The sequence below is a fragment of the Aestuariicoccus sp. MJ-SS9 genome (genome assembly GCF_032586235.1).
Classification (GTDB): Bacteria; Pseudomonadota; Alphaproteobacteria; order Rhodobacterales; family Rhodobacteraceae; genus Aestuariicoccus.
On record NZ_JAWHTD010000003.1, the window covers coordinates 166,020 to 222,060 of the forward strand.

At 67.2% G+C, this 56,041-nt stretch carries 52 protein-coding genes, 2 tRNA genes and 1 other RNA gene (2 of these 55 only partly in view); 20 read left to right on the forward strand and 35 right to left on the reverse strand.

The features are described 5' to 3' along the window. The 4 genes from RXV88_RS03835 to fabA form a co-directional block, all read right to left on the reverse strand. A protein-coding gene (locus tag RXV88_RS03835; protein WP_316290775.1) for an enoyl-ACP reductase crosses the window boundary here: on the reverse strand, positions 1 to 106 show its start. 686 nt of this gene lie to the left of the window's left edge; only the first 106 of its 792 coding nucleotides appear in the window; the start codon lies at positions 104 to 106; its stop codon lies beyond the left edge, outside the window. 25 nt (positions 107 to 131) lie between these two features. Then, complete coding sequence (locus RXV88_RS03840) at positions 132 to 1,361, reverse strand: beta-ketoacyl synthase N-terminal-like domain-containing protein (protein WP_316290776.1); 1,230 nt, start codon at positions 1,359 to 1,361, stop codon at positions 132 to 134. Positions 1,362 to 1,527: 166 nt separating this feature from the next. After that, positions 1,528 to 1,926: a cytochrome c gene (locus RXV88_RS03845; protein WP_316290777.1), complete on the reverse strand. Its 399-nt coding sequence runs from the start codon at positions 1,924 to 1,926 to the stop codon at positions 1,528 to 1,530. A 222-nt stretch (positions 1,927 to 2,148) separates the two neighbouring features. Next, positions 2,149 to 2,658: a bifunctional 3-hydroxydecanoyl-ACP dehydratase/trans-2-decenoyl-ACP isomerase gene (gene fabA / locus RXV88_RS03850; RefSeq protein WP_316290778.1), complete on the reverse strand. Its 510-nt coding sequence runs from the start codon at positions 2,656 to 2,658 to the stop codon at positions 2,149 to 2,151. A 177-nt stretch (positions 2,659 to 2,835) separates the two neighbouring features. Between fabA and irrA the strand changes: the two genes are divergently transcribed. The 7 genes from irrA (at position 2,836) to RXV88_RS03885 (ending at position 13,563) form a co-directional block, all read left to right on the forward strand. After that, the gene (gene irrA / locus RXV88_RS03855; protein WP_316290779.1) at positions 2,836 to 3,252 is read left to right on the forward strand and encodes an iron response transcriptional regulator IrrA; all 417 of its coding nucleotides are present in this window, start codon (positions 2,836 to 2,838) and stop codon (positions 3,250 to 3,252) included. A gap of 163 nt (positions 3,253 to 3,415) precedes the next feature. Beyond that, on the forward strand, positions 3,416 to 5,200 hold the full coding sequence (locus RXV88_RS03860; protein ID WP_316290780.1) for an autotransporter assembly complex protein TamA: 1,785 nt from the start codon (positions 3,416 to 3,418) through the stop codon (positions 5,198 to 5,200). Next, on the forward strand, positions 5,197 to 9,471 hold the full coding sequence (locus RXV88_RS03865; RefSeq protein WP_316290781.1) for a translocation/assembly module TamB domain-containing protein: 4,275 nt from the start codon (positions 5,197 to 5,199) through the stop codon (positions 9,469 to 9,471). Before RXV88_RS03860 ends, RXV88_RS03865 begins: the two co-directional genes overlap by 4 nt. A gap of 124 nt (positions 9,472 to 9,595) precedes the next feature. Beyond that, positions 9,596 to 10,666, forward strand: coding sequence for a pyridoxal-phosphate dependent enzyme (locus RXV88_RS03870; protein WP_316290782.1), 1,071 nt, complete (start codon positions 9,596 to 9,598; stop codon positions 10,664 to 10,666). After that, complete coding sequence (locus RXV88_RS03875; protein WP_316290783.1) at positions 10,663 to 11,805, forward strand: Xaa-Pro peptidase family protein; 1,143 nt, start codon at positions 10,663 to 10,665, stop codon at positions 11,803 to 11,805. The genes RXV88_RS03870 and RXV88_RS03875 overlap by 4 nt, the downstream gene beginning before the upstream one ends. Next, a complete protein-coding gene (locus RXV88_RS03880; RefSeq protein WP_316290784.1) occupies positions 11,805 to 12,542 on the forward strand; it encodes an Asp/Glu racemase in 738 nt (245 codons plus the stop codon). The genes RXV88_RS03875 and RXV88_RS03880 overlap by 1 nt, the downstream gene beginning before the upstream one ends. 82 nt (positions 12,543 to 12,624) lie before the next feature. Continuing rightward, positions 12,625 to 13,563, forward strand: a complete 939-nt coding sequence (locus tag RXV88_RS03885) for an aldo/keto reductase (RefSeq protein WP_316290785.1) — start codon at positions 12,625 to 12,627, stop codon at positions 13,561 to 13,563. A gap of 9 nt (positions 13,564 to 13,572) precedes the next feature. Here RXV88_RS03885 and RXV88_RS03890 read toward each other — a convergent pair whose 3' ends face one another. Further along, positions 13,573 to 14,238 (reverse strand): nitroreductase, encoded by a 666-nt coding sequence (locus RXV88_RS03890; RefSeq protein ID WP_316290786.1) that lies wholly within the window; start codon positions 14,236 to 14,238, stop codon positions 13,573 to 13,575. Then, positions 14,235 to 15,317: a CaiB/BaiF CoA-transferase family protein gene (locus RXV88_RS03895; protein ID WP_316290787.1), complete on the reverse strand. Its 1,083-nt coding sequence runs from the start codon at positions 15,315 to 15,317 to the stop codon at positions 14,235 to 14,237. The genes RXV88_RS03890 and RXV88_RS03895 overlap by 4 nt, the downstream gene beginning before the upstream one ends. Positions 15,318 to 15,487: 170 nt before the next feature. On the opposite strand from RXV88_RS03895, the gene RXV88_RS03900 reads away from it, so the two are divergent. From RXV88_RS03900 to RXV88_RS03910, 3 genes are all read left to right on the forward strand, one after another. Then, a complete protein-coding gene (locus RXV88_RS03900) occupies positions 15,488 to 17,902 on the forward strand; it encodes a ligase-associated DNA damage response DEXH box helicase (RefSeq protein WP_316290788.1) in 2,415 nt (804 codons plus the stop codon). 122 nt (positions 17,903 to 18,024) lie between these two features. Continuing rightward, positions 18,025 to 18,687 (forward strand): ligase-associated DNA damage response endonuclease PdeM, encoded by a 663-nt coding sequence (pdeM, locus tag RXV88_RS03905; RefSeq protein ID WP_316290789.1) that lies wholly within the window; start codon positions 18,025 to 18,027, stop codon positions 18,685 to 18,687. A 41-nt stretch (positions 18,688 to 18,728) separates the two neighbouring features. Beyond that, positions 18,729 to 19,142: a PaaI family thioesterase gene (locus RXV88_RS03910; protein WP_316290790.1), complete on the forward strand. Its 414-nt coding sequence runs from the start codon at positions 18,729 to 18,731 to the stop codon at positions 19,140 to 19,142. A gap of 63 nt (positions 19,143 to 19,205) precedes the next feature. Here the strand turns inward: RXV88_RS03910 and folD are convergent, their stop codons facing one another. The 18 genes from folD to ruvC form a co-directional block, all read right to left on the reverse strand. Continuing rightward, positions 19,206 to 20,123 (reverse strand): bifunctional methylenetetrahydrofolate dehydrogenase/methenyltetrahydrofolate cyclohydrolase FolD, encoded by a 918-nt coding sequence (folD, locus tag RXV88_RS03915; protein WP_316290791.1) that lies wholly within the window; start codon positions 20,121 to 20,123, stop codon positions 19,206 to 19,208. A gap of 96 nt (positions 20,124 to 20,219) precedes the next feature. Further along, complete coding sequence (locus RXV88_RS03920) at positions 20,220 to 21,896, reverse strand: formate--tetrahydrofolate ligase (protein ID WP_316290792.1); 1,677 nt, start codon at positions 21,894 to 21,896, stop codon at positions 20,220 to 20,222. 201 nt (positions 21,897 to 22,097) lie between these two features. Continuing rightward, entirely contained in the window at positions 22,098 to 22,712 is a 615-nt protein-coding gene (locus tag RXV88_RS03925; protein WP_316290793.1) for an MOSC domain-containing protein, read from the reverse strand. 138 nt (positions 22,713 to 22,850) lie between these two features. Then, complete coding sequence (locus RXV88_RS03930) at positions 22,851 to 23,630, reverse strand: methyltransferase domain-containing protein (protein WP_316290794.1); 780 nt, start codon at positions 23,628 to 23,630, stop codon at positions 22,851 to 22,853. Beyond that, positions 23,627 to 25,540, reverse strand: coding sequence for an ATP-dependent zinc metalloprotease FtsH (ftsH, locus tag RXV88_RS03935; protein ID WP_316290795.1), 1,914 nt, complete (start codon positions 25,538 to 25,540; stop codon positions 23,627 to 23,629). Before ftsH ends, RXV88_RS03930 begins: the two co-directional genes overlap by 4 nt. A 77-nt stretch (positions 25,541 to 25,617) precedes the next feature. Continuing rightward, on the reverse strand, positions 25,618 to 26,940 hold the full coding sequence (tilS, locus tag RXV88_RS03940) for a tRNA lysidine(34) synthetase TilS (protein WP_316290796.1): 1,323 nt from the start codon (positions 26,938 to 26,940) through the stop codon (positions 25,618 to 25,620). Beyond that, positions 26,937 to 27,761: a tetratricopeptide repeat protein gene (locus RXV88_RS03945; RefSeq protein WP_316290797.1), complete on the reverse strand. Its 825-nt coding sequence runs from the start codon at positions 27,759 to 27,761 to the stop codon at positions 26,937 to 26,939. Before RXV88_RS03945 ends, tilS begins: the two co-directional genes overlap by 4 nt. A gap of 13 nt (positions 27,762 to 27,774) precedes the next feature. After that, positions 27,775 to 28,299 (reverse strand): peptidoglycan-associated lipoprotein Pal, encoded by a 525-nt coding sequence (gene pal / locus RXV88_RS03950; RefSeq protein WP_316290798.1) that lies wholly within the window; start codon positions 28,297 to 28,299, stop codon positions 27,775 to 27,777. A gap of 66 nt (positions 28,300 to 28,365) precedes the next feature. Next, positions 28,366 to 29,658 (reverse strand): Tol-Pal system beta propeller repeat protein TolB, encoded by a 1,293-nt coding sequence (gene tolB / locus RXV88_RS03955; RefSeq protein WP_410468797.1) that lies wholly within the window; start codon positions 29,656 to 29,658, stop codon positions 28,366 to 28,368. 172 nt (positions 29,659 to 29,830) lie between these two features. Continuing rightward, a complete protein-coding gene (locus RXV88_RS03960) occupies positions 29,831 to 30,940 on the reverse strand; it encodes a cell envelope biogenesis protein TolA (RefSeq protein WP_316290800.1) in 1,110 nt (369 codons plus the stop codon). Between the two features lie 9 nt (positions 30,941 to 30,949). Further along, positions 30,950 to 31,426 carry a protein TolR gene (gene tolR, locus RXV88_RS03965; RefSeq protein WP_316290801.1) on the reverse strand — a complete coding sequence of 159 codons (477 nt, stop codon included), beginning with the start codon at positions 31,424 to 31,426 and terminating at the stop codon, positions 30,950 to 30,952. Between the two features lie 3 nt (positions 31,427 to 31,429). Continuing rightward, a complete protein-coding gene (gene tolQ / locus RXV88_RS03970) occupies positions 31,430 to 32,125 on the reverse strand; it encodes a protein TolQ (RefSeq protein ID WP_316290802.1) in 696 nt (231 codons plus the stop codon). Positions 32,126 to 32,226: 101 nt separating this feature from the next. Beyond that, the gene (ybgC, locus tag RXV88_RS03975) at positions 32,227 to 32,616 is read right to left on the reverse strand and encodes a tol-pal system-associated acyl-CoA thioesterase (protein WP_316290803.1); all 390 of its coding nucleotides are present in this window, start codon (positions 32,614 to 32,616) and stop codon (positions 32,227 to 32,229) included. A 63-nt stretch (positions 32,617 to 32,679) separates the two neighbouring features. Beyond that, positions 32,680 to 32,970 carry a DUF1330 domain-containing protein gene (locus RXV88_RS03980; protein ID WP_316290804.1) on the reverse strand — a complete coding sequence of 97 codons (291 nt, stop codon included), beginning with the start codon at positions 32,968 to 32,970 and terminating at the stop codon, positions 32,680 to 32,682. Positions 32,971 to 33,003: 33 nt separating this feature from the next. Then, positions 33,004 to 33,648, reverse strand: coding sequence for a hypothetical protein (locus RXV88_RS03985; RefSeq protein ID WP_410468796.1), 645 nt, complete (start codon positions 33,646 to 33,648; stop codon positions 33,004 to 33,006). 66 nt (positions 33,649 to 33,714) lie between these two features. Further along, the gene (gene ruvB, locus RXV88_RS03990; protein WP_316290805.1) at positions 33,715 to 34,740 is read right to left on the reverse strand and encodes a Holliday junction branch migration DNA helicase RuvB; all 1,026 of its coding nucleotides are present in this window, start codon (positions 34,738 to 34,740) and stop codon (positions 33,715 to 33,717) included. A gap of 127 nt (positions 34,741 to 34,867) precedes the next feature. Beyond that, positions 34,868 to 35,536, reverse strand: a complete 669-nt coding sequence (ruvA, locus tag RXV88_RS03995) for a Holliday junction branch migration protein RuvA (protein ID WP_316290806.1) — start codon at positions 35,534 to 35,536, stop codon at positions 34,868 to 34,870. Further along, positions 35,533 to 36,021 (reverse strand): crossover junction endodeoxyribonuclease RuvC, encoded by a 489-nt coding sequence (gene ruvC, locus RXV88_RS04000; protein ID WP_316290807.1) that lies wholly within the window; start codon positions 36,019 to 36,021, stop codon positions 35,533 to 35,535. Before ruvC ends, ruvA begins: the two co-directional genes overlap by 4 nt. Positions 36,022 to 36,336: 315 nt before the next feature. Here ruvC and RXV88_RS04005 point away from each other — a divergent pair, with 315 nt between their 5' ends. Beyond that, positions 36,337 to 36,543 (forward strand): DUF1127 domain-containing protein, encoded by a 207-nt coding sequence (locus tag RXV88_RS04005; RefSeq protein WP_316290808.1) that lies wholly within the window; start codon positions 36,337 to 36,339, stop codon positions 36,541 to 36,543. Positions 36,544 to 36,645: 102 nt separating this feature from the next. Here the strand turns inward: RXV88_RS04005 and RXV88_RS04010 are convergent, their stop codons facing one another. The 3 genes from RXV88_RS04010 to RXV88_RS04020 form a co-directional block, all read right to left on the reverse strand. Beyond that, entirely contained in the window at positions 36,646 to 36,990 is a 345-nt protein-coding gene (locus tag RXV88_RS04010) for a hypothetical protein (RefSeq protein ID WP_316290809.1), read from the reverse strand. Positions 36,991 to 37,094: 104 nt separating this feature from the next. Beyond that, a complete protein-coding gene (locus RXV88_RS04015) occupies positions 37,095 to 37,967 on the reverse strand; it encodes a 50S ribosomal protein L11 methyltransferase (protein WP_316290810.1) in 873 nt (290 codons plus the stop codon). Between the two features lie 107 nt (positions 37,968 to 38,074). Further along, positions 38,075 to 39,307 carry an MFS transporter gene (locus tag RXV88_RS04020; protein ID WP_316290811.1) on the reverse strand — a complete coding sequence of 411 codons (1,233 nt, stop codon included), beginning with the start codon at positions 39,305 to 39,307 and terminating at the stop codon, positions 38,075 to 38,077. A gap of 134 nt (positions 39,308 to 39,441) precedes the next feature. Here RXV88_RS04020 and RXV88_RS04025 point away from each other — a divergent pair, with 134 nt between their 5' ends. Further along, positions 39,442 to 40,503: a YeeE/YedE family protein gene (locus RXV88_RS04025; RefSeq protein WP_316290812.1), complete on the forward strand. Its 1,062-nt coding sequence runs from the start codon at positions 39,442 to 39,444 to the stop codon at positions 40,501 to 40,503. Positions 40,504 to 40,527: 24 nt separating this feature from the next. Here RXV88_RS04025 and RXV88_RS04030 read toward each other — a convergent pair whose 3' ends face one another. Then, the gene (locus RXV88_RS04030) at positions 40,528 to 41,505 is read right to left on the reverse strand and encodes a DMT family transporter (RefSeq protein WP_316290813.1); all 978 of its coding nucleotides are present in this window, start codon (positions 41,503 to 41,505) and stop codon (positions 40,528 to 40,530) included. A 132-nt stretch (positions 41,506 to 41,637) separates the two neighbouring features. Here RXV88_RS04030 and RXV88_RS04035 point away from each other — a divergent pair, with 132 nt between their 5' ends. Next, entirely contained in the window at positions 41,638 to 42,573 is a 936-nt protein-coding gene (locus tag RXV88_RS04035; protein WP_316290814.1) for an ABC transporter ATP-binding protein, read from the forward strand. Continuing rightward, the gene (locus RXV88_RS04040; protein WP_316290815.1) at positions 42,570 to 43,331 is read left to right on the forward strand and encodes an ABC transporter permease; all 762 of its coding nucleotides are present in this window, start codon (positions 42,570 to 42,572) and stop codon (positions 43,329 to 43,331) included. Before RXV88_RS04035 ends, RXV88_RS04040 begins: the two co-directional genes overlap by 4 nt. 73 nt (positions 43,332 to 43,404) lie before the next feature. On the opposite strand, the gene hemE is transcribed toward RXV88_RS04040, so the two are convergent. After that, entirely contained in the window at positions 43,405 to 44,433 is a 1,029-nt protein-coding gene (gene hemE / locus RXV88_RS04045; protein ID WP_316290816.1) for a uroporphyrinogen decarboxylase, read from the reverse strand. 115 nt (positions 44,434 to 44,548) lie between these two features. Between hemE and hemC the strand changes: the two genes are divergently transcribed. Continuing rightward, positions 44,549 to 45,499, forward strand: a complete 951-nt coding sequence (gene hemC, locus RXV88_RS04050; protein WP_316290817.1) for a hydroxymethylbilane synthase — start codon at positions 44,549 to 44,551, stop codon at positions 45,497 to 45,499. Between the two features lie 49 nt (positions 45,500 to 45,548). Here the strand turns inward: hemC and RXV88_RS04055 are convergent, their stop codons facing one another. The 4 genes from RXV88_RS04055 to nudC all read right to left on the reverse strand — a co-directional run bounded on the left by RXV88_RS04055 (position 45,549) and on the right by nudC (position 49,332). After that, positions 45,549 to 46,961: an FAD-binding oxidoreductase gene (locus RXV88_RS04055; RefSeq protein WP_316290818.1), complete on the reverse strand. Its 1,413-nt coding sequence runs from the start codon at positions 46,959 to 46,961 to the stop codon at positions 45,549 to 45,551. Further along, a complete protein-coding gene (locus RXV88_RS04060) occupies positions 46,958 to 47,761 on the reverse strand; it encodes a DUF4198 domain-containing protein (protein WP_316290819.1) in 804 nt (267 codons plus the stop codon). Before RXV88_RS04060 ends, RXV88_RS04055 begins: the two co-directional genes overlap by 4 nt. Positions 47,762 to 47,840: 79 nt before the next feature. Further along, positions 47,841 to 48,308 carry an SRPBCC family protein gene (locus RXV88_RS04065; protein WP_316290820.1) on the reverse strand — a complete coding sequence of 156 codons (468 nt, stop codon included), beginning with the start codon at positions 48,306 to 48,308 and terminating at the stop codon, positions 47,841 to 47,843. 55 nt (positions 48,309 to 48,363) lie between these two features. After that, positions 48,364 to 49,332 (reverse strand): NAD(+) diphosphatase, encoded by a 969-nt coding sequence (gene nudC / locus RXV88_RS04070; RefSeq protein ID WP_316290821.1) that lies wholly within the window; start codon positions 49,330 to 49,332, stop codon positions 48,364 to 48,366. A 157-nt stretch (positions 49,333 to 49,489) separates the two neighbouring features. Here nudC and RXV88_RS04075 point away from each other — a divergent pair, with 157 nt between their 5' ends. Next, complete coding sequence (locus tag RXV88_RS04075; RefSeq protein ID WP_316290822.1) at positions 49,490 to 51,364, forward strand: bifunctional 2',3'-cyclic-nucleotide 2'-phosphodiesterase/3'-nucleotidase; 1,875 nt, start codon at positions 49,490 to 49,492, stop codon at positions 51,362 to 51,364. A 3-nt stretch (positions 51,365 to 51,367) separates the two neighbouring features. Here RXV88_RS04075 and RXV88_RS04080 read toward each other — a convergent pair whose 3' ends face one another. After that, the gene (locus tag RXV88_RS04080) at positions 51,368 to 52,492 is read right to left on the reverse strand and encodes a class I SAM-dependent RNA methyltransferase (protein ID WP_316290823.1); all 1,125 of its coding nucleotides are present in this window, start codon (positions 52,490 to 52,492) and stop codon (positions 51,368 to 51,370) included. A gap of 90 nt (positions 52,493 to 52,582) precedes the next feature. Between RXV88_RS04080 and ffs the strand changes: the two genes are divergently transcribed. From ffs to RXV88_RS04100, 4 genes are all read left to right on the forward strand, one after another. Then, positions 52,583 to 52,681, forward strand: an RNA gene (gene ffs, locus RXV88_RS04085) — signal recognition particle sRNA small type. A gap of 55 nt (positions 52,682 to 52,736) precedes the next feature. Next, positions 52,737 to 53,009 carry a hypothetical protein gene (locus tag RXV88_RS04090; protein WP_316290824.1) on the forward strand — a complete coding sequence of 91 codons (273 nt, stop codon included), beginning with the start codon at positions 52,737 to 52,739 and terminating at the stop codon, positions 53,007 to 53,009. 493 nt (positions 53,010 to 53,502) lie between these two features. After that, a tRNA-Cys gene (locus RXV88_RS04095) sits at positions 53,503 to 53,576 on the forward strand. 350 nt (positions 53,577 to 53,926) lie between these two features. Next, positions 53,927 to 54,002: transfer RNA gene (locus RXV88_RS04100), tRNA-Thr, on the forward strand. A 71-nt stretch (positions 54,003 to 54,073) separates the two neighbouring features. Here the strand turns inward: RXV88_RS04100 and RXV88_RS04105 are convergent. Further along, a protein-coding gene (locus RXV88_RS04105) for a type I restriction enzyme endonuclease domain-containing protein (protein WP_316290840.1) crosses the window boundary here: on the reverse strand, positions 54,074 to 56,041 show its 3' portion. The gene runs 186 nt beyond the window's last position; the window shows 1,968 of its 2,154 coding nt (coding positions 187-2,154); its start codon lies beyond the right edge, outside the window; the stop codon is at positions 54,074 to 54,076.

Below are 56,041 nucleotides of genomic sequence, written 5' to 3' on the forward strand. Positions count from 1 at the left end.
GTTCGGCCCCGGCCTCGGCCAGCGCCTTGGCGATGCCCCAGGCGATGGATCGTTCATTGGCGACGCCCATGACCAATCCGCGTTTGCCCTGCATAGAATTCGTCATGGCCGTCGTTCCGTTTCCAAATTCTTCAATCGCGGTATTTCGACATCAGCATCGACCCGTTGGTCCCGCCGAAGCCAAAGGAATTGGTCATCACCGTATCGAGCCCGGCGTTCTCGACCGTCGTCGTGGCGATCTCTTCGGGCTTCAGCGCCGGGTCGAGCGTTTCGACGTTGATCGAGGGCGCGATGAAATCGTGCTCGAGCATCAGCAGGCAATAGATCGCTTCCTGCGCGCCGGTGGCGCCCTGGCTGTGTCCGGTCATCGACTTGGTCGAGGACACGGGCGGCGTAGACCCCTCGCCGAAGACCCGCCGCACCGCCTCGATCTCGCCCACGTCGCCGACCGGGGTCGAGGTGCCATGCGCGTTGATGTAGCTGACCTTGCGGTCCTCGGGCAGCGTCTTGAGCGCGCCGCGCATCGCGCGTTCACCGCCCTCGCCCGAGGGCGCCACCATATCGGCGCCGTCCGAGGTCGCCGAGAAGCCGGTCACTTCGGCGTATATCTTGGCCCCGCGCGCCAGCGCGCGCTCAAGCGGCTCCAGCACCACGATACCGCCGCCGCCGCCGATCACGAACCCGTCGCGGTCCGCGTCGAAAGCGCGCGACGCGCGGTCCGGCGTGTCGTTGTATTTCGACGACATCGCGCCCATCGCGTCAAAAAGACACGACAACGTCCAGTCAAGCTCCTCTCCGCCGCCGGCGAACATCACGTCCTGCAGGCCCAGCGCCACCTGCTGCGCCGCCATGCCGATGCAATGCAGCGAGGTCGAGCAGGCGCTGGTGATCGAGAAATTCATGCCCTTGATCTGATAGGCGGTGGCAAGATTCGCAGACACGGTCGAGGACATGCATTTGGGCACCGCGAAAGGCCCGATCCGCTTGGTCCCGCCGGTCTTCAGCACCGTCTGATGCGCCGCCAGCATGGCCGAGGTGGACGGCCCGCCCGACCCGGCGATGAGCCCGGTCATCGGGTCCACCACCTCGCCCGGCTCGAGCCCGGCATCGGCGATGGCCTGACCCATGGCGATATGGGCATAGGCCGATCCCGGCCCCATGAAGCGCAGCGTCCGCTTGTCGATGTGATCCGCGACATCCAGCTTGATGTCGCCCGCGATCTGGCTGCGGAACCCGTGCTCTTTCATCGCCTCGTTGGCGGTGATCCCGGACGTTCCGGCCTTGAGCGCGGCCAGAACCTCCCCGGCATTGTTCCCGATGCTGGAAACGATCCCCAGCCCTGTGACGACGACACGGCGCATGCAGCCTCCCTTGTTTGCTCTGGCCTTAGTAGGGCAAGGGGGCGGGGTGGTGCAAGGCGGCTATGGCCCGCGCCGCCCGGGACGCCGCCTCGCAATCCCGCCAAGGGGCCGCACCACGGTCAGGCGCGGCAAGGCGCACGGTCGTGGCCGGAAACCGCCCCGCTCGCTATTCCTGGATGGATTGCAGATAATAGACGAGCGACAGGATGCGCCCGCGCGCGACCATGTCGGCGGTCTCTCCGCGCTGGCTGGTGGCCGAGACCTGGAATCGCTCGCCCCAGACCGGCATCGCGCTGCCGTGCGCCCGGACCCCGTCGCGCCCGTCGACGGTCTTAAGGACCGCGTCCAGCGGAAAGGCGCCATCGTTCGCCTTTGACAGCTCCAACAGGCTGGGGGTGGAAATGTTCAGAAGCCCCGCAAGAGGCCCGTCCCCCCGCGCGCTCTCGCCGTGGCAGCCTGCGCAGGCGGCCATGTATTCCTGTTCGCCGACCACATCGGCGAAGGCCGGGCCGCTGGCCAGGATCAATGCCGCGATCAGATGCGCTCCGGTTTTCCGGTATGTCATGATGTGACCTCCCAAGCTCACGATACCAGTTGCAGCCTGTGTGCTCGCGGAACGCTCCGCCGCACGACCGCCACTTTATGCGCCCGGGGGTCATCGCGTTTGACATTCATCAAGTTCGCGGCAGCGCGTGGCATCGGCAAGGCCAAGCCGCCGCGCAACAAAGCCGCGCAGCAAAAAAGAGGCCCGGAGGCCTCTTTTTCATACGTCGGTCAATGCGCCGGTTCAGCTTTCGGACAGGGCGACCTTCATGTCCTTGACCTGATAGATCACATCGCCATCCGCCTCGACGATGCCGTCGGCGACGCCCATGGTCAGGCGGCGGGTCTGCACGGCCTTGGTGAAATCCACCTTGTAGGTCAGCATCTTGCGGTCGGGGCGGACCATGCCGGTCAGCTTGACCTCGCCCACACCCAGCGCATAGCCGCGCCCCGGCCAGCCGCGCCAGCCGAGGTTGAAGCCTGTCAGCTGCCACAGCCCGTCGAGGCCGAGGCATCCAGGCATGATCGGATTGCCCGGGAAATGGCATTCAAAGAACCAAAGGTCCGGCGTGATGTCGAATTCCGCCACAACATGGCCCTTGCCGTGCAGGCCGCCATCGCCCGAAATATCGGTGATCCGGTCCATCATCAGCATGGGCGGCGCCGGCAGCTGCGCGTTGCCGGGGCCGAAAAGCTCGCCACGTGAGCATTTCAGCAGGTCGTCCTTGTCAAAACTCGTTGGATACTGCCCCATCGCCTCGTGTCCCCGTTCCTATGCCTTCGGTGTCGAGATCCTCTAGCACCGCGCTTGCGGCAGGTGCAAGCCCGCGGCATTGCGCCCATTCTGCGCGCCTTCATGGGAAATTCATTTGAAATCCTCGCCCGCCGCGCTTTATATGCAGTGTTAAGGTAAGGGTTTGCAGGATAGAAAATGACAACCGAAGCGATCACGCGCAGCACCAAATGGCTCGGGCAGGCGGGCCTGCGCCCGACGCGGCAACGTGTGGCGCTTGCGGCGCTCCTGATCGGCGACGGTCAAAATCGGCATGTCACCGCCGAAAGCCTTTTCGACTCGGCCAAGCAGCAGGGCGAAAGCGTGTCGCTGGCGACAGTTTACAACACGTTGCGGGCTTTCTGCGACGCGGGCCTGATGCAGGAAGTGACGGTGGACGGGTCGAAAAGCTATTTCGACACCAACACCCACGACCATCCGCATTTCTTCTGGGAGGACGAGGGGCGGCTGACCGATGCCCCCGCCGACCAGCTTGAGATCACGCGTCTGCCCGACGCGCCGGACGGGGCAGAAATTTCGGCGGTAGACGTGGTGATCCGCCTGCGGCGGACCTAGGCTGTCCTGCCGGGCCTGCGGCTCTTGTGATCCAGCGTCGGTCTTTCTTCGTACAAATTGGGCGGTGCCGGGTACCGGCGCCATGTCCTCTGCGGCTTTGTCTGGAACACACCAGCGAGGCACGGTAGAAAGGACCAATTTCGACCGGGGGAGGGGCAGCTTCGTGACCGTCTATCGCTCTATGTGCGCCGTGTTCTGTATGGGGCTGCTGGCGGCCGCTCCGCAGGCGCGGGCGCTGGACGACCTGCAGTTCCGCGTCGACACCGCGGATGAGGATTTCACCGCCCGCCTCAAGGATGCGTCGCTGTTGCGCGCGGCCAAATCCGAGGGCCGTGTCTTGCCCGAGGACCTGATGGCGACGGCTTTGGCGGATTACCGCCGACTGACCGAATACCTATATTCCGAAGGCTACTACGGCGGCACCGTCAACATCCGCGTCGACGGGACCGAGGCTGCGGCGATCCCTGTTCTGTCGCCGCCCAGCCGCATCGGCATCATCGTGGTCGAAATCGACCCCGGCCCGCTCTACCGCTTTTCCCGCGCGCAAGTGGCGCCGCTGGCCGAGGGCACCGAAATGCCCGAGGGCTTCCGCGAGGGGGAACCGGCCCCGGCGACCCTGGTCGGCGACGCGGTAGACGCCGCGGTCACCGGATGGCGCGAGGCGGGTCATGCCAAGGCCGAACCGGTTTCCGAAAAAGTCACCGCCAATCATTCCAGCGACACGCTATCGGCCGATGTCCGGATCGGCCCTGGGCCGCGCCTGCGGTTCGGCCGCCTTGAGGTGACGACACCCAGCGCCGTGCGCGCCGCGGCGATCCGGCGGATCGCGGGCCTGCCGCGCGGCGAGGTGTTCCACCCCGACGAGGTCGCCCGCTCGGCCGAGCGGCTGCGCCGGACCGAGGCGTTCTCTTCGGTCCAGCTGGTCGAGGGCGAAGCGGTGGGCGACGTGCTCGAGATGGAGGCCCGCGTGGCCGACCGCAAACCCCGGCGCATCGGTGCCGGGGCAGAGCTGTCGTCGCTCGACGGGGTGACGCTTTCGGGTTTCTGGCTGCACCGCAACATAGCGGGCGGCGCCGAACGGCTGCGTTTCGACGCCGAGGTGCGCAACATCGGCACCGTGACCGAGGACATCGACTATCTGCTGCGCGCGCGGCTCGACGTGCCCGCGGCCATCGGGCCGGACACGCATTTCTTCACCTTCGGGGAATACCTTCTCGAGGTCGAACCGGCCTACGAATCCGAACGCTTTGAATTCGGCGTCGGTCTGAGCCGGATCTGGTCCGAAGAGCTGACGACCGAACTTTATGTCGGCTATCTCGAGGCGGATACGAAAACCGACCTGGGCGAGCAGTATTTCCAGCTGGTGCCGCTGCACGGCACGCTGGTCTACGACCGGCGCGACGACCCGCTGAACCCCAAGAACGGCTATTACGTCAGCGTCGAGGCGACGCCCTACCTGGGTCTTGGCGACAGCGACAGCGGCGCGCGGCTTTTCGGCGATCTGCGCGGGTTCAAGTCGCTCGGAACCCGCAATGTCGTCGCGGGCCGCCTGCAGATGGGATCGGTCCTGGGCTCCGAGATCGACAACACGCTGCCGGAACTGCTCTTCGCCTCGGGTGGCGGCGGCACGGTGCGCGGCCAGCCCTACAAGTCGCTGGATGTGGACCTGGGCGGCGGCGACCGGTCGGGCGGGCGCAGCTTTGTCGGCCTTTCGGCCGAACTGCGCACGTCGATCACCGAAAACATCGGCATCGTGGCCTTTGCCGACGCGGGCTATATCGGCGCCGAAAGCAGCTATGACGGCAACGGCGACTGGCATTCCGGCGCCGGGCTGGGGCTGCGCTACAACACCGGCATCGGCCCGATCCGCTTTGACGTCGCGATGCCCACGGGCGGCGACACCGGCGACGGCGTGCAGATCTACATCGGAATAGGACAAGCGTTTTGAGATTTCTCGCCGCTCTTCTTCTGGCGCTCTTTGCCTTTGCCCTGCCTGCGCAGGCGCAGGACGATCAGGACGACCGGGGTTATCTTCAGGGCCTGCTGGAGGACGCGCTGTCCGACGCCGGGCGCGAGGTGCGGATCGTCGGCTTCGAAGGCGCGCTGAGCTCCGAGGCGACCATTCAGGAAATGACCATCGCCGATGGCGAAGGGATCTGGCTGCGGCTGCAGGACGTGGTCCTTGTCTGGAACCGCCGGGCGCTCTTTTCGGCGCGCATCCAGGTTGATGAGCTGACGGCCACGACGCTCGACGTGCTGCGCGCGCCGGTGCCCGCGTCGGACCTGCCCCCGCCCGAGGCGAGCGGGCCGTTCCAGCTGCCGGACCTGCCGGTCGAGGTTCAGATCGGCAAGCTGGCCATCGGCGCGGTCAACCTGGGCGACTCGTTTCTCGGCCAGCCCATATCGCTGACGGTCGAAGGTTCTGCCGATCTGGCCGGGGGCGAGGGCGGCGCCAATCTGAACGTCCGCCGGATCGACGGCCCCGAGGGGCAGTTCGACCTGGAGGGACGCTTTGCCAATGAAACCCGCCAGCTCGATCTGAAGCTGCTGCTGGCCGAGGGGCCGGGCGGGATCGCCGCGACGCTCATGAGCCTGCCCGGCACGCCGCCGGTGCGGCTCTCGGTCGAGGGCAGCGGCCCGCTGGGCGATTTCGGAGCGGGCATCGCTCTGGCCACCGACGGACAAGAGCGGATCACCGGCACCGTCGCCCTGCGAGGGGCCGAGGATGGCGGTTCGGCCTTTGGGGTCGATATAGCGGGCGACATTCGGCCGCTTCTGCTGCCGGACTACCACGAATTCTTCGGCCCGCGGATCGCGTTGCAGGCGGACGGGGCGCAGCTGGCCGATGGCGGACTCAGGCTCGACCGGCTGGCGCTGAAGGCCGACGCCATATCGCTTGACGGCGCGGTCGAGCTTGGCCCCGACCAATGGCCCCGCAACATAGATGTCGATCTCAGGATCGCCGACGCCACCGGCGCGCCGGTGCTGCTGGCCATACCCGGCGCGGAAACCCGCGTCGATCTTGCCGATCTGGTGATCCGCTACGACGCCGAACGCGATGACGGCTGGTCGGCTGAGGGACGCATCGACGGGCTGACGCGGCCCGATCTGAGCATTGGCAGCATCGCGCTGAACGGTTCGGGCCGCATCCGGCGCGGCGACGGCGTGTCGCTGGGCGAGGTCAGCGGCTCGCTGAACCTCGACACGGGCGGCATCGCGCTGGCGGACCCGGCGCTGGCGCAGGCCGTCGGCGACAGCGCCTCGGGCGCGCTGAGCATCGACTGGCAGCCCGGCGCGCCTTTGCGCATCGCCGACATCGCGCTGAGCGCGGCAGGCGCGCGGCTGACCGGCAACGCCGCGCTGGCCGGGGTCGACGGCGGCGTCGATCTGAACATCTCGGGCGATCTGGGCCTGATCGCCGACGACATCTCGCGCTTTTCCGGACTGGCCGGGCGCGACCTGGGCGGGTCGGTCGATGTGGTCGCCACGGTGCAGGCGCAGCCGGTGTCCGGGTCCTTCGACGTGGATCTCAAGGGCCGGGCAACCGACCTTGCCACATCCATCCCCGAAGCCGACCGCCTGCTGGCCGGATCGACGCAACTGCGCCTGAGCGCCCGGCGCGACACCGGCGGCACGGTGCTGCGCGACTTTGCGGTGGACGGCGATTTCATCGACGTCACGGCGCAGGCCGAGCTGCGCAGCGGCGCAAGCGCCGGACGCTTCGACCTGACCCTGCCCGACCTCTCGGTGCCGCTGCCCGACCTGCCGGGGCGCGCAAACCTGACCGGCACGTTCCGCGAAACCGATGCGGCCTGGCTGCTTGACGTGATGGCCGAGGGGCCGGGCGCGGCCCGGTTCGACGGCGACGTGTCGCTGGCCAAAGCAGAGACCGGGCTGGGCCCCATTGCCGCCGATGGCCAGCTGAGCGTCGGCGCCCTGGCGGATTTCGCCGCCGTCGCGCAGCGGAACCTGGGCGGCGCGGTCGATCTGGCCGGGCAAGTCACCTTCGATCCGGCGGGCAACGCCCTCAGCGCGGTGCTGGACGGGTCGGCGACCGATCTGGCGGTCGCCATCGACCCGGTCGACCGTCTGCTGCGCGGCGAGACGCGGCTGCGCGTCGACGTCGATCAGGCCGGGCCGCGCATTGCCATCAACGAGCTCTTCATCGATGGGCAGGCCATCGACCTGACCGCCGAGGGCGTGATCGAACCCGACGCCAGCGCTGCCCGCTTCGACCTGTCGGTGCCGGATGTGTCCGTCCCCCTGCCCCAGCTTTCCGGCCCGCTGCGCCTGAACGGCACGGCGCGCGAGGATGCGGCGAAATGGGACCTGGCGCTTGACGCCACAGCCCCCGGCGACAGCCGTTTCGACGGCACCGTCACGCTGGAAAAAGCCGATGGCGAGATCGTCGCGGTCGACGCCGACGGCGCGCTGGCGCTGAACCGTCTGGCGGCCTATGCCGGGCTTGCGGGCCGCGCGCTCGGCGGCGCGGTGCGCCTTGACGGCGGCGGCCGCTATGATCTGCGCGACGGCAGCGCCAGCGCCCGGCTGACCGGGCGAGCAGAGGACATCGCCACCGGCATCGCCACGGTCGACGCGCTGACGCGCGGCGCCACGGACCTGACGCTGGACGCGCGGCGCAATGCCGACGGCACGCTGATCTTCGACACGCTCGATCTGGGCAACCCGCAGCTGACCGCCGATCTGACCGGCTCGCTCGGTCCGACCCGCAGCCGCCTGCGCTTTGACGTTCTGCTGCGCAACCTCGGCCTCGTGGCCCCCGGTTTCGACGGCCCCGCCAGCGCGCGCGGCACAGCACAGCGCGACACCGGCGACTGGACCATCGACACCGCCCTCACCGGCCCCGGCGGCACCGAGGCACAGGCCAACGGCACCCTCGCCCCCGGCTTTGACCGCGCCAACCTGAGCCTTGCCGGGCAGGCGCCGCTGGGCCTTGCCAACCGGTTCATCGAGCCGCGCCTTCTGACCGGACTGGCAAGCTTCGACCTTGCGCTCAACGGTCCGCTGGCCCTGTCGTCGGTGTCGGGCAGCGTTCGCAGCACCGGCGCGGAATTCATCCTGCCGACCATGGCGCAGGCGCTGCGCGACATGAATGTCGACGTGGCGCTTTCGGGCGGACGGGCCTCGGTGTCGGTGGACGCGCAGCCGGCCAAGGGCGGGCGGATCGAAGCCTCGGGCCCGATCACCTTGTCGGCCCCCTTCCCTGCCGATCTGACCATCGCGCTGATCGGCGTGCAGGTCGAAGAACCGGGGCTCTTCGAGACCAGCGTCGACGGTCGTCTGACCTTCAGCGGCCCGCTGACGGGCGGCGCGCGGCTGGGCGGCCGGATCGACCTGGGCACGGTCGAGGTGCGTATCCCCGAAACCGGGCTGGGGGGCCCGAGCCGGGCGTTTGAGCTGACCCATGTCAACGAACCCGCGCCCGTCCGCAGCAGCCGCGCCCGCGCCGGTCTGCTCGAGGAGGGCACCGGCGGTTCGGGCGTCGGCGGCGGTGGCGGGGCGGTCTATCCGCTCGACCTGACGATCAACGCGCCCGCGCGGATTTTCATCCGGGGCCGCGGGCTGGACGCCGAGCTGGGCGGGCAATTGCGCGTGACCGGCAGCACCGCCGAGGTCGTGCCGCAAGGCCGCTTCGACCTGATCCGCGGGCGGCTCGACCTTCTGGGCCAGCGGCTGCTGCTGTCCGAGGGCTATGCCCAGCTGCAAGGCGATTTCGACCCCTATCTGCGCCTGCAGGCCGATGCCGAACGCGACGAGACGGTGATCCGGATCATCGTGCAGGGGCTGGCTTCGTCGCCCGATGTCGTGATTACCTCGGTCCCGGAACGCCCCGAGGAAGAGGTGCTGGCGCTGCTGCTTTTCGGCCGTGATGTGACCGACATCTCGGCGCTTCAGGCGCTGCGCATCGCGGCGGCGGTCAACACGCTTGCCGGGCGCGGCGGCGGCGGGATCGTCGACCGGCTGCGCATGGGCTTCGGGCTCGACGAGCTGGACCTGGAAACCAACGCCGACGGCACGACCGATCTGCGGGTGGGCAAGTATCTGTCCGACAACGTCTATACCGACGTCACGGTGGGCGCGACCGGCGACACCGAGATCAACCTCAACCTGTCGATCTCCAAGAGCGTCACGGCACGGGGATCGGTCGGTTCGGATGGCGACACCAGCGTCGGGATCTTCTTCGAAAAGGATTACTAGGCGCCCCCGGCGCCTTGGCCCGGGCATGAACGACGCGAAACGACGCTTTTCGCACATCTCCTGTCCGGTCCGGGTTTGACAAGCCGCGCCGCGCCGCGCCTCATGGCGTGGCAACGGAGGCGCCATGACACCTGACCTTATCCTCAACCGGTTCCGCGGCGGCGATGCCGCGTTCGAGCTGCCCGACGACATCCCCTTCCCCTCGGACGATCCTGCGCCGGTGCTGGCCTTGCTGGCGCAATGCCCGGCCGCGGGCGCGACGCCGCTGACAGACCTGCCCGGCGTGGCCGAGGCCGCCGGTGTGGCCCAGGTCTGGGCCAAGGACGAACGCGGGCGCATGGGGCTGGGCAGCTTCAAGGCGCTGGGGGCGGCGCATGTGATCGCCCGGGCCGCCGCCGACACCGGGGCCGAGGATCTGTCGCAGGCGCTGGCGGGCCGGACCTATGTCACCGCAAGCGCGGGCAATCACGGGCTGTCGGTCGCGGCCGGGGCGCGGGTCTTTGGCGCTAGGGCCGTGGTGTACCTGTCGGACACCGTGCCCGACGCCTTCGCCCAGCGGCTGGCGGCCCAGGGGGCCGAGGTCGTCCGCGCGGGCCGCGACTACGAGGCCAGCATGGACGCCGCCGCCCATGCCGCCGCCGAAAAAGGCTGGACGCTGCTGTCGGACAGCTCTTGGCCCGGCTACACAGAGTCCCCTTGGATATTAATGCAGGGCTACCTGGCGATCATGGCCGAGGTCGCCGACCAGATCGACGCCGCCCCCACCCATGTGGTGGTGCAGGGCGGGGTCGGCGGGCTGGCAGCGGCGGTAGCCGCGGCCACGCGCAAGACCTGGGGCGACGCGCCTAAGGTCGTCGTGGTCGAACCCGCCTGGGCCCCCTGCATCGCCGCCTCGCTCGAGGCGGGGCGCTTTACGCCGGTGACCGGTCCGGTGTCGTCTATGGGCCGGCTCGACTGCAAGGAGGCGTCGCTTATCGCGCTGCGCGGGCTGGCGCGCGACGCGGACGCCGCCGTCAGCCTGAGCGACGCCGAGGTCGAGGCCGCCCTGCCCGCGCTCGCCGCGCAGGGCATGGCGACGACGCCCTCGGGCGGGGCGGGGCTGGCGCTGCTCATGAACCTGGACCGCAGGCGCGAGGCACTGGGGATCGACGCGAATTCCCGGATCCTGACCTTCGTCACCGAAGCGCCCGAATGACGCTGCCGCCCGGGGAATACGCCGACCGCCGCCAACGCGCGCAGGCGCTGATGGCCAAGGCCGGTCTGGCCGCGCTCTTGCTGACGACCGAACCCGAGGTGCGCTATTTCACCGGCTATCTGACGCGCTTCTGGGAAAGCCCGACCCGGCCGTGGTTCCTGATCCTGCCCGCCAGCGGCGCGCCCGTGGCCGTGATCCCCGCCATCGGCGCGCCGCTGATGCGCCGCAGCGGTGTCGAGGACATCCGCAGCTGGAACGCCCCCGACCTGACCGACGACGGCATCGGGCTCTTGACCGACACCCTGCGCGAGCTGACGGGCACCAACGGGGCCATCGGCCTGCCCATGGGGCACGAGACCCACCTGCGCATGCCGCTGGCGGATTTCCGGCGGCTGGGTGACACACTCGGACCCAGCCGGCTGACGGATGACCGGGGCATCCTGCGTCGCCTGCGGATGGTGAAATCCGAGGCCGAGATCGCCCTGATCCGCGAGGCCTGCGGCATCGCCGACCGTGCCTTCGCCCGCGTGCCTCAGATCGCCCGCGCGGGGGTCGGCCTCGACCGGGTGTTCCGCGATTTCCAGCGGCTCTGCCTCGACGAAGGCGCGGATTTCGTGCCTTACCTCGCAGGGGCCGCCGAGACCGGGGGCTACGCCGACGTCATCTCACCCGCCACAGCTACGCCGCTGGCGGCGGGGGACGTGCTGATGCTGGATACCGGGCTGACCCGCCAGGGTTATTTCTGCGATTTCGACCGGAATTATTCGGTCGGCCCGCCCACCGCCGAGGTCGCCGCCGCCCATGCACGGCTGATCGACGCCACCCGCGCCGGGTTCGACGCGGCCCGCCCGGGGGCAAGCGCTGCCGATCTCTTCCACGCCATGGCGGCGGTCTGCGGCGCCGGTCCCGAGGACGGGCGGCTGGGCCACGGGCTGGGGATGCAGCTGACCGAATGGCCCTCGCTCATCCCCGGCGATCACACGGTGCTGGAGCCCGGCATGGTGCTGACGCTGGAACCCTTCGTGCGCACCGGCCCCGGCAGGCTGATGGTGCACGAGGAAAACATCGTGATCCGGGACGCGCGCGCCGAATGGCTGTCGACGCCCGCCACCGCCGCAATCCCCGTACTGGAGGCCTGATGGATTTCACCTATACCCAAGCCCCCGCGAACGAGCCGCGCTTCGGGCTGATCGTGCTGCAGCGCGACGAAAGCCTCGAGCACGATCTGCGCCGCATCCTGCCCGGCGCGGTCAACCTGCTGGTCAGTCGGGTCCCCTCGGACCTCGAGGTCACGCCCGAGACGCTGGCGCAGATGGAGCACGACCTGCCCCGGACCGCCGCGCTGCTGCCGCAGGCGGAACCCTTCGCGGTCGCCGCCTATGGCTGCACCTCGGGCACGGCGGTGATCGGGGCCGAGCGCATCGCCACGCTGATCCGCGATGCGGCCCCGGTGCGGCAGGTCACCAACCCGTTGAGCGCGCTGCTGGCGGCCTGCGAGGCGATGGGGATCAAACGGCTGGGCGTGCTGTCGCCGTATGTGGCCGAGGTGTCGGACCAGCTGCGCGGCATTCTGGGCAAGGCCGGCGTCGCCACCCCGGTCTTCGGCAGCTTCAACGAGGCGCGCGAGGAAAACGTGGTGCGCATCTCGCCCGGCTCGATCATGACGTCGGCAGAGGCGCTGGCCGCGCAGGGCGGCATCGACGCGATCTTCATGTCCTGCACCAACCTGCGCACGCTCGAGGTGATCGCCCCGCTCGAGGCGGCGACGGGCCTGCCGGTGCTCAGCTCGAACCAGGTGCTGGGCTGGCACATGATGCGGCTGGGCGGGCTGACCGACCCTGTGGCCGGCTATGGCCGCCTGCTGGCAGAGGCCTGAGCCACACGCCCGGCGGCGAGGTCGACTTGGTCACGCGCCCTTGGCTCTGGCGCTGGACGCCGACCCGTGGCACCTTTGGCGCATGAGACCCGATCTTCGCACCCCGTCCGGCGCCCCCGCCGGAGACTTCGCCTTTGGCACGATGCAATTCGGCGGCCGCGCCGACGAAGCGCAGAGCCACGCCATGTACGACGCCTGCCGGGCCGCCGGCATCCGTCTTTTCGACACCGCCTATGTCTATACCGACGGCGCGTCCGAGACGTTGCTGGGCCGCTTCGCCGCGTCAGAGCGCGACGATCTCTTTATCGCGACCAAGGCCAGCTATACGGGCGGCGCGTCGCGCGACAATATCCTGACCACCTTCGACACCAGCCGGAAGCGGCTGGATATGGACGTGATCGACCTGCTTTACATGCATCGCTGGGACAATGACACGCCGCTTGAAGAGACGTTCGAGACCCTGGCGCGGCTGAAGGCCGAGGGGAAGATCCGGCATATCGGCGTGTCCAATTACGCCGCCTGGCAGGTGACCAAGGCACAGGCCGTGGCCGCGCGCTTTGGAGTGCGCATCGACGTGTTGCAGCCGATGTACAACCTGGTCAAACGCCAGGCCGAGGTCGAGATTCTGCCCATGTGCCTCGCCGAGGGCATCGTCCCGGTGCCCTATTCGCCGCTGGGCGGCGGGCTGCTGACCGGCAAGTATCTGGACGGCGGCAGCGGTCGGCTGACCGAGGACGAACGCTATGCCGCGCGCTACGGCGTGGCGGCGATGCACGACGGGGCCCGCGGCCTTTGCGAGATCGCCGCCGAGCTGGGCATAGATCCGGCGACTTTGGCGGTGGCCTGGGTCGGCCGCCACAAGGCGCGGCCCGTGCCGATCCTGTCGGCGCGCACTGCCGAGCAGTTGCAGCCCTCGCTTGCGGGCATGACCTTTGCGATGGACGACACGCTTTACGCGCGGCTCTCGGCGCTCAGCCCGACGCCGCCGCCGGCCACCGACCGGCTGGAGGAAAGCGGCTAGGCCACGGTTTCAGCGCCAGTCGACGAACTCTCCGGTCGCGGCGCGGACGGTGCGGAATCCGTTGGCGGGGTGGTCGGGGTCGGGATGACCCAGAGCGATGCCGCAAAGGATGTCGCGGTCGTCCGCAACGCCGAACCAGTCGCGCAGGAAGGGCGAAAAGCCCGCGACCGAGGCCATGGCGATCCCGCCCAGCCCCTTGGCCTGCAAACCCAGCAGCACCGCCGTCACGAAGGCCCCGCAATCAAGGACGCCGTAGGGGCCCAGATCCTTGGGCGTCGTGATCAGCAGGAAATGCGGCGCGCCGAAGAAGCGGAAGTTCTCCATCATCTGCCGGGCCGATCCCGCGCGGTCGCCCTTTTCCACGCCCACCGCCTCGTAAAGCTGCCAGCCGCAGGCGCGGCGGCGGTCGCGGTAGACGCCTTCGTAGCGGTCGGGAAAGGGGATGTCGCTGGCATGCGCGGCCCGGGCGGCGTGGGCGTAAAGTGCGTCGCGCAGGCGGTCGGTTTCCTCGGCCCCGCAGGCAATCACCTGCCAGGGCTGGGAATTGCACCAGCTGGGCACCTGCCGGGCCGTGGTCAGTATGTCGTCAATCGTCGCGCGCGGCACCGGGTCGGGCCGGAAGGCCCGGCAGGAGTGGCGCGCGGCCAGAAGCGCGTCGAAAGCCTCGAATGTCATAGGTATCCTTCGCGTTCCAGCTCTGTGCGAATGGCGGCGCTGTCCTGCCCGCGCAGCGGCGGATCCGGGGGCCGCGCGGGCGGCTGGGTGGAAAAGCGCGGTGCGGCGCGCGGCGCGCCAGCCTGCCAGATGCCCCGCGCGGCGATATGCGGATCGGATTGCGCCTCGTCCGGGCTGAGGACAGGGGCGACGCAGGCGTCGCTGCCCGCGAAAACCGCTGCCCAATCGTCGCGGCTCCGGCTGGCGAAGAGGGATTCGAGCACAGCCGCCTGCTGCGGCCAGAGCGAAGGGTCGAATTGCGCGGCAAAGAGCGGATCGCCGGTCAGCCCGAGCCGTTCCAGAAAGAGCGCGTAGAACTTCGGTTCCAGGCATTGCACCGCCACATGACCGCCGCAGGCGCAGGCGTAGCAGCGCGACCAATGGGGCCCATCGAGCAGCGATTGCCCGCGGGCATGGGTCGAAAAGGCCGAGCCCATCGAGAGAAGCAGCGCCATCATGTGGCTGGCCCCGTCGACGATGGCCGCATCGACCACTGTGCCCTCGCCGGTGGCGCGCGCCTGCATCAGGCCCGCCAGCATGCCGACCGTCAGGTAGAGCGCGCCCCCGCCGATGTCGCCCAGCATCGTCGGCGGCACGCCGGGCACCTGCCCCGGCAGCCCGGCGTAAAAGAGCGCGCCGCTGCGCGCGAGGTAGTTCAGATCGTGCCCCGCCTGGCGCGCCAGCGGGCCGTCCTGCCCCCAGCCGGTCATGCGCCCGTAGACCAGCGCGGGGTTGAGCGCCAGCGCGTCGTCCGGGCCGAGGCCCAGCCGCTCCATCACGCCGGGACGCAGTCCCTCGGTCGCGCCGTGGGCGCTGCGCAGGAGCGCGCGGGCGATGGTAAGGTCGCCGGGCGACTTGAGGTCGAGCGCGATCGACCGCTTGCCGCGGTCGAGCAGGTTGCGTTCGGCCTTGCCGGGCGTGTCGGCGGCGCCGGGACGGTGCACGACGATCACCTCGGCCCCCAGATCGGCGAGCAACATGCCCGCGAAGGGCGCGGGGCCCAAAGCCTCGAATTCGACGATACGGATGCCGTGCAGCATGGCGGTCCTCCCTTTGGCGCAGCTTGGCCCGCGCCGCCTTTCCGCGCAATGCGCAACTGGCGGGCCATGGAGGGGGCGCTGCCCCCGCTGCTGCGCAGCCCCCCGGGATATTTGTGGATCAGTGAAACATGGGTGTTTTGCTTTGCCGGGCGGCGGATTATCTGAGGGGGATGACGGCGCTTCCCCCCTCGTTACGGTCCTTTTTCGACAGCCGCGGCTGGCAGGTGCATCCGCATCAGCAGGCGATGCTGGAGCGGGCGGGCGCACCGGCGCTGTTGCTGATCGCGCCTACGGGGGGCGGCAAGACGCTGGCAGGGTTCCTGCCGACGCTGGCGGAGCTGGAAGAGGGCGGGCATGAGGGGCTGCACACGCTGTACGTCAGCCCGCTGAAGGCGCTGGCGGCGGATATCAAGCGCAACCTGCGCACGCCCATCGACGAGGCGGGGCTGCCGATCCGGGTCGAGGATCGCACCGGCGACACGCCCGCCAGCCGCAAGAAGCGCCAGCGCGCCGACCCGCCGCATATTCTGCTGACCACGCCGGAATCGCTGGCTTTGCTGACCAGCTACGAGGATGCGCCGCGCATGTTCGCCGGGCTGCGCCGGGTTGTGGTGGACGAAATCCACGCGCTGGCGGACTCGAAGCGCGGCGATCAGCTGATGCTGGCGCTGGCGCGGCTGCAGGGGCTTTGCCCCGGTCTGCGGCGGGTGGGGCTGTCGGCCACGGTCGAGGATCCGCAGGCCATCGCCCGGTTCCTGGCGCGTCACCCCGACCCTTGCGAGATCCTGACCGCCGATCCCGGGCCCGATCCGGACATTCGAATGCTGGTCACCGAGACGCCGCCGCCCTGGTCGGGGGGCGGCGCGGCCTATGCGATCCCGGCGGTGCTGGAGGAGGTCAAACGGCACCGTACGACGCTGATCTTTCACAACACCCGCGCCCAGGCCGAGATCTTTTTCCACAACCTGTGGCTGGCCAATGACGAAGCGCTGCCCATCGGCATCCACCACGGATCGCTCGACCGCGGTCAACGCGAAAAGGTCGAGGCGGCGATGGTGCGGGGCGATTTGCGGGCCATCGTCTGCACCGGCTCGCTCGATCTGGGGATCGACTGGGGCGACGTGGATCTGGTGATCCAGGTCGGCGCGCCAAAGAACGTCAAGCGGCTGGTGCAGCGGATCGGCCGGGCCAACCACCGCTACAACGCGCCGTCCAAGGCGCTGTTGGTGCCGGCGAACCGCTTTGAGGTGGTGGAATGCGTGGCCGCTTTGGAAGCCGTGCGCGCCCATGATCTGGACGGCGAGGCGCGCGGGCCCGGCCCGCGTGACGTGCTCTGCCAGCATATCCTGATCGCCGCCGCCGCCGGACCCTTCGACGCGGACGGGCTTTACGCGGAGATGACCGCCGCCGGGCCCTATGCCGGGCTGACGCGGGAGGCCTTCGACGATTGTCTGAATTTCTGCGCCACCGGCGGCTATGCCTTGCGCGCCTACGACCAGTGGCAGCGGCTGCAACAGCGCCCCGACGGGCTGTGGCAGCTGCGCGACCCGCGTTCGGCCGTGCGCATCCGGCAGAATATCGGCACGATCCAGGACACCGACACGCTGAAGGTCAGGTGGCGCGGGCGCGGCGGCGCGCCGCTGGGCGAGATCGAGGAAGGTTTCGCCGCCTCGCTGACGCGCGGGGACACCTTTCTGATCGGCGGCCAAATCGTGCGCTACGAAGGCCTGCGCGAACTGACGGTCGAGGTCACTCGCGACCCCGGGCGCAAGCCCAAGATCGCCACCTTCATGGGCACCAAATTCGCCACCTCGACCCAGCTGTCGCAGCGCATCGTCGCGATGTTCCAGCAGCAAAGCTGGCCCGACCTGCCGGGCCACACCGCGCACTGGCTGCATCTGCAGCGCCAGGTGTCGCGGCTGCCGAAACCGGGGCGTCTGCTGATCGAGACCTTCCCCCGCGACGGGCGCGAACAGATGGTCGTCTACGGCTTTGCCGGGCGCAACGCGCAGCAGACGCTGGGGCTCTTGCTGACCAAGCGGATGGAGGAGATGGCGCTGGCGCCGATGGGCTTTGTGGCCACCGATTACGCCACGCTGATCTGGGGGCTCGATGCCGTGACCGATCCCGCGCCGCTCTTCGATCTGGCCGCGCTGGAGCATGGGCTGGACGGCTGGCTGGCGGGCAATGCAGTGATGAAACGCACCTTCCGCGCCTCGGCCACCATCGCCGGGCTGATCGAGCGGCAGGTCGGCGGGCAGCGCAAGACCGGGCGGCAGGCGACGATGTCGTCGGACATCCTTTATGACACGCTGCTGAAATACGACCCCGACCACCTGCTGATGCAGATCACCCGCGAAGAGGCGATGCGCGGCCTCGTCGATTTCGACCGCATCCGCGAGATGTGCGCCCGTGTCGAGGGGCGGATCGACCACATGCGGCTGAGCCGCGTGACACCGCTGGCCGCGCCGCTTTTCCTCGAGGCCGGGCGGGTCCCCGTCCGGGGCGCCGCCGACGAGCGGCTGCTGGAGGAAGAGGTCACGCGTCTGCTGGACGAAAGCGGGCTGGCGCAGCTCGGCGTGTGAGGACGCGACGCGCCTGAAGGCGATCAGGCCAGGACGCGAACGGACGTGCGGGCAGAGCAGACAAGCCCGATGCCGGAAAGGTCGCCCTTGCACGGGGCGCCTGGCGGTGGCAGGAACAAGCCATGAACGCCTTCGCCTTTTCCTTTCATGGCGCATCCCTGCGGGCGCTGGCTTCGGGCGCGCTCTTCTGGCCCGAGCAGACTTTGCTTGTGGTGTCGGATCTGCATTTCGGCAAGGCCGCGCGGTTGTCCGCCGTGGGCGGCGCGCCGCTGCCGCCCTATGATACGCGCGACACGCTGATGCGGCTGGAAGCGGATCTGGAGGCGACGGGTTCCAAACAGGTCGTCTGTCTGGGCGACAGTTTCGACGCCCCCGGTCTCGACGCGGCGCTGCCAGAGGCCGAACAGCTTTGGATCGCGCGGCTGCAGGCGGGGCGGCGCTGGCTTTGGATCGAGGGCAATCACGATCCCGGCCTGGTGGCGCTGGGAGGCGCGCATCTGGCGGAGCTTCGGCTGGGGCCGCTGGTCTTTCGGCACATTGCGGAGGCGGGGGAAACCGGCGAGGTTTCAGGGCATTACCACCCCAAGGCCCGGATCGCCGCCCGGGGCCGGGCGTTGTCGCGCCCCTGTTTCCTGCTCGACGAGGCGCGGCTGATCCTGCCGGCCTACGGCACCTATACCGGCGGGCTCTTCAGCCATGCCGCGCCCTTGCGCGGCCTTATGTCCGAGACGGCTCAGGCCATCCTGACCGGGCCAAGGCCCGTGGCCGTGCCGATGCCGCGCTGACGCGTCTTGCAGAGCCGGACGCGCTGTGGTCCTTTGCCCGCATGACGATCCACGAGCGCATCCACCGCAGCTTTGCCCGTCAGTCGATGATGGCCACCCTTGGCGCGTCGCTGTCCGGGGTGGAGACAGGCGCGGTCACCATCGCCGCGCCGATCACCGGGGCGACCAGCCAGCAACAGGGCTTTGCCCATGCCGGGCTGACCTTCTCGATCGGCGATTCCGCGGCGGGTTATTCGGCGCTGACGCTGTTGCCCGAGGATCAGGAGGTCGTGACCGCCGAGATCAAGATCAACTTTCTGGCCCCCGCGAAAGGCGACCGCCTGATCGCCCGGGGCCGGGTGATCAAACCCGGACGGCGGCTGATCGTGGTGACGGCGGAAGTCTTTGCCGAAAATGCCGGGACCGAGACGCAGGTTGCGGTGCTCATGGGCACCATGGTGCCCGTCCCGGCCTGAGGCCGGGCCTGTCTGCTCGATCCTCTGGCCGCTGTTTCGCCGCACCGCGGCCCGCTCGGCGGGTCAGGCGGTCAGCCCCTCCGGTTCCGGAAGACCGTTGGCGCGGCAGCAGGCGGTGACGGTGTTGGCCAGCAGGCAGGCGATGGTCATCGGGCCGACGCCGCCGGGCACCGGGGTGATAGCGCCTGCGACCTCGGCGCAGCTGGCGTAGTGGCAATCGCCCACGAGGCGGGTCTTGACGCTGCCATCCTCGTTGGTGCCCTTTTCCGGCGCGTCGATGCGGTTGATGCCAACGTCGATCACCGTTGCACCGGGCTTGATCCAGTCCCCGGGCACCATTTCGGGCCGGCCCACGGCGGCGACGACGATGTCGGCGCGGCGCACCACGCCCGGCAGGTCCCTGGTGCGCGAATGCGCGATGGTGACGGTGCAGCTGTCGCCCAGCAACAGCTGCGCCATCGGCTTGCCGACGATGTTCGAGCGCCCGACCACCACCGCATCCATGCCCGACAGCGACCCGTGATGATGCCGCAGCATCATCAGGCAGCCCAGCGGGGTGCAGGGCACCATGCTTTTCTGCCCGGTGCCCAGCAGGCCCACGTTCGAGATATGGAACCCGTCGACATCCTTGGCCGGGTCGATGGCGTTGATGACCAGGTCCTCGTTCAGATGCCCGGGCAGCGGCAGCTGCACGAGGATGCCATGCACCTCGGGATCGGCGTTGAGATGGTCGATCAGGCCCAGCAGTTCGTCCTCGGCGGTGTCCTCGGCGAGGCGGTGCTCAAAGCTGGCCATACCCACCTCGACCGTCTGCTTGCCTTTCGAACGGACATAAACCTGGCTGGCCGGGTCGGCACCCACCAGCACCACCGCAAGGCCGGGCGTGATGCCATGGTCGTCCTTCAGGCGCGCGACATGCTCCGCCACCTTGCCCCGCACCTCGGCCGCGAAGGCCTTTCCGTCGATGATCGTCGCCGCCATCTTGCGTCCTCTCTCTGCGGGCGGTGCGCAGCAAGTGCGCACCCTACAAAACCCCGCGTTTCCCCGTAGGGTGCGCCTTTACGGCGCACCGCCCGCTCAGAACAGGCCTTCGATCTGCCCGTCCGCATTCAGCCGGATGTTTTCCGCCGACGGCACGCGCGGCAGGCCCGGCATGGTCATGATCTCGCCGCAGACCACCACGACAAAGCCTGCACCCGCGGACAGCCGCACCTCGCGGACCGGCACGGTAAAGCCCGTGGGCGCGCCGCGGCGGTTCGGATCGGTTGTGAACGAGTACTGCGTCTTGGCCATGCAAACCGGCAGGTGACCATAGCCCTGATCCTCCCACAGCTTCAGCTGATCGAGGATCTTCTGGTCCATATCCGCCGCATCGGCGCGATAGATCTTCTGCGCGATGGTCTGGACCTTGTCGGCCAGCGACATCTCGTCGGGATAGATCGGGGCGAAGTTCGCCTCACCCTTCTCGGCCACCTCGACCACCTTCGCCGCCAGATCCGCCGAGCCTTCCGAACCCAGCTCCCAATGGCGGCTCAGCACCGCCTCGGCGCCCTGGCCCGCGACGTAATCCCTGACCGCCTGAACCTCGGCGTCGGTGTCGGTGACGAAGTGGTTGATCGCCACGACCACCGGAACGCCAAAGCTTTTGACGTTTTCGATATGGCGGCCCAGGTTGGCGCAGCCGGCCTTCACGGCCTCGACATTCTCGGCCCCCAGATCGGCCTTGGCCACGCCGCCGTTCATCTTCATCGCCCGCACCGTGGCCACCACGACCACCGCCGACGGGGCCAGACCCGCCTTGCGGCACTTGATGTTCATGAACTTCTCGGCGCCCAGGTCGGCGCCGAAGCCCGCCTCGGTCACCACGTAATCGGCCAGTTTCAGCGCGGTCGACGTGGCGATGACCGAATTGCAGCCATGCGCGATATTGGCGAAGGGCCCTCCGTGCACGAAGGCGGGGTTGTTTTCCAGCGTCTGCACGAGGTTGGGCTGCATCGCATCCTTCAAGAGCACGGTCATCGCGCCCTCGGCCTTGATGTCGCGGCAATAGACCGGCGACCGGTCACGGCGATAAGCCACGATCATGTCGCCCAGGCGCTGCTCCAGGTCCTTGAGATCCCTGGCCAGGCACAGGATCGCCATGACCTCGGAGGCCACGGTGATGTCGAACCCCGCCTCGCGCGGGAAGCCGTTGGCCACCCCGCCCAGCGACGCGGTGATCTGGCGCAGCGCGCGGTCGTTCATGTCGACAACCCGGCGCCAGACGACGCGGCGCACGTCGATCTCAAGCTCGTTGCCCCAATAGACATGGTTGTCGATCATCGCCGACAGCAGGCTGTGGGCCGAGGTGATGGCGTGGAAATCGCCGGTGAAATGCAGGTTCATGTCTTCCATCGGCACGATCTGGGCATGGCCGCCGCCGGCGGCCCCACCCTTCATGCCGAAGTTCGGGCCGAGGCTGGCCTCGCGGATGCAGATCATCGCCTTCTTGCCGATGCGGTTCAGACCGTCGCCCAGCCCCACCGTGGTGGTGGTCTTGCCCTCGCCCGCGGGCGTCGGGTTGATCGCCGTGACCAGGATCAGCTTGCCGTCGGCGCGGTCCTGCACCGAGTTGATGAAGCTCTGGCTGACCTTCGCCTTGTCGTGGCCATAGGGCAGCAGGTCGTCCGACCCGATGCCGATCTTTTCGCCGATCTCCTGGATCGGACGTTTCTTCGCCTCGCGGGCGATCTCGATGTCGGTCTTGAAGCTCATGTGGCGTCCCCGTTGCACGCTGTGATCTGACTTGCCAAAGCCATATCCCCGCAGACAAGTCTCCAACGCGGCGAATCCGACATTTCCCCGCTTCCTTGCGGCGATCCTGCAGTCATCGTGCAGCAGATCGGAAACGCAGGTGCGCGGCGCGCCCCGTCGGGCCTGTCGCCGCCGCTGTTCCGCCCTCGCAAGGGGCCGCCTTCAGGAGGCGGCGGTCAAGGCTCTGGGTGCCCGATCGTAGCCTGCCCAGACCGGCTGATCGGGGACGTGCAGGCGCAGGACATCGCCGATGGCCAGCCGGCCCGGCCGTTCGACCCAGGCGGTGACGCCGCGGCGGCCTTTCGCTGCGGCCTTGAACGCCTTGCCATGGCCCGGATGGGCCTTTTCGATCTCGCGCGCGGGCAGGTTGCAGGGGCGGTTTTCCATGTCGACGACCAGCGTCGCGCCATCGGCCCCCTGCAAACGCGACGATGGCGGAAGATGCGAGAAATCCGGCAGCCCGGACAGGACGACAGAGGCCCCAGTCAGCACCGGGTCGAGCGCGGGCAGGCCGAGCTCTGCGGCGACCTGCGCCATCTCCTCCTCGCAGACCAGTGCGAGCTGCCGGACATTGGCGATCTCGGTTCCGAAAGGATGCTGGTCCAGAACGCGCTTGCACGACCGCCTTGTCTGGCCGGTATGACGCTCGCCTGCGGCCCCGCCGAACTCCAGCTGCAGCTTGTCCGCCGGACGGGATCGCATGTCGCCATCGCCCTGGGGAACGCGGCCAAGCCAGACGATGCGCGCTTCGAAAGAGGTGGGTTTCAATGCAGGCATACGAAAAATCCTCTCACCAACACAACTATAAATTGATTTTTTATCTATAAATTACACTTCACCAAAGCGGCGATCGCTTTGCAACAATTTTGTTGCGGGGTCAGCGGCCCGCCGCCAATCCCGTGGCGGTCGGCGCGGTCACACCGCCAGCGTGATGAAAAGGCGGCGCAGCGGGAAAAGCACCCGCCCGTCGTCATGGGCCGGGTAGGCCTTGTCGATCACCCGTTCATAGGTCGCGATCAGCGTGGCGCGCTGCGAATCGTTCAGCCGGGCGAGAATCGGCCGGGCATAGGTCGCCTCGGTAAAGCGCCGGACGGGGTGACCCTCGCCATCGGGGGCGAGGTCCTGGTAATACTCGGTCTCCCAAAGCGACACCTGGCCCAGCGGCAAGAGCAGCCGGTGATATTCGGCGGGCAAAAGAACGCCCGGTTGGGGCAGCCGCTCTGCCATCGCCTCGGGAAAGAGCTCTTCGGCCAGATCGCGCCAGAGCCGATGCGACGGCGCGTTGTTCTGATGCGGCATCTGGATCGCCAGAACGCCGCCGGGCACCAGATACCCGGCCAGCCGCGGCAACAGCGCGGCGTGATCCGGAACCCAATGCAGCGCGGCGTTGGAATAGATCAGCGCCAGCTTTTCGTCCGGCGCCCAACCGGCGATGTCGGCTTGGTCCAGGCGACCGTAGACGCCACAATGCCGCGCCTGCGCCAGCATAGCCTCGCTCTTGTCGACGCCGGTCAGCGGCCGGTTGAGCTGCGCCAGTGCGGGGCCCGCCGCGCCGCTGCCGCAGCCCAGGTCGGCGATGCCGCCCTCGCTCAGCGGCGGGACCGCGCGCAAGAGGTCGAGAGCCGGCCGCAACCGATGACCCCGGAACCTGTGATAGGTCCCGGGGTCCCAGTCGAATTCGGCTGTGCCGCTCATACGGAGGGTTCGGGCTCCAGCCCGCCATCGCCCTGCGGCTTGGCCTTGGGTTTGGTCTTGGGGATCGCGGTGATGCTGGGCGTTTCCTCGGGCGCGTCGCCGTCGTTGTCGCCGGAATGCGGCGGTTCGCCCCTCATGACGCGTTTGATCTCTTCGCCGGTCAGGGTTTCGTATTCCAAGAGACCCTGCGCCAGACGCTCCCAATCTTCCTTCTGGTCGGTCAGGATCTTGAAGGCGCGGTCATAGGCCTTTTCGATGAAGCGGCGCACCTCGTCCTCGATCATCTCCTTGGTATGGGCGCTGACCGACAGACCGGCGGTCTGGCCGGAATAACCCTCGGCCGCCTCGCGGTAATCGACGTTGCCCACCTTGTCCGACATGCCCCATTGCAGAACCATCGCACGCGCCAGCGCGCTGGCCTGCTGAATGTCGCCGGCGGGGCCGTTGCTGACATTGTCCTCGCCGTACTTGATGATCTCGGCGGCCTTGCCGGCCATGGTCATGGCCAGCTTTTCCTCGCATTCCGACTTGTGCCAGTTCAGGCGGTCGATCTCGGGCAGGCTGACAACCATCCCCAGCGCGCCGCCGCGCGGAATGATCGTGGCCTTGTAGACCGGGTCGCATTGCGGCAGCGCAAGGCCCACGACGGCGTGTCCTGCCTCGTGATAGGCGGTCTTTTCCTTTTGCTCGGGCGTCAGGACCATGCTGCGGCGCTCGGCCCCCATCATGACCTTGTCCTTGGCGTTCTCGAAATCCTCCATCGTGACAAAGCGGCGCCCCACGCGTGCGGCCATCAGCGCCGCCTCGTTCACGAGGTTGGCCAGATCCGCGCCCGAAAAGCCGGGCGTGCCGCGCGCGATGATGCGCAGGTCGACGTCGGGGCCCAGCGGGGTCTTGCGGGCATGCACGCCGAGGATCTTTTCGCGGCCCTTGATGTCGGGGTTGGGCACGGTGACTTGGCGGTCGAACCGGCCTGGGCGCAACAGCGCGGGGTCCAGCACGTCGCGACGGTTGGTGGCGGCGATGATGATGACGCCCTCGTTGGCCTCGAAGCCGTCCATCTCGACCAGAAGCTGGTTGAGCGTCTGCTCGCGCTCGTCGTTGCCGCCACCATAGCCGGAACCCCGGTTGCGGCCGACGGCGTCGATCTCGTCGATGAAGACGATGCAAGGGGCATTCTTTTTCGCCTGTTCGAACATGTCGCGCACGCGGCTCGCGCCGACGCCCACGAACATCTCGACGAAGTCCGAGCCCGAGATGGTGAAGAAGGGCACGCCCGCCTCGCCCGCGATGGCGCGCGCAAGCAGCGTCTTACCGGTGCCCGGAGGGCCCACAAGCAGCGCGCCTTTGGGGATCTTGCCGCCGAGACGGCTGAATTTCTGCGGGTTGCGCAGGAATTCGACGATCTCTTCCAGCTCTTCCTTGGCCTCGTCGATGCCCGCCACGTCGTCGAACGTCACGCGGCCATGCTTTTCGGTCAGAAGCTTGGCCTTGGATTTACCAAAGCCCATGGCCCCGCCTTTGCCGCCGCCCTGCATCCGGTTCATGAAGTAAATCCACACGCCGATCAGCAAAAGGAACGGCAACAGGCTGAGCAGGAAGCTTTGCAGCCCGGATTGCTCCTGCTGCGTGGCGCTGACCGGCACGTTGTTTTCGATCAGAAGCTGGGTGACCTCGGCATCCTCGGGCTTGATCGCCACGTAATCCTGCCCGTCATCCGAGCGGAAGCGCACCTGCTCGCCGTCCAGCGTGACCGAGCTGACCGACCGGTCCTCGACCGCGCTGACGAAGTCGGAATAGCTGACCTCGCGGCTTTGCATCGTGCTGCCGCCGCCGGAAAAGAGGTTGAATAGCGCCAGGATCAGTAGAAAAAGGACGACCCAGAAGGCGATGTTACGTGCGTTTCCCAAGGAAAATCTCCCGAAATCTTTTGTCGCCCGCCTGTGCGGGGATGTTGCATGGTAACATAGACATCAAACGGGTCGGTTCAATGCGAAAGAAGGAAACGCGAAAAGCGAACCGTTTCGTTTCCCTGACCGGCCAGAGCGGCCGTCCCGCCGGGCCCGATGCCCAGCGCGTCGCAGGCCACCAGCCGGTCGCCGTCCCAGATCGACGGCAGCGACAGCGCGGCGCGGAAGGGCGGGGCGTCTTCGGGCTTGTCGCCCGCCTGCGCCCAGCCGTCCTCGCCCAGCGCGCGGACGGTCAAGCCCTTGAAATCGGGCGCTGAAATCCGCCACCGCCCATCCCAGAGCGCGGTATCCCCGACCACGCCCGTCAGACCGGCGACCGCGGCATATTCGCGGAAGATCGTCCAGCGGCCGCGCAGGAACTGAAGCTCGCATCCATGCAGCGTGCCGCCGCCACCGCCGGTCATGCGTTGGCGCAGCGCCTCCAGCGCCTCGGCGCGGGGGCCGTAGTCGGCCCCCGAGACATATCGCAGCGCCGCGTTCAGAAGCCGCCTTTGGGTCGTCGCCTCGACCGGGCCGTGCCAGTCGGGATCGAGCATCAGGATGCCGTGCGCCGCAGCACCGCTGTCGCGCCAGATCTGTTCGGCGCGGATGGCCAGCACGAAACGGTCCTCGCGCAGGCGCTCTGCGGTGGCGGCAAGGGTCGCGGCCCCGATGCCTTCGTCCTGCAAGAGCGCGAGCAGCCGGCGCATCCGGACGCGGCCATAGGCCGAGTCCTCGTTCGAGGGGTCCTCGACCCAGCGGCCCTTCAGAACGGTGAGGTAATGGCGCAGCTCGGTGCGGGTCATGTCCAGGCAGGGGCGCAGCACCTCGAACCATTCCGAGCGCGCGCCGCCGGGCCGGTCGCCGGCGATGTCGGTCGCGGGCAAGGGGTCGCCCATGGCGCGGACGCGCCGGCGCGGGGCCATGCCCGCCAGCCCGTCTACGCCCGAGCCGCGTTCGAGCCGCATCAGAAAGGTTTCGGCCACGTCGTCCTGGGTGTGGGCCATCAGCACATGCCGGATGCCGCCGCGCCAGCGGTCGATGAGATCGAGCCGCGCGCGGCGCGCGGCGTCCATCTTGTTGCCCGCGCCGTCCCAGTGCCAGCGCAGGGTGGCATGCGGATGCCCGAGGGCGCGCACCTCCTCGGCCACGAGCGTGGCCTCCTCGGCACTTTCAGGGCGCAGACCGTGGTCGATGGTGACGACCCAAAGCCGGACGCCCCAGGCCCGGGTCCAATTGTGCGCCAGCGTCAGCATCGCCATGCTGTCGCCGCCGCCGGAGACCGCAAGCGCGATGTCGGAGGGAAAATCCGGGCCGAGCAACTGGCCCATGGCGTCGGCGAAGCGCTGATCGAGGCTCACTGGCAGTTCAGCGCCGCCATGCTGTCCTGCGCCTCGGTGACCGCCACGTCGCCGGCATAGCGCGCGCCGACCTCGGCAAGCGTCACGCAGGCCTCGGGCACCTTGCCCAGCGCGCCCAGCGCAACGCCCAGCCGCCAGAGCGCCTCGGGGGCGGCGTCGGCCTCGGGGTAATTGGCATAGGCGTCGAGATAGCGGCGCGCCGCTTCGCGGGTGTCGCCCGCCGCCTCCAGCCCCCGGCCCTCGCCCAGCAGCGCCGCCGCCTCGAGCGGGCCGCCCGGATAGGTCTGGCGGAAGGCGGCGAAAAGCTCGGCCGCGCGGGCGCCATCGCCGTCGTTCAGCGCCTCCTGCGCACGCATGAAGTCGGCTTCCTCGCCCACCGCCAGTTCCGTGCCCGCCGGCACCGGGCTGTCGCCGGGCAGCGGGTCGGCCGGGGCAGCCGACGGCGCCTCGGCGCCGCCCAGGCGCGGCGTGTCGCCAAGGGCGGCGATGTCGCAAGCGGGCTCGAGCTCGCAGAGGCGGAATTCCAGATCGCCGATGCGGTTGGTGCCGTCCTGGACCACGATTTCGATGCGGTATTCCAGCTCTTCGGTCTTGGCGGTGACGCGCTGCAATTCCGATTCGATGGCGTTGATGCGGTCCAGCGTGCCGCCGCTCAGCAGCACGTCGCTGGCGCCGGTGGTGCTCAGCTCGGTACGCAACCGCTGGATTTCGATGTAGAGCACCGACAGATCCTGGCGGATGTCGGCCAGCGTTTCGGCCTGCTGCGCGGGCAGGCTGCCCGCCGCAAGCGTTGCACTCAGAAGAACTGCCGCGAACCGCATGGCCCTGATCCCCTCAGCCCGTCAGGCCGCCGGCCGAAATGATCGTGACCGCGCGCCGGTTCTTGGCGTAGCACGATTCCTCGGAACAGACCTCGATCGGGCGTTCCTTGCCGTAGCTGACGAATTTCAGGCGGCTCGACGGGACGCCCCGCGCGACGAGGTATTCCATCACCGCATTGGCCCGGCGCGCGCCGAGGGCGAGGTTGTATTCCCGCGTGCCCTGTTCGTCGGCATGGCCTTCGATCACCGCGAGGTAATCGGTGTTGGTGATCAGCCATTGCGCCTGCCCATCGAGGGTGAACTGCGCCTCGGGGCTGAGCGTGGACTGATCCACCGCAAAGAGCACCCGGTCGCCCACTGTCTGCTGGAAATAGGCCGTCGAGGTCGGGTCGTTGGCGCTTCCCGGGATAATGTCCGAACCGATGCCCGCACCGGCCCCGCCACCCGCGCCCGGCCCGTTGTCGAAGCGCCCGGCATTGGTGCAGGCCGACGCCGCGAGCGCGGCCACCAGCAGCATCGTCTTGGTGAGATGTTTCATGTGTTCTGTCCTGCTCATTTTCTTTGTGCGCAGGCTAGCACAGCGCTGCCTGCTTTGAAACGACGGCTATTGCAGCGGGCCCCAGCTGGGATCGGACGCACCTTCGGGCGTGCGCACCCGGCGCAGGTTGCGACCCGAGATATCGACGGAATAGAGCGCCGAGGCCCCCTGCGCGCCCTGGGTTTCGCGTGCGAACATGATGACGCGGCCGTTTGGGGCCCAGGTCGGCCCCTCGTCGAGGAAAGACGCGGTCAGCAGCCGCTCTTCGGACCCGTCGGTGCGCATCACGCCGATATGAAAACGACCCGCGTTCTGTTTGGTAAAGGCGATCAGATCGCCGCGCGGCGACCAGACCGGCGTGCCATAGCGGCCCTGGCCAAAGCTGATGCGCGTGGCCTCGCCGCCGCTGGCGCGCATGATGTAGAGCTGCTGCACGCCCGACCGGTCCGATTCAAAGACGATCTGGCTGCCGTCGGGCGAAAAGCTGGGTGCGGTTTCGATCGAAGGCGTGTTGGTCAGCCGAGTGCTCTGCCCGGTGGCGATGTCCATCGCGTAGATATCGGTGTTCGCCCCCTGGTTCAGCGAATAGACCACCGTCCGGCCATCGGGGGCAAAGCGGGGGGCAAAGCTCATGACGCCCTGCGCGGTGTCGAGGATGCGGCTTTGCACATCGCCGACGTTGAGGACGTGAATCCGCGGAAAGCCGGTGAAATAGCTGGTGTAAAGAACCCGGTCGCCGCCGGGCGAAAAGCGCGGGGCCAGAACGATGGCGCTGCTGTCGGTCAGATACTGCACGTTGGCGCCGTCGTAATCCATGATCGCCAGACGCTTGGCGCGGCGGTCCTTGGGGCCGGTTTCCGACACAAAGACGACGCGGCTGTCGAAATAGCCGCCTTCGCCGGTGATGCGGCTGTAGACCTGGTCGGCCACCTTGTGCGCCATGCGCCGCCAGCCCTCGGGTGTGCCGGCGAATTGCATGCCCTGCCCCAGCTCCTGCCCGGCGAAGACGTCCCAGACCCGGAACTTGACCAGAACGCGGCCCGAGCCATCGACATCCACCGCGCCGGTGATCAGCGCCTGGGCGTTGATCGCCTTCCAGTCGGCGAATTGCACCGGGCTGGAAAAGCTGGTGATCTGGCTGATATGCGCCTCGCGCGGGATTTCCCGGAAAAGGCCCGTGCCGGTCAGATCCTCGGCGACGACACGGCTGATCTGGTCGGCCCATTGCTGGGCGGCGGCGCTTTCGGCGACAAAGGTCGGCACCGCATAGGGCAGCGGTTCGACCACGCCTTCGGTGATCTCGATCCGCAGCGGGCCCGAAGAGGACTGCGCCAGCGCCCCCGTCGGGGCGGTCAGCATGACAAGAGCGGCCAGGCCGAGGGCCAGCATGTTTCTCATTCTTTCCTCCCTTGAGGACTGCGCGTGCTCAATACCCTTTTCAGGGCACCATAACGCGGATTTCGGCCCAGCAAAATGCCCCTTTGCCCGGAAACCGGGCGGCGCACCGCCGGATATGAGCCGGTATGGCGCATCAGCGCAGCCGCATTTCGCTTGGGTTGAAGACCATCTCGATCTCGCGCCATTGGGCGTATTTATCCTCGGGCAGGTCGTAGCCGTCGCGCTGGCAGCGCAGGATCGCGCGGCGCGCGGCCTGGAAGGCGGTTTGCACCGCCGCGCCGGTGCCGCCCTCGGCCTCGATCATGGTCAGGCTGCCGGGCACGACGCGACCGTCGCGCTCCATCTGCATGGCCACGGTCACGGTGACATTGGCGGCCTGGCTGCCCACGTCGACGACCCAGCAGGCCTGCACCGCCAGGCGCAGCGCCTCGCGTTCGCCGCGGGTCATCGGCGGGCCCTCAGGCACATCCGCGCGCGGTGTCGTGGTGCCGCCCGAGAGCGCCGCCGCGACCGCGTCGGCCACCGCATCCGCGGTGTCGGCGGGGGCCTCGGCGGTTTCCGTCGGCGCCGAGCGGCTGGGCCGCGTGCGCGGCCGCAGCGACGCGGCGGGCGCGGCGCGCGCCGGTTCCTCGGCCTCGGTCACGATCTCGGTCGCGGCGGCCTCGGGGGCGGTGTCCTCCTCGACCGGTTCGGCCACCTCGGCGGCCTGCGGGTCGGGCGTTGTCGCCTCCTGCACCTCTTCGGCGACGGTGGTGTCGGGCTCGGGCGGGGCGACGGGCTCGGGCGCCACGCGCGGCGCGGGGCGCGGCACCGGGCGCGGCGCGGTTTCGGGTGCTGCAATGTCGGGCACCGGCGGCGGTTCGAGCACGGGCGGCGCTTCGGTCACGGGTTCCTCGGGCGGGGCCGGAGGCGCGACGGGCTCGGGCGGCGCTTCGGGCTGAGGCTCGGGCGGGGCGATCGGTTCGGGCGGCTGCGGCGAAGGTGCCGGTTCGGGGTCCGGCACGGCGGGGCTCGGCAGCGGCTCGGGCTCGGGTTCCGGTTCCGGCGCGGGCGGGGCGGCCACGTCCTGGGTGCTTTCGGGCGGCTGGGACGGCGCCGTCAGCGCCGCGAACTCCGCTTCGCTGAGCACCGAAACCTCGGTCACCTCCATCGGCGGCGGCGCGCTGCGGAAAACGCCAGCAAGCAGCGCCCAGCCGATCAGGAGCGCATGCGCGGTCAGTGAGATATAAAAGCTGCGGCTCATGTGGCCGGCCTAGCCATCCGACCCGTCAAGCGCCGGGCCGCCGATGTCGGTCACCAGACCGATCGACGCGAAGCCCCCGGCGTTCAGCGCGCCCATCACCTGGGCCACTGTCTCATAGGGGACCGACCCGTCGGCGCGCAGGAACACCCGGTCGTCGGCGCGTTCGGTCGCGATGGCGCGCAGCCGCGCGACAAGGTCGCCGCGCGCCACTTCGGTGGTCTGGATCATGATCGTGCCGTCGGCGGCGATGGTCACGGTCAGCGGTTCCTCGGCCTCGGACGGCAGCGCGGTGGCGGCGGTCTTGGGCAGTTCCACGGGCACGCCAACGGTCAGCAAGGGTGCGGCCACCATGAAGATGATCAGCAGCACCAGCATGACGTCCACAAAGGGCGTGACGTTGATTTCGGCCATCGGCTGGCTACGGCGGCCGCGACGCCCGCGTCTGCGGCCCCCTCCGCCGCCCTGGTTCATCACACCCGCGCCCATGGCTCAGGAATCCAGCTGGCGGCTGAGGATGGTGGAAAACTCGTCGGCGAAGGATTCGTAACCCGCGACGATGCGATCGCTGTCCGCGCTCAGCTTGTTATAGAACACCACCGCCGGGATCGCCGCCAAAAGGCCCAGCCCGGTGGCCAAAAGCGCCTCGGCGATGCCGGGCGCGACCACGGCGAGGTTGGTGTTCTGCTGTTCGGCGATCTCGATGAAGGCGTGCATGATGCCCCAGACCGTCCCGAAAAGCCCCACGAACGGCGCGGTCGACCCCACCGTGGCCAGCACCGGCAGCCCCTTTTGCAGCGTCTCGGCCTCTTTCTGGATAGCGACGTCCATGCTGCGGTCGATGCGCGCATGGGCGCCAGCGATCAGCCCGCCGTCGTCGCGGTGCGAGCGCCGCCATTCGGTCATGCCGGCGGCAAAGACCCTTTGCGCGCGCCCGTCCGGTTCCGCCCCGATCTGGTCGTACAATTCGTCCAGCGGCTCGCCCGACCAGAAAGACTGGTCGAAGACCGCCGCCTCTTTACGGGCGCGGCGATAGGACATCAGCTTTTCGAGGATGATGCTCCAGGACCAGATCGAGGCGAAGATCAAAAGGACCATCACCAGCTTTACCGTCAACGTGGCCCGTGCGAATAGCCCCCACATAGAGAAGTCAATCTCCTGCGCCAGGGCGAGTGTCTCTGCTTCCATAAGCCTGCTCTTTGTCTGCCGGTCGCTTTATGCTGCGCCGTTACGTCCAGTGATACAGGATTAACAGCGCAAAGGCCAACACAAGTACGTGCGCCGTGGTCTCAGTGCAGCCGACGGCGGATATTCGCCGGAAGACGGGTGACCGCGCCGGCCTCGTTGACACAGACGATCGTGACCTCTGCCTGGAACAACACATCGCCGCCGCGCTTGACCTCCTGCCACATCACCAGCCGCGCGCCGGTGACCGATTTCGTCGTGGTCTCGACGACCAGATCGTCATCGAATTTCGCGGGCGACAGGTAATCCGCCTCGACCCGGCGCACCACAAAGACGACGCCGTCCTCCTCGCGCATCGCGTTCTGGTCGATGCCCAGACCGCGCACCCAGTCGCTGCGCGCGCGCTCGATATAGCGCAGGTAATTGGCGTAATAGACGATGCCCGCCATGTCGGTGTCTTCGTAATAAACCCGCACCGGAAATCTGTGGATCATGGCACCCGCCCTCTGTTGGCCGCGACCCTAAGCGCCGGGCCTCCGCTCCGCAACCGGAGCGGCTCAGATCCCCTCGACGATCACCAGATTGGTGCGCGCCGTGCGTTCGCGGATGGCGCAAAGCGCGCGGTATTCGGGATCGTCGTACCAGGCCCGCGCATGATCCATGTCCGGAAAGGACATCACCACCGTGCGTGGCGCGTCCCAATGCCCCTCCAGCACATGCGTCGGCTGCGCCGAACTCGCCAGAAGCGTGCCGCCATGCCGCTCGAAGCTGGGCGCGAAGCCGTCCAGATAGGCCCGATAGCCCTCGGGGTCATGGATATCCAGCTGCCCGATCACATAGACTGTCATGCGCCTGCCTCCCTATTGCGGCGTGAAACCGCCTCAGCCCGGCCTATGTTGGTCCATACGCGCCACCAGCCGCAAGGCATGGCTGGGATCGCGCGCCACGGCCGGCATGACCGGATCATAAGCGGCACGGATCAGATCGCCGATCTCGGGCCGCAGGATCACCCGCCCGTCCTCCATTTGCCCCAGGGGCGAGCGATCGCGGAACGCCGTGTCCGACCACAAAAGAAAGCTCTGCACGACCTGGCTCAGCGCCAGCGTCTCGGCGGGAACGGCGCTCAGCCCGTCGTCCATGCGGAAGAACACGAAGCAGGCCTTGATCGCGCCATTGGCGTCGAAGCGGAAGAGGCGGTACTGGTTGGCCCCTGTGTCGGTCAGCCGCGCCACCAGCGGGGCCAGCCCGTCGATCAGCCGGTCGAGATCGGGAACGTCCAGCAATTCCTCCCAGTCGCGGCAAAAGAACACCATAAGGTTGGCGCCCAGTTCGGAATCGGTCTCGGACATCTCGTGCCCGGCCAGATGGCAGACCGCCTCGAAGGCGCCCTTGATCACGCTCAGGGTCTCGTCCTCCACACCGAAGACGATCGGCGCCAGCGGCCGCCCCCAGCGCGCAAAAAGGTACGCCCCGTCGGAACGCGTGAAAAACGCCGCCACGTCCTCGGGGCTCAGGTCCGACTTCATGGCTCACCTCCCAGCTTCTTCTTGGCAAAAATACTCAAATCCGACGCTCTGCCGCCGCGCCCGCGCTCAGTCGAAAAGCCCCGCCTGGCCCGGTCGCGCCGGTGCGGCCAGCCCCAGATGCGTCCAGGCCTTGTGCGCCAGCATCCGCCCGCGCGGCGTGCGCTGGATCAGCCCCTGCTGGAGCAGGAACGGCTCGATCACCTCTTCCAGCGCATCGCGGGCCTCAGACAAAGCGGCGCTCAGAGTCTCGATCCCCACCGGCCCGCCGCCATAGCTTTCCGCAATCAGCCGCAGATACCGCCGGTCCGCGCCATCCAGGCCCAGCTCATCCACGCCCAGCCGCGTCAGCGCATTGTCAGCCAGCGCCCGCGTCACCACCCCGTCGCCCTCGACCACGGCGAAATCCACCACCCGGCGCAGCAGACGTCCGGCGATCCGCGGCGTGCCGCGCGCGCGGCGGGCGATCTCACGCGCGCCGCCCGCTTCGGCGCGCACGCCCAGCTTGACGGCGTTGCGCGTCACGATCGTGTCCAGCTCGTCCACGGTGTAGAACTGCAGACGCGTCGGGATGCCGAACCGGTCCCGCAGCGGCGTCGTCAAAAGCCCCAGCCGCGTCGTCGCCCCCACCAGGGTGAACGGCTGCAACTCGATCCTGACGGTGCGCGCCGCGGGCCCCTCACCGATCACCAGATCGAGCTCGTAATCCTCCAGCGCGGGATAGAGCACCTCTTCGACCGCCGGGTTGAGACGGTGGATCTCGTCGATGAAGAGAACGTCGCGTGCCTCGAGATTGGTCAGAATGGCGGCCAGGTCGCCGGCCTTGGCCAGTACCGGGCCGCTTGTCATGCGAAAGCCAACGCCCAGCTCGCGCGCCATGATCTGCGCCAAAGTCGTCTTTCCCAGGCCCGGCGGGCCGTGAAACAGCGTGTGATCCATCGCCTCGCCGCGCTGCCGGGCCGATTGCAGGAAAACCCGCAGATTCGCCCGCGCCTCGGCCTGCCCGACGAATTCATCCAGCATCTGCGGCCGCAGCGCGCGATCGCGGTCCTCGGGCTGCCGCTCGGGGCGCAGAGCGGGATCGGGTTCCGTCATCGGGCAACCTCCTCGGCGCACCGCTCTTCAAGCCCTTGCGGCCTTTCATCGCGTCTTCCCGCCGGCTCCAGGCATGCCGCATGGATGCGAAGACGCCCAATCGGGCGGATGAGCTGCGCCATGTCCCTTACCCCTTCGGCGCCAGCAGCTTCAAGGCGGCGCGGATCAGCGTCGCGGTATCGGCCTCTGGCGTCTCGCCCGCGGCCTGCGCCACGGCGCCGGCCGCCTCGGACGGCGCATAGCCCAGATTTCCCAGCGCCGACAGCGCCTCGGCCTGCGCCGCCGCGTCCGGCGCCGGGGCCGGCGGGGCAGTCACCGGGGCCGCCGCTTCGATCACATCGTCCGCGTCGCCCGCCGCCGCCGCCACGGCCGCTCCCGCGCCCATTGCCATCACTGCAGGCGCCTTGTCCTTCAGCTCACGCACCACGCGCTCGGCCGTCTTGGGGCCGATGCCCTTGGCCGCCTTGATCGACGCGATGTCGCCAAGGGCGATGGCGCGGCCGACACCGTCGGGCCCCAACGTCCCCAGAATGGCCAGCGACGCCTTGGCCCCGATGCCCTGCACGCTCATCAGCAGCCGGTGCCATTCCTTTTCGGCCAGCGTGGTAAACCCGAAGAGCTGCAAGAGATCCTCGCGCACCAGCAGATCGGTCCAGAGCGCCGCCGCTCCGCCGGCGCCCGGCAGCGCCGCCAGCGTCCGGTCGGAACAGAACACCACATAGCCGACACCGCGCACGTCGATCAGCACGTGATCGTCGCCCTTGTATTCCACCCGTCCCGCGACACGCCCGATCATGCCCGCACCTTCAGCCTATGAACGCTCTGATGATGCACGTGGCAGATCGCGATGGCCAGCGCATCCGCCGCATCCGGACCGGCGATCTCCGTCCCCGGCAGCTGCATCCGGACCATGTGCAGCACCTGCGCCTTGTCCGCGTGGCCGACGCCCACAACCGTCTTCTTGACGGTGTTCGGCGCATATTCCCCGACGGTCAGCCCGAACTGTGCCGGAACCAAGAGCGCGATCCCCCGCGCCTGCCCCAGCTTCAGCGTCGCCGCACCGTCCTTGTTGACGAAAGTCTGTTCAATCGCGGCGGCCTCCGGCGCGAAACGGGCCAGGATGCCGCTCAGTTGCCCGTGCAGGGACAAGAGCCGCGCCGCGAGGTCCGAACCCTCGGACACGCAAACGCCGTTCGCCACGTGCCGCAAGCGGCTGCCCTCGGCGTCGATCACGCCCCACCCCAGGTTCCTCAGACCCGGGTCAATGCCAAGAATACGCATCGCTGCCCGCCGTTGTTGCTTTTCCGTCACGGGTAGCACGAAAGGCGAACAAACGCCAAGCCCCCTGTGCGCGAATGCCAAAAACGACACCACTTTCCCATAGGCGACAGCCGTCGCCCAAAATCGCCGCCGGAATGTCTGAAAGCGACACCGACAGAAGAATATTTATGTTTTGTTTACGGCATGTTAGCAGCAATTCGAGACATGCAGAAATTGCATACAACCCATGCAAAAATCCGTCTTGCGCGGCGTAATCGGCCCTCCTATCTGCGGCTGGAAAGACACGGAACTCACTTTAAGACAAGGAACGAAGATATGGCCGCTTTCGACACCTCCCGCCCCTTCGCGACCGGCGCAACCGCTGGCCGTATCGGAACCGTTATCGCCAATCTGATCGGCGCCTTTGCCGACTGGAACGACGCGCGACTGACCCGCAAGAGCCTGTCCACGCTCAGCGACCGCGAGCTTGACGACATAGGTCTCGTGCGCGGCGACATCGAGACCGTCGCCCGCCGCTTCTGAGCATTACGGCCCCGAAAACGAAAAAGCCGCGTCCCCGACAAGGGGCGCGGCCTTTTTCATGGCGCGGGCAGCTCTGGCGGCCTTGGCGTCGCGCAACCGGACTCAGACGCCCAGGGATTGCAATATGCCGGCGATCCACTGTGTCAGAGGGTCGATCTGCATCGCCCAGGCGCCGAACATCTCGAACCAGTTGCCCCCGGCCAAAGAGCTGACCTTGGCGCTGTAATCGTCCTGACCCAGACCGGCCAGCAGATACCCCTTAAAAATGAATGTAATGGCGAGCACCACGGCCAGCGAGCGGAACGAAAACCCACGCGCCTGGCTGCGCGGGTGATGTTCGATCACACCGTTCCGGTTGATCTTCGTCACATAGCCGTGCGCCAGACGACGATGCTTTTTCGTCACCTCACGGTGACGTCGATTGAACTCACGAAATGTATCGTCCATGACAGCCTCGGGTATCTTGCCCCCACAAGATGGTCACGGCATACCCGCGAATTATGGCAAAAATGCGGCAGCTTAGGCGGTTATCCCGCAAAAACGGGGTGAATTCAGTTTACTTTCTGCAACGTCAGAGTGACCCAGTCACCAATCACCTCCTCGCGGACCAGATTGATGCCATTGCGTGCATAGACCGCCACAACCTCGTCACTTTGCCGGGTGAGGATTCCCGACAGGATGGCAAAACCTTCCGGCTGCAGATGCCGCGCCATATCCGGCGCAAGATCGATCAACGGCTGTTTGAGGATATTGGCGAAGACCAGGTCGTAAGGCCCGCGCGCCGCCAGCTCTGGATGGTCGAATCCGGTCGCGACGACGCAGATCACCTTGTCCTCCAGAATGTTGGCGCGCACGTTGGCCTGCGCCACCTCGACCGCCACCTCGTCGATGTCGCCCGCGATGACCGTGTGGGGCCAAATCCGCGCAGCCCCCATCGCCAGCACCGCCGTGCCGCAGCCGATATCGGCAACGCTGCGCCCCTGGAACCCGTCCGAGGCCAGCCGGTCCAGCGCCTTGAGGCAGCCCAGCGTCGTGCCGTGATGCCCGGTGCCAAAGGCCATCGCCGCCTCGATCAGCAGCGGCTCGGACCCCTCGGGCACCTTGTCGGCGTCATGGCTGCCGTAGACAAAGAAACGCCCCGCCGGCACCGGCGTCAGTTCACGGCGCACCTTGTCGACCCAGTCGGTGTCAGGCACCTCGCTGACGACGAACTCCGCGGCGTCAAAGGCCGCCGCCAAAAGCGCCAGGCCCACCGCGTCGGGCTCTTCGGTGAAATACCCCCCCACCTCCCAGGTCCCGCTGCCGTCCTCGATCTCGAACACGCCCACGCCCGAGGGCTCGGGCGTCAGATCCTCCATCTTCTCGCCCAACGCCTCGGCGCGGGTCTTGTCGTCAAGCTTGGTGAAGGCGGTGTAGGTGGGCATATGGGGCTCCGGTGCGGCTCGCGGCGATGTGGCACACAAAGCGCCCCGACCGCAATCCTTCAGTGCACCGCCGTAGGGTGCGCGCTCTGCGCGCACCGGCCCTCACGTCACTCCGCCGGGGCCGGGGCCCAGGCCGAAAACACCGTCTCGTTGCCCGGCTCGGGATGGCGCGGAATCATCAACGCCAGCACCAGCGACACGCCCGCCATCCCCGCCGCGAGGCCAAACACCGCCGAAGGCGACACCAGCCAGAGATAGCCCAGCAGCGCGGGCAGAAACACCGCCGCGATATGGTTGATCGTGAACGCCACCGCCGCCGTCGGCGCGATGTCGCCCGGATCGGCGATCTTTTGAAAATAGGTCTTCAACGCCAGCGCCAACGCAAAGAAGAGATGATCCAGCACATAAAGACCGGCCGCCAGCAGCACCCCCCAGCCGAACCAGTAGATCCCGCCATAGGCCAGGAACACACCGATCAGGCCGATATATTCGAAGGCCAGCGTCTTGCGTTCGCCGAACCGATGCACCGCCCGGCCCATCAGCGGCGCAAAGATCATGTTGGCCAGCAGGTTGATCAGGTAAAGCGCCGTGACCTCGTGCACCTCGAACCCAAACCGCTCGACCATCATGAAGCCCGCGAAGACCACGAAAATCTGCCGCCGCGCCCCCGACATGAACTGAAGCGCGTAATAAAGCCAGTAGCGCCGCCGCAGAATGAACTTCTTGACCTGCGGATTGGGGGCCTCGATCTGCGGAATGGCGATGACGCAATAGGCCACGATGATCAGCGTCAGCCCGCCCGACACCATGTAGACGAAGTTGTAACTGAGGTTCAGCGCCTCCCAGGTCAGCACGATGGCGACATAGGCCACCAGCGTCGCCGCCGAAGCCGCCGCCACCAAGAGCCCCAGCACCTGCGGCGCGCGGTCCTTGGGCAGCCATTGCAATTGCAGCGACTGGTTCACCGTCTCGTAATAATGAAAGCCGATCGAGCTGAGCATGGTGATGGTCAGGATGCCGCCCATGGTCGGGAACCAGGCGGTGATCGCCGTCGCCACTCCCAGCAGCACGAGCGACACCATCGCCAGCGTCTGTTCGTGCAAGAACATGATCACAACGATCACGCCCACCGCCAGAAAGCCCGGGATCTCGCGCACCGTGTGCAGCCAGCCGATGTCCGACCCGTCGAACTGCGCCGCCTCGATGACGAAGTTGTTCAACAGCGCCGACCACGTCGAAAACGACAGCGGCATGGCGATGGCCATCAGGAACAAAAGCGTCACCGGCCGCTGCCAGATCGGCAGGCGGTTGGCGTCGGCAAGAGGAACGATGCGTCTCATGCCTTGGCTTTACGCCTGTTGCCGCGCTTTGGCGAGAGCCAGTCTGGCAAATTCCCCGGCCCTGTCTGACATGGATCAAGGCCAACCCGGCCTGCGCCGCGCATGAGTCGCGGCGCATCACCCGAGGAGCCGCCATGTCCCTGATCCCACTTCTCGACCTTCTGGGCGAAGGCGCGGTCGCCGCCCTTTTCGGCCTGATCAATGGCCTTGTCTTTGGCGTCGCAGCGCAGCGGTCGCGGTTCTGCCTGCGCGCGGCGGTGGTCGAATTCGCCCGCGGCGGCCTGCATGATCGCACCGCCGTCTGGCTGCTGACCTTCTCGACCGCGCTGGTCTGGGTGCAGGCGGCCCGTCTAATGGGCCTGATCGACCCGTCCGAGGCGCGCATGATGGCGGTTCCGGGCAGCTGGTCGGGCGCGGTGATCGGCGGGCTGATGTTCGGCGCGGGCATGGTGCTGGCCAACGGCTGTTCGGGGCGGCTTTTGGTGCTGGGGGCCACGGGCAACCTGCGCTCGATCGTGTCGGGGCTGATCTTTGCGGTCACCGCGCAGATGGCGCTGACCGGCTGGCTGGCGCCGCTGCGCGACCGGCTGGCCGCGCTGTCGATCACGCCGAACGGCCGCAATATCGACCTGCTGGCGGCGTTGCATTTGCCCGAGGGCACAGGCCTGGCGCTGGGGCTGGCCACGGCGCTTGTCGCGCTGGAACTGGCGCGGCGCAGCCGGATCGGCGCGGCGCGGCTGGTCTCTGCCTCGGGCGTCGGGTTCGCGGTCGCGCTGGGCTGGGGGCTGACGCAGGCCTTGTCGCAGGTCGCCTTCGACCCGGTCCAGATCGAAAGCGCCACCTTCACCGGCCCCTCGGCCAACACGCTGATGTTTTTCCTCGACCGCGGCGCGGTGCTGGAATTCGACATCGGCCTTGTCCCCGGCGTCGTGATCGGCGCCTTCCTGGCCGCCGCCATCTCGGGCGAGCTGAAATGGCAAGGTTTCGAGGGCACCGTGCCCATGCGCAACGCCATGATCGGCGCGGTGCTGATGGGCTTCGGCGGGATGCTGGCGGGCGGCTGCGCCATCGGCGCGGGCGTCACCGGCGGGTCGATCTTTGCCGCCACGGCCTTGCTGGCCCTGACGGCGATGTGGGCGGGCGGCATCGCGACGGATATCGCCCTGCGCCCGCGCGGCACGGCGGCGGTGGCCTGAACCCGCGCCGGTTTATTAAGCCAGTCAGCGCCGCCCCCAGCGCCGCCGCCAGCCGGACATCGGCCGCGAAAGCTGGCGCTCGCGCATAAAGACGAAAACACCGGCCCCGATGATCAGCGCGCAGCCCGCCCAGGTCTCGGGTGCGGGCCACTCGCCGAAGAACGCCCAGCCCCAGAAGATCGCCAGCGGCAGGCCCAGATATTCGAAAGGCGCGATCGTGGCGGCGTTGGCCATCTTGTAGGCCGCGCTCAGCGTGTAGCCGATGACCCCGGCGCAACACCCAACCACGCCAAAGACCCAGAGGTCCTCGACCGGCGGCCAGATCCACGCGCGCAGCAGGAACTTCAGGCTTTCGTTTTCGACCCCTTCGGCAAAGCGCCCGTCCCCGGCGACGACGAAGAAGAGCAGCGACACGACGGCGAACATACCCTGAATATAGACCGCCATCGCCGAGGCCGATGTCGTGACCCCCAGCCGCCGGGTCATCACCTGCATCAGCGCATAAAACAGCGCCGCGATCACCGGCAGCAGCAGGACCACCCGCGATACCCCCAGGTCCGAGGCCCAGGGTTGCTGCATGATCAGCACGCCGGCAAAGCCCACGACCACCGCGCCCATGCGCAACGGACCCACCGCTTCGCCCAGCAGCGGGATCGACAGCACCGTGATGAAAAGCGGCGCAACGAAGAAAAGCGCCGTCGCCTGGCCCAGTGGCAGCACCGCCACGGCAGCGTAAAAGGCCATATTGGCCGCCACCACCATCAACCCGCGCAGGATGTGCAGCAGCGGCGTCCGGGTGCGCAGGATGCGCAGCCCGCCCTCCATCCGCACAAAGCCGAAGGTGAACATCAACCCGATCGCCGAGCGCACAAAGACGATCTGATGCAGCGGGTAGCCCCCCGACAACAGTTTGATCAGCATGTCATTGAGCGAAATGCAAAATATGCCGGCGCAGATGAAGACGATCCCCAGCCCGGGCCGGTCGGTGTTTGGCGCTATCATGGCACTCCCTTAGCTTGTGGCCGCGGCCCCCGCCATGCCGAATGCGACATCGCAGAGGGGCTCTGCACTCGTGCACATTGCCATCCGAACCGATCCGTTTAGATTGCAGCGCTCTGATGTCAGGAGACACCCATGGCCGCAATGGTCGAAATTCGCGACGTTCACAAAATCTATGACCGGGGATTCCGGGCCCTGAACGGAGCCTCGCTCGATATCGAAGAGGGCGAGATTCTGGCCCTGCTCGGCCCCAACGGCGCGGGCAAGACGACACTGATCTCGTCGATCTGCGGCATCACCGAGCCCAGCTCGGGCACGATCCGGGTCGGCGGGCATGACGTGGTGGCCGATTACCGGCAAGCGCGCAGTCTGATCGGACTGGTGCCGCAGGAAGTCTATCTGGAGCCGTTCGAGAAGGTGCTGAACACGGTGCGGTTTTCGCGCGGTCTCTTCGGGCTGGCCCGCGACGACGCCTATCTGGAGGAGGTCCTGCGCAAGCTGTCGCTCTGGGACAAGCGCAACGCGCGGATCACCGAGCTGTCGGGCGGGATGAAGCGCCGCGTGCTGATCGCCAAGGCACTGTCCCACGACCCGAGGGTGCTCTTTCTCGACGAGCCGACGGCGGGCGTCGACGTCGAGCTGCGCCGCGACATGTGGGAGCTGGTGGCAGAGTTGAAGGCCGATGGCGTGACCATCATTCTGACCACCCATTACATCGAAGAGGCCGAGGCCATCGCCGACCGCGTAGGCGTGATCGACAAGGGCGAGATCCTGCTGGTCGAAGAGAAAGCCTCGCTCATGACCCGGATGGGCCGCAAAGAACTGCGCATCTCGCTTCAGCATCCGGTCGGTACGGTGCCAGACGCGCTGTCGGCCTACGGGCTGCGTCTGGAAGACGGCGGCGCGACGCTGGTTTACGGTTACGACATCGCCGCCCAGCGCACCGGGATCGCGCGGCTGATGGCCGATCTGGGGGCCGCAGGTCTGAACGTGCGCGATGTCGATACGGCGCAGAACTCGCTCGAGGATATCTTCGTCGGGCTCGTGGCGAAAGAAAGGGGGGCGGCATGAACTGGCAGGCCATCCGCGCGATATATACCTTTGAAATGGCGAGGTTTTTCCGGACACTGGCGCAGAGCTTCATCTCTCCGGTCATTTCGACATCGCTTTACTTCGTGGTCTTCGGCGCCGCCATCGGCAGCCGGATCGACGAGGTGGAGGGCGTCAGCTATGGCGCATTCATCGTGCCCGGCCTGATTATGCTGAGTGTCATGACCCAGGCCCTGTCCAACGCCAGTTTCGGCATCTACTTTCCGAAATTCATCGGAACGACCTATGAATTGCTGTCCGCCCCGTTGAACTTCCTCGAGATCGTGACGGGTTATGTCGGCGCCGCAGCGACCAAGGCGCTGTTTATCGGCCTGGTGATTCTGGGGACGTCGTCGCTCTTCGTCGATCTGGCGATGCAAAACCCGGCAATGATGCTGCTGTTTCTGGTGCTGACCTGCCTCAGCTTTGCGCTCATGGGCTTTATCATCGGGATATGGGCGGGCAATTTCGAACAGCTGCAACTGGTGCCGCTGCTGGTGGTCACGCCACTGGTGTTCCTCGGCGGGTCCTTCTACTCGATCTCGATGCTGCCGCCGGTGTGGCAGACAGTCACCCTGTTCAACCCGGTGGTCTATCTGATCTCGGGCTTTCGCTGGGCGTTCTTCGGCCTGTCGGACGTGCCGATCGGGCTGAGCCTGCTGGCCATCGCCGGTTTCACAGCGATGTGCCTTGGCGTGATCTGGTGGATCTTCCGCACCGGCTGGCGCATCCGGACCTGATACCAGCGCCCGGCCGGAGCGGCGTCGGAAATTTTCAAAATTTCCGATCCGTTTTCTTTGCAAGAAAACGGCGTCAGCCGCCGCGCACCGTGTCGATCATCAGCTGGACATTCTCGGGATCCGCGTCCGGCGTGATCCCGTGACCCAGATTGAAGATATGCGGCCCCTTCGAGAAGGCCTCGACCACCCGCCGGGTCTCGCGCACCAGATCGTCGCCGCCCGTGACCATATGGCGCGAGGCCAGGTTGCCCTGCACGCAGCCATCCTTCTGCACATGTTCCGCCGCCCATTCCGGCGTGACGGAATCGTCCACCGCGACGCAATCCGCGCCGGTCGCCTTGTGAAATCCGACATAGCCCTCTCCTGCCTGTCGCGGGAACACGATAACCGGCAGGCCGGGAAAGCGGGACTTCATCTCGCCGGTGATCGTCCGGGCCGGCTCGAGCGCGTAGCGGATGAAATCCTCGCCCTCAAGCGAGCCTGCCCAGCTGTCGAAGATCTTGACCACCTCGGCCCCGGCCTTCACTTGTTCCGACAGATAGTCGATGGTCGCCTCGGTCAGCCGCTCGATGATCTGCTCGAAAAGCGCCCGGTTTTCTGCTTTCAGCGCGTGCGCCGGGGCCTGGTCCGGCGTGCCGCGCCCGGCGATCATGTAGGTCGCCACGGTCCAGGGCGCGCCGGCAAACCCGATCAGCGTCGTTTCTTCCGGCAGCTCCCGGCGCAGGATGCGGATCGTTTCATAGACCGGGTTCAGCGTGTCGTGGATCATCTCGCCGCGCCCCAGCTTTTCGAAATCGGCCTGGCCGGTGATGGTCGAAAGCCGCGGCCCCTCGCCCGTCACGAACCACAGATCGGCACCCAACGCCTGGGGCAGCAACAGGATGTCTGCAAAGAGGATCGCCGCGTCGAACCCGTAGCGGCGGATCGGCTGCAGGGTCACCTCGGCCGCCAGTTCGCTGTTGTAGCACAGCGACAGGAAATCCCCCGCCTCGGCCCGCGTCGCGCGGTATTCCGGCAGATACCGGCCGGCCTGGCGCATCATCCAGATCGGCGGCGTGGGCAGCGTTTCGCCCGCCAGCGCGCGCAGGATCGTCTTGGTCATGGGAAGTGTCCTCTTTGATTTACAGTTTGGTCCAACGTCGCGCCGCATATGTCAAGCGCCCCGGTCCGCAGATCGCCCATTGTCAGGGCAAGTTGACGCGTCTAAACCTTTGATCATGACAGATTCCATGCCCACGCCCGCCGCCCCTCTGCGCATCGGCACCCGCGGCTCGCCGCTGGCGCTTGCCCAGGCGAACGAGACCCGCGACCGGCTTGCCACGGCCTTCGGTCTGCCGCACGAGGCCTTCAGCATCGTCGTGATCAAGACCACCGGCGACAGGATCATCGACCGGCCCTTGAAGGAAATCGGCGGCAAGGGGCTGTTCACCCGCGAGATCGAGGACCAGATGCTGGCGGGCGACATCGACATCGCCGTGCATTCGATGAAGGACATGCCGACGGTGCAGCCGGACGGCCTCGTGCTCGACTGTTACCTGCCGCGCGAGGACGTGCGCGACGCCTTCATCTCGCCCACGCACAGCAGCATCCGCGACCTGCCCGAGGGCGCGGTCGTGGGCACCTCGTCGCTGCGCCGCAGGGCGCAGCTGCTCAATCGGCGGCCGGATCTGAATGTGGTGGAGTTTCGGGGCAACCTGCAGACCCGGCTGAAGAAACTGGACGACGGCGTGGCAAGCTGCACTTTCCTCGCTATGGCCGGGCTCAACCGGCTGAAGATGGACGAGGTGCCCAAGACCGCCATCGACACCGGCGACATGCTGCCCGCCGTGGCGCAAGGCGCCATCGGGATCGAACGCCGCCAGAACGACGCCCGCTGCGCCGAGATGCTGGCGGCGATCCATCACAAAGAAACCGGCCAGCGGCTGGACGCCGAACGCGCCTTCCTGGCCGAGCTCGACGGGTCCTGCGAAACCCCGATCGCCGGGCTGGCGGTGCTGGACGGAACCAGCCTGACGCTGAACGGCGAGGTGCTGCGCCCGGACGGATCGGCGGCGCATGGCGGAGAGATCAGCGGAACCATCGCCGAGGGCCCCGAGATGGGCCGCGCGCTGGCGCGTCAGCTTCTCGAAGCCGCCGGGCCCGGGTTCTTCGACTGGCATGGAACCTAGAACGGCGCAGTCCCGGACCCCGTGACGTTCGGGGGCGAAGCGACCCCCTTCAATCCGACGCCGGAAGCACCTTGCCCGGGTTCAGGATGCCCAGCGGATCGAGCGCCGCCTTGATCGCGCGCATGGCCTCGATGGCGACCTTGTCCTTGCGGCGCGCCATCGATGGCAGCTTGGTCACGCCGATCCCGTGTTCGGCGGAAAACGACCCACCCAGCGCCATCACTTCTTCTTCGACCGCCTCCATGATGTTGCCCATCAGGACCGGATCGTGGCGGCTGGGCTGGACCACGTAATGCACGTTGCCGTCGCCCAGATGGCTGACCACCAGCGGCCGGCCCTCGGGGTCGATCACCTCCATCCGCGCGGCCATCCTGTCGAGGAAGACCGGCACCTTGTCCAGCGCCACGGCGATATCGTTGTTGACCGCCGGCCCCTTGGCCAGCGTCACCGGGCCGACCGCCTCGCGCCGGGCCCACATCTCGATCCGCAGCGCCTCGGTCTGGGCCACCACCGCGTCGCGTATCGCGCCTTCCTCGAAGAGGTCCGACAAAACGCTTTCCAGATAACCCACCACCGGCACCTGCCCGTCGGCGTCGGGCGTCACGTCGCGCGGGGCCAGCGCGCCGATCTCGACCAGGATGTTGATGTCATGCGGGGCGTCGAAGGGCGCGCGCGCGGAAGCGTCGTGTTCGAGATAAGCCTCGATATAAGCCCCGGACATATATTCGAACGCCTCCACCGCGCCGCCGGTCACCGTCTGCAGGCGGTTGAGCAGCTCCAGCGCGCCTTCCAGCCGCTCCACCGCGACCATCGCGGTGGCATAGGCCTTGGGCCTGGGGTGCAGTTTCAGCACCGCGCCGGTGATCACGCCCAGCTGCCCCTCGGCCCCGATGATCAGATGCTTGAGGTTCAGGCCGGAATTGTCCTTGTGCAGCTCGCTCATCAGGTTCATCACCCGGCCATCCGCCAGCACGACCTCGATCCCCAGCACCAGGTCGCGGGTGTTGCCGTAGCGCAGAACGTTGGAGCCACCGGCATTGGTGCTGAGAAACCCGCCGACCCGGCAAGAGCCCTTGGCTCCGAAGGTCAGCGGAAACACCAGCCCGTGCTGCGCCGTGGCGGTGTGAAGCTGTTCCAGCACGACGCCCGCCTCGACCACCGCCAGCCGCGCCTCGGGGCGGATTTCCAGAATGCGGTTCATCCGGTCGAGCGACATCATGATCGCGCCCTCGCCCTTGGTGCCGCCCGCCAGCCCGGTGTTGCCGCCGACCGGCACCACCGGCGCGCGATGCGCGGTGGCGACCTTCATCACCGCCGACACCTCTTGGGTCGAGCGCGGGCGCACCACGCAGAGCGGCTGCCAGATGTATTGCCCGGTCCAGTCCCGCGCCCAGGGGGCGATGTCTGCCGGGTCGGTCAGCACCTCGCCCAATGCGTCGCGAAGATCGTCGACAACGCTCATTCGGGCACCTTGAAGGTCAGCGAGGCCCAGAGGCTTTCCCAGACCGGATCGGTGTCCGAGGCCGGCTCCATCTCACGCATGACGACCGAATCCACCAGGTATTCGTGGCCCGGCTTGACCGGAAGCACCGCGCGGCCCTCGGCATCGGTGCGGTGCAATGTGGCCTCGACCGTGCCGTCCGGGGCTTTCTCGAAAAGTTCGATCTGGGTGTCGGCGCGCGGCGCGCCCTCATAAAGCACCTGCACCGGAAATCCGCCGGACAGATCGTCGGTATAGGGGTTGGCCTCTGCCACAATCTCCGTCAGCAGCCCGACCTCGCGGTCGGCGCCCGCGCCGGTCCCGACGGCGATCAGCGCCTTGCCGTAGCGCGAATACTGCTCGCGGAAGTCCGTGCGCGGCAGGCCGCGTTCGTCGTGCCGCGCCATCGCCCAGGCGAAATCCTTGTGGGTGGTGAAATTCTCGAATTTCGCCCAATCGCGGTAGGTCAGCAGGTAGTCGCGGGTCTGGTGCACCACCACCGCCAGCCCCTCGGCAGGCGCTGCCATGTTGAGCGCCGGGCGGTCGCCCGCGCGCCCCTCGACCGGCACCACCATGTCGCCCATCACCAGATCGAAGCGCCGGAAATTGGGCGGCACATAGGCATAGGCGCTGCCTTTCATGTTCTCGCCGACCCGCAGGGCCGCCGTCAGCGGCGCATCCGCCGCCACTTCATAGTTTTCCGGCTCTATCCAGAATTCATGCGCCAGTGCGGGGATGGCCCCCGCCAGAACCAGCGCCGCCGCGCCCAAGATCGCTTTCATGGCATCCTCGCTTGCAGGGCGCCCCAGTTGCCCTTTCGCACCAAAGGTAACCGCAAAAGCGGCCATTGCAACCGGCGGCTCAGCCGCCCGCCTTCAGCCGCGCCTCGAGATCCTTGGCGTAATCCGCCATCCGCACGCGGAAGCGTTTGTTGATGTTGCCACGTGCCAGTTTCATCGACTGCACCAGCAGCCGGGCCGACAGGGTCTTGGGTTGCAGATGCACGCTCATGGTGATCCGCGTCCGCGAGCGCGAGAGCGCCACGAATTCCAGTTCGGTGCGGGTTTCGAGCCCGCCGCTGATTGTCTGAAAGACCATGGCTTGCGGCGGGTCGTATTCTGTCATGGTGACCTCGGCCTCGCGCGATTTGCCGCGGAACCGGAACCTTGCGTGCCAGGCCATCCCCGGGCCCGGCGCGGTCATGTCGTCGATGCGCCGCACCTCGACGCCGCGCCGCATGACCTGCCGTTCGATCGCGTTGAAATCGCTGACGGCCGCGAAGACCCGGTCGTTGGGCGCTTCGATGTCTTCCCTGGTGGAAAATTCCATGCCTCGTTCCCTGCTCGCTTGTGTTCTGAATACAAGTATGGCGCGAAAGCCCGTGTCAATCCAGACGATCCGCCAGCCAGTTGCGCAACAGGAAATGCGCGATAGCCCCGTTGCGCGCAGGCAGGATCCCGGGGTGGTCGCCGGCAAAGGCGCGCGCCATCTCCTCGCGGCTGACCCAGCGGGCGTCCTCGATTTCTTCGGGGTCTATAACGATGTCGCGGCTTTCGGCCACTCCTTGGCATCCCAGCATCAGCGACGAGGGAAAGGCCCAGGGCTGGCTGGCCAGGTAACGCACCGCGCCGACGCGCACCCCGGCCTCTTCGAAGACCTCGCGGCGCACCGCGGCCTCGATGGTTTCGCCGGGCTCGATAAATCCCGCGAGACAGGAATACATGCCCTCGGGCCAGCCGGGGCTGCGCCCCAGCAGCACCGAATTGCCGTGGGTGATCAGCATGATCACCACCGGGTCGGTGCGCGGGAAATGATGCCCGCCGCAGGCCGGGCAGATGCGCTGCCAGCCGGCCTGAAACATCTCGCTTTCCACGCCGCAGCGGGCGCAGAACCGGTGGCTCTGATGCCAGCCGAAGATCGCCTTGGCGGTGGCCGCCAGTTCCGCGTCGCGGGCGCTCAGCCTTGTCATGACGCGGCGCAGCTCGGCAAAGCGCTGGCCTTGGGCCAGTGCGGGATGCGTCTGTTCGGTGGTGTCGACAAAGCCGCCCAGAACCGACGGATCGAGACCCTCGGGGCTCCAGCCCGAGATGTCATGCGCGAAACACGCCGCCCCGCCCTCGCGCCCCAGAAGCATGGGTGGCACGGCGGCCTCGGCCAGAACCGGATGGGTCAGCGGCAGCCGCACCATGTCAAGCGCGTCCTCCCCCGACACCAGCGGCTTGCCGCGCCACATCAGAACCGTGCGCGACGCGGGATCCTGCATCGCGGCCGCCAGCGCCGGCACGTCGCCACGCAACTCCGCCGCCCGGTCGAGCCCCGAGCCCCCGAATGTCACCGTTTCCGCGTGTTCCATGCCTGCCTCCGCCGCTCTCCCCTCCAAGTGCCATTTTATCCGCATCAGGGCAAATCGCTTTGCGCGGGCACGGGAAAGCCCGCATTGCCCGCGTGCGAAAACATGCAATAATTGTATGGACGAAGGCATTGCGCGCTAAACGCGTCAGGGGAAGACAGTGACGGAAGACCGACCAAAGCCGCCCGGCCTGCCGCCGCGGGCCGACCATGAGGCGCATTTGCGCCTGCTGGTCACCTCGGATTTGCACATGCATGTCTATCCCCATGACTACGTCGCCGACCGGCCGGACGACCGTTTTGGGCTTGCGCGTCTTGCGCCGCTGATCCGCCGCGCCCGCGCCGAGGCCGCCAACAGCCTGACCTTCGACAACGGGGATTTCCTGCAGGGCACCCCGATGGGCGATCACCTGGCCCGTGGCGGCGCGTGGAATGCCGGGGATACGCATCCTTATGTCGCGGCGATGAACGCGGTGGGCTATGACGCCGGCACGATCGGCAACCACGAGTTCAACTACGGGCTGGAGTTCCTGACCCGCGCCATGCGGGCGGCGGATTTTCCCGTGGTGCTCTCCAATGTCCTGTGCGCGCAGGCGGACACGGACGAAACGCTGTTCCCGCCTTACGTCATTCTGGACCGGCAGATCCTCGATGGCGCCGGGCGGCGCCAGCCGATCCGGATCGGCGTGATCGGCTTTGCGCCGCCGCAGGTCCTGCAATGGGACCGCAAGCATCTCTGCGGCCGCGTCGAGGCCCGTGGCATAGTCGAGACCGCGCGGGCGCTGGTGCCCCGCCTCAAGGCCGAGGGCGCCGAGCTGGTCGTCGCGCTGGCCCATACCGGTATCGCGCCCGAAACCGGGCCCGGCACGCTGGAAAACGCCGGACTGCCTCTGGCCGCCATCGACGGGATCGACGCGGTGCTGGCCGGACACAGCCACCTCGTCTTTCCGTCCGAGCTGTTCGCCGAGGTGCCGGGCGCCGACACGGGCGCGGGCACGCTGCATGGCAAGGCCGCGGTGATGCCGGGGTTCGGCGGCAGTCATCTGGGGGTCGTCGATCTGCTGCTGACGCGAACGGGCGGGGCCTGGCGGGTCGCCGCCGGGCGGTCCGAGGCACGTCCGGTGGCCCGGTCGGACGATGCCCCCGCCGCCGACGTGATGGCGCCGGTCGAGGCCGCGCACCGCGCCACACTCGCCCATATCCGCCGCCAGGTGGGCCGCACCCTGCAGCCGCTGCACAGCTACTTTTCCATGCTGCAGGATACCGCCGCCGTGCGGCTGGTGGCCGAGGCCCAGATGCGCCACGTCCGCGAGGCGCTGCGCGGCACCGAATGGGCGGCGCTTCCGCTTGTCTCGGCGGCCGCACCCTACAAGGCGGGGGGCCGCGGCGGGCCGGAGCATTACATCGACATCCCCGCGGGCGCGGTGGCGATGCGGCATGTGGCCGACCTCTACAGCTTTCCCAACGAGATCTGCGCGCTTTGCATCACCGGGGCCACGCTGCGCGCCTGGCTGGAGCGGTCGGCGGCGGCCTTCAACCGGATTGCGCCGGGTGCCCGGGACGCACCGCTGCTGTCGCCCGATTTTCCAAGCCACAACTTCGACATGCTCTACGGCCTGCGCTATGACATCGACGTGACGCGCCCCGCCCGCTTTGCCCCCGACGGCAGCCTGCTGGACCATCGGGCCGGGCGCATCGTCGATCTGCGCCATGGCGGCCGGCCGGTGCGCGACGACATGGCGTTCATCGTGGCCACCAACTGCTTTCGCGCCAGCGCCGTCATTGCCGACTTCGGCGGCGAGCCCGTTTTCGCAAGCTCGGTGTTCAACCGCGACGTGCTGATGCGACATATCGCCGACAACAGCCCGGTCGCCACATCGCCCGGGCCGGGGTGGCGCATCGCGCCGCAGCCCAACACCAGCGCGGTCTTCGCCACCGGGCCCGGCGCGCGGGCCCACGCCCGGGCCAGCGGCCTGAGGTTGGACGAGCTGGGAATGAACGAGGACGGCTTTCTGCAATACCGCCTGACGCTCTGAGCGCTATAGAGCCTCGGTCCGGTGCAGCTGCACCTTCAGGCCGCCGAAGGCGACCGGCGGCCCGGGCGGCAGGAACGGCAGGCCGGTGGCGCGCGCCAGACCCGCTTCGCTGGTGACAAGCCCCACACGCCAGCCGCCGAACCGCGTGCGCAGGACCTCGCCCAGCGCGGCGTAAAGCCCGTAGAGCATCTTCTTGTTGCCGATCCGCGCACCATAAGGCGGATTGACCATGACCAACCCCGGCGGTCCCTCGGGCGGGGCAAAGGCGCTCACCGACTGGCAGGTGAACCGCGTCAGCCCGGCGACGCCCGCCCGTTCGGCGTTCTGCGTGCTCATCCGGATCGCCCCGTCGTCGCGGTCGAACCCGTGAAAGCACAGCCCGGTCTCATGTCCCGCCACGCTGCCCCGCAACGCCGACCAGGCGGCGGGATTGAAGGACGCCAGTCGCTCGAAGGCGAAGGCCCGGCTGCGTCCGGGGGCCAGACCGGCGGCGATCTCGGCCGCCTCGATAACGAAGGTGCCCGAGCCGCACATCGGATCGGCCACCGGCTCGGTCCCGCGATAGCCGCATTGGCGCAAAAAGAGCGCCGCCAGCGTCTCGCGCATCGGGGCCTTGCCCACGGCCTCCTTGTGCCCGCGCTTGTGCAGGGGGGCGCCGGAACTGTCGATGCTGAGCGTGACCAGATCGTCCTCGATCCGCGCCATCAGCCGCAGTGCCTCTTCGGGCGCGTCCTTGACCGGGCCTTCGAACACCTCGGCCCCGAGGCCGTCGCGAATGGCGTTGGCGATGCGCTGGCTGGCAGCGCCCGCGTGATAGATGCGCGACTTGCGGCAGGTCACCTCGATCCGCAGCGGCACGTCCGTGCGCAGCACATCGGCCCAGGGAAACTTGCGCGAGCGTTTGTCGAGCTGCGCCAGATGCATCGCCCGGAACGCGCCGATCCGCACCAGCACACGCCCCGCCCCGCGCAGAACCAGATTGGCGCGCCAGACATCGGGCCAGCCGCCGCGCAGGGTGACACCGCCCGGTACCGCCTCTGCGCCCTTGAACCCGGCCGCCCGCGCCTCGTCGCACAAGGCCGGCTCGAGCCCGGGCGTCCCGGCCAGAAAGATTTCGAAGTCGTCCATCCCGCGGCCATATCCGGTCGCGGCGCGCCGGGGAACCGGATTCTGCACCACACCCGTTGCAAGAGGCGGCTCGAACCACTAATTAGGCGCTGAGAGGTTGGCGCGGGCAAGCGCCTCGCCAACCCGGTCAGGTCCGGAAGGAAGCAGCCGCAACGAGCCCCGCTTGGGTCGCTGTCCAGCCTCTCACCTTCTCCCATCGCGTGGTCTGACGGCGCATCTGGCGGTCTTTGCCCTGGTCCGTCCTTTGGTTCTGGACGAAGATCAAATCGTCGCGGCCGGTGATGTTGAGCGCCACGACCTTGACCGCGAGTCCCCTGCCCGGCGCGGTCTCGACGCCAACTATGCGGAGGCTGCCGGCCCCGTCCTCGAATCCGGCGACGATACCCTCGTCACAGCCCTTGAAGACGTTCCCGGCAAAGAGATCCGCGCCAATCCAGCCGCCGGCCGAATCGTTGCGCCCGATGCCATCGCACCGCAGGTGGCGTCCACCGAACCGTCCCGATTGAATGCCACCTAGCCGCGGCCGCGACTGCGCGAAGGAAATGCGTGTTGCTCAGCGCCGGATCGTCAGTCAGACACGGCGAACCGCCGACTCCGGAAACAGACGTCGGTCCGCCCGGTCAAGTCGAATCCGGGCAAACGTGAGAAAATCATTTCCGCACCTCCAAGAGCTATCTTCCCGCACCCCGTGCCAGCCCGTCCGGCAGCCTGGAAACCAATCGATCGACAGGCCGTGGGGGCCCGCCCGCGGCGCGCGACAACGGTCGCCGCCCATGGCCCGGCGCACTCCAGAGCTTCCGGACGCCGCTCCGCCGAACGAAAGTTTCGGTGCCGAACAGGCAGAGACCCGTCGGGCAACAAGACCCAGGATGCGGGCTGGACAACCACGCCAAAACCGGCAATAACGCCGCTGAACGGAACGGCATCGCCAGGCCAAACTCAAGGCCACGCGATCCCCCGCTTTCCGTTTCGCCCAAGATCCGGTCACGTACCTGATTTTGCACCACAAAGGCGAGTTGGCGGAGTGGTGACGCAGCGGATTGCAAATCCGTGTACACCGGTTCGATTCCGGTACTCGCCTCCATTTTATAAATTTAAGATACTGTAAATAAATAATAATATTCGAAGATTTAGCCGATCCTTTGACACCAACCCACCCAAAAACTCAACCTCTCTGGTGTTTCCCATCTGGCCGAGCACATGATTCGTAATTAGCGGGTCCCCGCGCGAATGACTTGCGAAACCAACGGGTTCGCGGCAAGGGAGTAGAACTAGTAGGGCCATAGTAAGGTCTAGGAAGCCGCTGTAGCTCAGCTGGTAGAGCACGTCATTCGTAATTAGCGGGTCTGCTCGCGAACTACGTTTGAGACCAGTTGGTTAGGCGCGGCGCGCTGTAACTAGTAGGGCCATAGTAGGGTCGCGACAGAGAAGGATGCCGGTGTAGCTCAGCTGGTAGAGCACGTCATTCGTAATGATGGGGTCGGGGGTTCGAGTCCCGTCACCGGCACCATCCTTCTCCGAAAAGAAGCAGGCAGCTTAGATTTCAATCGCTCCGGACGGGATTAGAGCGTTGAGCGGGCTCTATGCAGCAGTCGCGAACGCGCCCGTTGCAGCTTGCTGCCAGACATGTTCGTAGACGCTCTTTGCAACAGCATCTTTGTCGTCAGGCGAAAAAGGCGGAGTAGGTAATCGGGCATACACTTCGTCGAGAATAAAGACCTCCACCTCAGCTTTGGTTTGTTCCTTCTCCCAGAATCTATCGAGTTCAGCCAATCTAGTGCTGATCGACGAAAGGAGATCGCGGCTGGCTTGCTTGACGGTCTCTCGATCAGTCTTGCTAAGCCGATCCTTCTTCAACAAATCGAAGACGGCCAATTCCTCCTCGGTTAGTCCTTCCTCGACTGCACGCTTCTGTTCAGCGTCGAGTTCGGCCATCAATTCTGTCAGCCGCCGAAAGGTTTCTTCGATAGTCACCCTGTCCTTCTCGCTGTTATAGGCCGCAACGATCTCTTCGTACTTCTGTTGGTAATCCATGCGGGTCGGATTTCGAGCTAGCATTTCCGCCAGCTTGGCTTCGACGATCTCGCGGATATCCTGAAGCGCAGTGGCCTTGTGACGCACCTTCTTGGCAAATTCGTCCCGAAGCCGCTCCATGTCGATCTGGCTTAGGTCGAACACGAGACCCTCGACTTGGTCGTCGCCGGGCTCCTGGGTTCGAATAGCCTCGTTCACGATGCGATAGAGTTCCTTCAATAGGTCGGTGACATCAGCGGTGTCCCGCCGCTCGGTCAGCTTCTTGTAGATCGCTTCGATGTTGTCATGCCGCTCAGCGTAGGCGAAAGCTGACGGCTCCATTAGGAGGGCCTTGAAGCGGGCGAAAACCTGCCGCGCCAGAACCTCAAACCGCCGCTTGGCGTCATCGGTTGTATAGACCGCATCGACTGCATTCTTCAGAAGCCCAATGCGATTGAAGCCCGTGGAGCCGACTAGATGAGCGGGGTCAGACCCGAGAGTCCGGAGGTGTGTTTCGGTTGCCTCGATGGCTTCGATCAGCGCCTGCACACGTTCTTCGATTGGAGCGACGATTTCCTCTTCGCCAGAACCGTCATCGCCCAAAGCATACTGCGCCAATGCCTCTCGGAGGCTCCGCAGCATCCCGTTGTAATCGACGATAAGCCCAAAATCCTTTCCGGGATAGACCCGGTTCGCTCGCGCGATCGCCTGCATCAGCGTGTGCGCCTTCATCGGCTTATCGATGTAAAGGGTCGACAGACATTCGACGTCAAATCCGGTCAGCCACATGGCGCAGACAATGGCCACCCGGAACGGATGCTCCGGGCTCTTGAAGGCGCTCTCGACGTCGATCCGTTCACCGCCCGCCGTTTCGAACCCCTGCTTCATCAGGGCACGATGCGGGATGATGTCGAAGCCCCACTTGGCGAAATCAGCGACCTCGTTCTGTGCTTCGCTGATGATTATCTCGACGATGGTTTCGTCCAGCCAGTCCGCCTGAGCCCTCAGCTTCGCCGCGTCCTCCAGCAGCCTCTCGAGCGTCGCTGCGTCGGCCGTAGCTGATGCCTCGGCACGTTTCGCCGCCTCCGCTGCGCGGACCTCCGCCGCCTTTGCCTTCCACAGTGGCACGATCCGCTGGTGCATGCGGGCGCAGGTGATCTTGTCGATGCACACGAACAGCGCCTTGCCCGATTCCCAACGGGTCGCGCAGTGCTCGACGAAATCCGCGGCGATCTTGTCGAGTCGTTCGTCGGCCGTGATGACCTCGTAGTCCTTGCCCAGCAGCTTTTCCAGCAGCGCCGCCTGGTCAGGATCGAGATCAGCTTCAGCGACCTTTTCGGCCACCAACTCGTTAAGGTTCGTGTGCGCGACCGAGTGCCGTGTGCCCTCAAAATCATATTTTAACTTCTCGCCCCGGTTCTCGTAAACGAGCTTCACCGTGGCGCCGTCCTCCTCCGACCGCTTGAAATCGTAGCGGGACACGTATTCACCGAAAATGCGTTTGGTGATCTCGTCCTGCTTGAACAGCGGCGTGCC

Bases quoted from the DNA above. Each gene is read 5' to 3' on its own strand.
- RXV88_RS03845 (WP_316290777.1), bottom strand. From the start codon at position 1,926: ATGACATACCGGAAAACCGGAGCGCATCTGATCGCGGCATTGATCCTG.
- RXV88_RS04030 (WP_316290813.1), bottom strand. From the start codon at position 41,505: ATGATAGCGCCAAACACCGACCGGCCCGGGCTGGGGATCGTCTTCATC.
- RXV88_RS03875 (WP_316290783.1), top strand. From the start codon at position 10,663: ATGACGCTGCCGCCCGGGGAATACGCCGACCGCCGCCAACGCGCGCAG.
- ruvB (WP_316290805.1), bottom strand. From the start codon at position 34,740: ATGACGGAACCCGATCCCGCTCTGCGCCCCGAGCGGCAGCCCGAGGAC.
- pdeM (WP_316290789.1), top strand. From the start codon at position 18,025: ATGAACGCCTTCGCCTTTTCCTTTCATGGCGCATCCCTGCGGGCGCTG.
- RXV88_RS03960 (WP_316290800.1), bottom strand. From the start codon at position 30,940: ATGAGCCGCAGCTTTTATATCTCACTGACCGCGCATGCGCTCCTGATC.
- tolR (WP_316290801.1), bottom strand. From the start codon at position 31,426: ATGGGCGCGGGTGTGATGAACCAGGGCGGCGGAGGGGGCCGCAGACGC.
- RXV88_RS03890 (WP_316290786.1), bottom strand. From the start codon at position 14,238: ATGACATTCGAGGCTTTCGACGCGCTTCTGGCCGCGCGCCACTCCTGC.
- RXV88_RS03930 (WP_316290794.1), bottom strand. From the start codon at position 23,630: ATGAGCGGCACAGCCGAATTCGACTGGGACCCCGGGACCTATCACAGG.
- RXV88_RS03920 (WP_316290792.1), bottom strand. From the start codon at position 21,896: ATGAGCTTCAAGACCGACATCGAGATCGCCCGCGAGGCGAAGAAACGT.
- tolQ (WP_316290802.1), bottom strand. From the start codon at position 32,125: ATGGAAGCAGAGACACTCGCCCTGGCGCAGGAGATTGACTTCTCTATG.
- hemC (WP_316290817.1), top strand. From the start codon at position 44,549: ATGACAGATTCCATGCCCACGCCCGCCGCCCCTCTGCGCATCGGCACC.
- RXV88_RS04040 (WP_316290815.1), top strand. From the start codon at position 42,570: ATGAACTGGCAGGCCATCCGCGCGATATATACCTTTGAAATGGCGAGG.
- folD (WP_316290791.1), bottom strand. From the start codon at position 20,123: ATGGCGGCGACGATCATCGACGGAAAGGCCTTCGCGGCCGAGGTGCGG.
- RXV88_RS03985 (WP_410468796.1), bottom strand. From the start codon at position 33,648: ATGAAGTCGGACCTGAGCCCCGAGGACGTGGCGGCGTTTTTCACGCGT.
- RXV88_RS03900 (WP_316290788.1), top strand. From the start codon at position 15,488: ATGACGGCGCTTCCCCCCTCGTTACGGTCCTTTTTCGACAGCCGCGGC.
- RXV88_RS04015 (WP_316290810.1), bottom strand. From the start codon at position 37,967: ATGCCCACCTACACCGCCTTCACCAAGCTTGACGACAAGACCCGCGCC.
- RXV88_RS03895 (WP_316290787.1), bottom strand. From the start codon at position 15,317: ATGCTGCACGGCATCCGTATCGTCGAATTCGAGGCTTTGGGCCCCGCG.
- RXV88_RS03880 (WP_316290784.1), top strand. From the start codon at position 11,805: ATGGATTTCACCTATACCCAAGCCCCCGCGAACGAGCCGCGCTTCGGG.
- pal (WP_316290798.1), bottom strand. From the start codon at position 28,299: ATGAAACATCTCACCAAGACGATGCTGCTGGTGGCCGCGCTCGCGGCG.
- ybgC (WP_316290803.1), bottom strand. From the start codon at position 32,616: ATGATCCACAGATTTCCGGTGCGGGTTTATTACGAAGACACCGACATG.
- RXV88_RS04060 (WP_316290819.1), bottom strand. From the start codon at position 47,761: ATGAAAGCGATCTTGGGCGCGGCGGCGCTGGTTCTGGCGGGGGCCATC.
- RXV88_RS04065 (WP_316290820.1), bottom strand. From the start codon at position 48,308: ATGGAATTTTCCACCAGGGAAGACATCGAAGCGCCCAACGACCGGGTC.
- RXV88_RS03925 (WP_316290793.1), bottom strand. From the start codon at position 22,712: ATGCCTGCATTGAAACCCACCTCTTTCGAAGCGCGCATCGTCTGGCTT.
- RXV88_RS04055 (WP_316290818.1), bottom strand. From the start codon at position 46,961: ATGAGCGTTGTCGACGATCTTCGCGACGCATTGGGCGAGGTGCTGACC.
- RXV88_RS04025 (WP_316290812.1), top strand. From the start codon at position 39,442: ATGTCCCTGATCCCACTTCTCGACCTTCTGGGCGAAGGCGCGGTCGCC.
- irrA (WP_316290779.1), top strand. From the start codon at position 2,836: ATGACAACCGAAGCGATCACGCGCAGCACCAAATGGCTCGGGCAGGCG.
- ruvA (WP_316290806.1), bottom strand. From the start codon at position 35,536: ATGATCGGGCGTGTCGCGGGACGGGTGGAATACAAGGGCGACGATCAC.
- RXV88_RS03840 (WP_316290776.1), bottom strand. From the start codon at position 1,361: ATGCGCCGTGTCGTCGTCACAGGGCTGGGGATCGTTTCCAGCATCGGG.
- RXV88_RS03980 (WP_316290804.1), bottom strand. From the start codon at position 32,970: ATGACAGTCTATGTGATCGGGCAGCTGGATATCCATGACCCCGAGGGC.
- RXV88_RS04035 (WP_316290814.1), top strand. From the start codon at position 41,638: ATGGCCGCAATGGTCGAAATTCGCGACGTTCACAAAATCTATGACCGG.
- tolB (WP_410468797.1), bottom strand. From the start codon at position 29,658: ATGCTGACCGCCCCGACGGGGGCGCTGGCGCAGTCCTCTTCGGGCCCG.
- RXV88_RS03870 (WP_316290782.1), top strand. From the start codon at position 9,596: ATGACACCTGACCTTATCCTCAACCGGTTCCGCGGCGGCGATGCCGCG.
- RXV88_RS04005 (WP_316290808.1), top strand. From the start codon at position 36,337: ATGGCCGCTTTCGACACCTCCCGCCCCTTCGCGACCGGCGCAACCGCT.
- hemE (WP_316290816.1), bottom strand. From the start codon at position 44,433: ATGACCAAGACGATCCTGCGCGCGCTGGCGGGCGAAACGCTGCCCACG.
- ruvC (WP_316290807.1), bottom strand. From the start codon at position 36,021: ATGCGTATTCTTGGCATTGACCCGGGTCTGAGGAACCTGGGGTGGGGC.
- RXV88_RS04020 (WP_316290811.1), bottom strand. From the start codon at position 39,307: ATGAGACGCATCGTTCCTCTTGCCGACGCCAACCGCCTGCCGATCTGG.
- RXV88_RS03945 (WP_316290797.1), bottom strand. From the start codon at position 27,761: ATGCGGTTCGCGGCAGTTCTTCTGAGTGCAACGCTTGCGGCGGGCAGC.
- RXV88_RS04010 (WP_316290809.1), bottom strand. From the start codon at position 36,990: ATGGACGATACATTTCGTGAGTTCAATCGACGTCACCGTGAGGTGACG.
- RXV88_RS04080 (WP_316290823.1), bottom strand. From the start codon at position 52,492: ATGGACGACTTCGAAATCTTTCTGGCCGGGACGCCCGGGCTCGAGCCG.
- RXV88_RS03910 (WP_316290790.1), top strand. From the start codon at position 18,729: ATGACGATCCACGAGCGCATCCACCGCAGCTTTGCCCGTCAGTCGATG.
- nudC (WP_316290821.1), bottom strand. From the start codon at position 49,332: ATGGAACACGCGGAAACGGTGACATTCGGGGGCTCGGGGCTCGACCGG.
- fabA (WP_316290778.1), bottom strand. From the start codon at position 2,658: ATGGGGCAGTATCCAACGAGTTTTGACAAGGACGACCTGCTGAAATGC.
- RXV88_RS03885 (WP_316290785.1), top strand. From the start codon at position 12,625: ATGAGACCCGATCTTCGCACCCCGTCCGGCGCCCCCGCCGGAGACTTC.